Raw genomic sequence first — 57671 nt, 5'->3', positions numbered from 1 at the left:
AACTGCTCTAACTTTTTCACAACTTTAATGTCTGCAGCATCATCAACGACCAGAACAAAAGGTTCTTCCGCTTGATATTGTGGTAAGTCCTTAATCTTTAATTCTTGGAATATCTGATTTAAATTATTTTGATTTAACACCAGATTAAATGTCTTTTCTGGCTGCAACTGCGCCAGTTGAACCTCCGGATGCGCCAAACAACTACTGCTAATAAATTCGGCAGGAATATAAGCACTGGCTCCCCAAGACTTTTCATCAATAATGTCTTGATCAATTTCAGAATCACTGGCAAGAATGAGTGAAATTTCATGGGGTTGATTCTGAATCCGTTCAAATAACTCAACCAAATGCTGCTCTGTCGATGCGGCACTGAGATAATGATATTCAATATGAAATTTTTGCGGGATGATGCCTAGATTATAAAAAATGCTTTGAAGTTCTTCATTACTACTCGCATCATTCCAGGTGTGCACCACATCCTCAGACAATATGATATGTAGATTCAGCTTGTCTAAACGATAAACTTGTTCAACCTGAATCGCCTCACCATCCTCTGTTCCTGAAAAACTCGGATCAATCCACGCTGGGTGCATCCGATATTCATGCAGATTTTGGCTTTCATAAAATAAACTAGACTGCTTTAAGTGATCAGAGATAGAGACTAAAAGTTCGGTATGCTGTTCAAGTTGATGGTGAATCAATGCCATGATGCGCTGCTGTCGGACAGGTAAAAACTGCAACTCCTCCTCATTGTCACTCTGAACTTGTGGATCTAATGCTTCAATTCGATAAGAAAGAATGGGAACGCCATGAAAGTTCACCAGATTATGGTCTAACTGCGGGCTAATAAACTGTTTAATCCCCTCAATAATTGAATCATTTTCCCCTAAAGCACTATAGGCACTCGCTGCATATAAATTTAACTTTAACCATTTACTCTCTTGTGCAATCGGTTGGGCTTCAGTTGAACCGCCTTCCTGACTTTGCGCAGCCAATATACCTTGTTGCTTTTTCTCTTGATGATGTTTGTACGCTTTATAAATCAACCAAGGTGAAAGCAAAATGAACGTAATCGCAACAGGCAAGATCAGGAAATAATTAATCAGATCAGCAGATTCAGGTTGATATTGAATATCTCTCCAATAATAGATAACAATTAATCCAACCAAAATAAAACAGCTAATCAAGGTTGCCAGAATTTTCTTTATCATTATGCCGCTCCTAAAAGTGCATAACGAGTTTCGCTGTTATGTTCTAGTTGGGCCGATGGCATTAAAAAAGCACCCTGTCCCAAACCGATTTCATGTCCTGAGTCCAAGCGAATTGGCGTAACTTCGCGCTTATCTAAAATTAAACGTACATCAATAAATAACGTTGGACTGCACCACGTTTGGATTAAATGTTTTAACTTTTTATTTAAGGGCTGATCAGGTAAAAAAGCTAAATACTGCTCACGACACAAAGGTCCAATTTGAATCTCGATTTTTCCATCAATTTGCTGAACGGTATCACCACAAAAGGTATTCACTCCAAGTAAGCTCGGATTATTTCCACCCAAACTGGTTTTTTGTTCATCACCCAGCTTAAATTTTTCTTTTACAAATTCTTGTATTTGTACTTGCTCATTGAACACACAAGACAAAACCGTTTTTAAAGCATGTGCTGTGTTGTTTTGCCCCTGCATCAAACCAGAAAATTCTGCAAAATATTCATCTAAATCATGTTGTTCATGCTGTGAACGGACATAACCATTTAAGGCATGCAAAATATCTAGATAATGATTATCTTGTTCGATTTCATATCGAACCGCCAGATTATAAGTCAAACTGGCATCGACATATTTGGCCGTAAGCTTATGGTTAAATAAACCTAGAAACTCTTTAATCTCAAGTCGTTGCTGACGCGTACTTTGTTTTAATTTATTGGTATAAGTATAAGGAAGCGCACCTTGTGTACCTGTTAAGCCGACCACTAAATTGGTCAAATGAATCCGCTGATCTTGATAGCTCAGCTCTTCAATCTCTGTCGCGGGGAAACTTAAACTAAAAGATGTGCCAAATTTAAAATTGTCAGACCAATCCTGTTGTTGTACTGCCTCTGAATGATGGCGCAACAAACGTGTCGATTGAACAAACTCAAACGATCCAGATTTTTGAAAGACTTGATCGACTACAGAAGAGTCTTGCCACCAACGTTCTGCACGCATTGGTATATCTCCTGTTGGTTAAGACTATCTTTGACGACCACATCAACAAAACTGTTAATTTGAACTTTCAGATTAAAAATATGACTCAATAATTGGCTAAAAATATATAAACTATGACCTCTAAATACACTCTTATTCACGGCCAATTCTGCTTTTACGCCACGAATAAACATAGGGAAAGGCTTCGCATTCATCAGCTTGTTGGTGGTTGAGAAATTCAGCTGTTTCAAAGCATCAATCAATAAAATATTTTCTTTAGAGTGCGGTAAATTATATAAAGCCAACAGTTCCTTTACATGGCTCAATGCATCCCCTTTCATCAGTGCCAAGGTATTGAGTGAAAGATGAGAAATAATGCGCCACTGCTCGTTGCTGTTTTTATCAAAATGATAAGGAGAAGTCGGACGCTTTAGAATCAAAGCACGTCTCGCCAGACTACTATCATTTAAATTAAGAATATTATTGCTCTGGCTTAATGCCTCATGCGGCAAATCACCATTTGAACAAAGCAATCTGGTACTTATAAAATCAGACTTAATTTCATAAGGCTTCAAATGCTTAGAAACAATTGAATAGCCCATCTGCATGGTTTTGGTTTGGGTCGGCAAATAGTTTAAAGAATAGAAAAATTGAACCTTATCATTGTGATAATGACTCATCGCAAAAAATGGTAAAACAGGGAGATGAGTTTGTTCCTGATTGGTTTTTTCACGTACCATGTTCATTTCAATGATTGAATAAACTTGATACAACTCAGGATGATGTGCATCCGTAATCAAAGGATATTGCAGTTGTGTATGTGAAATCTTTTGTGGTTCAGCCTGCTTTTCAAACAGATTGATTGCAGGCGTGGTAAAGAGTTTAAAGTTAGCAATATTCAGTTCTGAGTAATTACGCACAAGTGCTTGGTCATTCAAATTCAGTTTGAGATGAATCAAGATTTCAAAACTATTCTGCTGTTGTAACAAACCTTTTAAAACACTTAGGTCAAAGTTCAAATAGTTGAACTTCTCTGGAAAACAAAAGTATTCCATCAACAAGCGATAAGCATGATGAGTATGCTGATCAATCGGTAATAGGCTTTCCTGCTCGCTAAATCCCATTACGGCAAATGGATTGGCAATTTCAACCACGCGTTGTCCGACGCGAATCGAAAAGCCCGTTTCTTTACGAAAAATACTGTCCAAAACCTGCAAAGGAAAATTTGAAATCGCATCCAAATAGATCGGCAGTTTTTCATCCAAAAGCCATTGTTGAACATCATTAAAAATTTCAAATTTCAGACTCAAAGTCGCATTCTGATTCAAATGCATATGTGTACTTGGCGACGTCTGAAATTCAAGATTGGTTAATGTAATCGGTAACAAGCGTACTTCATTGCTGGTATTAAACTCACATTGAACCCCTTTAAAACTACGAGATTTCAAGGCAGTTTTCTGCGGAATGATATGTGCAGCGGTAAGTTGTTTGAGCTTATTTATATCTTCAAAACTCACCACAGTACACGCTGGGAAATGACGTAGATATTGAGGAAACATGACCTCAAATAGTGAATGAGTAAACAGGTCATAACTGTCTGCTAACTTTTTATCGATACGTGCAGCGATCAGAGAAAAGGCTTGAATTAACCGTTCAATATGTGGATCATCAATTTGTTCTTGATTTAAAGATAGGCGTTGCGCAATCTTCGGATATTTCTGCGCAAACTCTCGAGATTGTTGACCGAATTCTTGTAGTTGTTTTTCATAATACGGTAAAAGTTGCTCTATCACAGTTCGCTCACACTAAGTTCTGGCAGAAATAACATATTGTTGTGTTGTTGGTTTGAGTAAAGCGTCAAAAAAAACAGGTTCATAGAGTGGATGAATATTTAAGTAAGCCTGAATACTTAAACACAGAGATCCCATATTATGGCCATCCAAGAGCATCTCAACTTTGATCTGCCGCAATCTTGGTTCATGCGCTGCAATAGACTGCTCAATCGATTGGCAAATCTTGTCCCGATCGAGTGGATTAGCGGTCGACAGGCCAACAAAGTCTATGATTCCAAATTGCAAAATCGATTTTTTTGCCAGTGGGAATTCATCCATATCTCGTTCAAACTGTGCAATTCGACTATTCAGTAAGTCTTCCAAATCACGAGCAACAGACTCTCGTAATTGCTGAATCGACATCCCTCTTAAATAATCTTCTTGCTCTGGTACTAAACGATCAAATAATGTTGATCTGAATCCGTATGGATATAAATGATCTAAATTCATTTTTATAAGAACAAAAACTTGGAAAAAATAGAGGCTAATAGGCAACTATTAACCCCTATTAGAGAATCACAATACAGATTACGCAGCGTATGAAGCTGTGTTATTAGAAAGTGACCATTTCTTGGTAACAGCACCTTTCGCAGTACCGTTAATGTCTTGTTGGTTATAAGTCCACTCAACAGCAGCGTATTTCAAACCAAATGTTTCTGTTGGTACACCTTCTTCATTTACAGTTGGTGTAACGCTAGATACAAGTACGTGTTTCAATTTGATTTGTAAGTACTTGATACGCTTGTCACCATTTGCACGGTAATAATCGATTTGTACTTCGTCAAATGTATAACCCGCAGAACAAGCTTCCCAAAGTTTTGGACTCGTTGCATCCAAATCTTTAACGAAAATCATGTCTGAGTGTTCAACACGTTCAGCAGTGTGGCCACCAACGCTACTTGAAGTCGCAGATTTTGGTTGACGAATGTTATGAGCCCAAGAGTTAACTTCAAGCCAACCTTTGTGTTCAGAATCGCGAGATTCTCCGTCTACCTTGTACTTACCACGAAACTCAACATATATATCTTTCATTTAAAATTTACCTCTATTTTATTTAAAGTTATTATCTAGCTGATCTCATTATTAATTTGAGGACTGAGGTAGTTCAGTCACGAGTCGTAAAGAAACAGATAACTCGTCCAGCTGGAAATGCGGTCTTAAGAAAACCACAGACTTGTAGTGACCCGGTTGAGCAGGATCTTCTACAACTTTTACAGATGCCTCTCGAAGCGGATATTGTGCTTTTGCTTCTTGAGATGCACCATCATCTAGCAAGACATATTGAGAAAGCCATTCATTTAAAAATGCTTCAACATTGCCTGCAGATGCAAAACTACCCACTTTGTCACGCATCATTGCTTTCAAGTAATGAGCAATCCGCGATACCGCCATGATGTATTGGATTTGGCTTGAAAGTGCTGAGTTCGCATTCGCTGTATCACTGTCATATTTCTTCGGTTTTTGTGCAGATTGTGCACCAAAGAAAGCAGCATAATCGGTATTTTTACAGTGAACCAATGGGATAAAACCAAGATCACTGAGTTCTTTTTCACGACGGTCTGTAATTGCAATTTCAGTTGGGCACTTAAATACAACTTCACCATCCGAGGTTTTAAAGGTATGTACTGGCAAGCCTTCAACTAAACCACCACCTTCAACTCCACGAATCGCAGCACACCAACCATGCATGTCAAATGCATTAGTTAAACGGGTACCAAATGCATATGCCGCATTCATCCACAAATAATCATCGTGATTTTCACCAGAGACGTCTTCGATGAAGTTAAAACCTTCCGTTGCAGTCCCCTCTTTCGGATGATACGGTAAACGGCCTAAAACGTGCGGCATAGTCAATGCAACATAGCGAGAGTCTTCGCTGTCACGGAAAGATCGCCATTGTACATATTCTGCTGTTTCAAAGATTTTTGAAACATCACGTGGACGGTCAATATCCGTAAACGATTCAAGACCTAAAATGCTTGGGCTTGCTGCTGAAACAAATGGCGCATGCGCTGCTGCAGCAACATGAGAGATTTGCTCCAATAAATACATATCTGATGGTGTACGATCAAACTCGAAATCACCAATCAAAGCTGCATATGGTGCACCACCAAATGAACCGTATTCTTCTTCATAAATCTTTTTAAACAAGGTGCTTTGATCAAAATCAGTTGCGCCTTGGAAGTCTTTCACCAACTCTTTTTTAGTCGTATTTAACATACGAATTTTGATCATTGAGTTAGATGGTGTTTCTTGGCAGAAATAGTAAAGTCCACGCCAAGTTGATTCGATTTTTTGAAATTGTTCGTGATGTATAATTTCACTCAATTGATTTGAAATGAGCGCATCAATTTCAGCAATACGCTTATCAATCGACAAGGTCATGTTTTCAGAAACTGTAATCGTTCCTGCCATCACTTCTTTTGCCAGCTCACCAATCAAACTTTTTGCACGAACATGTTCATCGTCATTACGTGCAATACGACTTTGCTCAACAATTGAATCCAACAAATTTGCTGATTCAGCTTCCACACTTGCTGCAGTGGCTGCTTGTAAATTACTCATTTTCAGCCTCCGCACTCAATTGACGAACTTGATCAGTATTTTTTAATACCTCATCCAGCAAATCTTCTAAACGTTCACTGTTTGAAATTTTATTACGTAAATCAGTCAAACGTTCACGCGCTGCAACAAGTTTACGTAATGGATCAACTTGTTGAACCACTTGTTCAGGACGAAAATCTTCCATTGAGTTAAACGTTAAATCAACAGACATGCGTCCGCCTTCTTCCGTCAAGGTATTTTCAACTTGGAAAGCTGCGCGCGGTGCTAAAGATTCCATGACTTCATCAATATTATCTAAATCGACATTGATAAACTTTTTGTCTTTTAATTTGGTTTTTTCCAACTCGGATGCAGCTGAGAAATCACCCATTACACCAACAACAAAAGGGAGTTCTTTTGACTCTTTACCATCACCAACTTCGACATCGTATGTCAGTTGTACACGAGGGGGACGTATGCGTTGCAGTTTTTTCTGTACGCTTTCTCTCTTTGCCATAACTTTTCACCCTTGATTATTATTTCAACGAATCGAATGGATTCGAACCTGTCTTTTGAACAGTATTTGGTTGTTTAGTAACTGTCGGTGCTACCGCCGTTTGACGTTTAGCGGGTGCAGTTGTCTGATTTACAGTACTACGTGTCGGTTGTGTTGTACGTACTTTTCTGTTTGTTGTACGTCGCGTTGTGTTATTGGTCGAAGTATTCCGAACTTCCCTCTTCACGGACTCGTCTGTGATTGCCTTACTCGTTGAAGTGTCAGGGGCAGGAACAGCAGCACGGATACTGTCACTCAGCTGTTTTGCTGGCGGATAAGTAAGTTCATTGCTCAAATAACGCATTTCAGTTGAACGCATGTGCTGCAATGCTTGATTGGCCACGTCAACACTGGCTAAAAAAGTAACATCAGTTAAAGTTGCGCCACGTACGTTTTGCTCTTGTAATTGCGTTGCCAGTTTTAAAGCATTCATCGGTTGCTTTAATTCATACATACGCATTGCGGCTTGGGCCAATAAATCATTTAGACGCGAAGCATTATCTTTATCACAAGCTTGTTGATAAATATCCAATAAAGCATGATCCGTTTGGTTTGCAGCCAACGGATATTGTTTTATGCATTTACTTTTTAATTTAATTGGTTTTATTTCTTTATCATCAGCATAAACCGAATTACCTATTAAACTCGCTGTTATACAAAGAATTGAAATTACAATACCTTTTTTCAAAATATGCCTCGTATTATTTAACTTATAATTGAAGAGCTGACAATTATTGTTAAAAAACCCTCTTACTCGTCAATTTTTGTACATTTACATCATTTCCGCGAATTTAACAAAAAAAACACATATAAAGTCAATACTAGTTACGTTTATTAACATTATTAAATTTTCATGACAGACATTCTTGTAAAAAATAATTTAATCCCGTGCAATTTTTGTTTAAAAGTGACATTTTTTGTTGTAGAATAATCTGTATACTCGTGTAGAGTTATATTAAGTTTTTGATTTTATTCAAAAAATATTTCTAGCAAAAACAACCATATCAAGTTAGAACTTCGCGAATAGGACTTGGTATTTAAAAATTATTGTGAGTAATAAATGAGTAACTTAAAGGTTTTAATCACAAAACTATCACCTCCTACTCGTACTGCATTAGAAAAATCTGCAAATTTCTGTATTAACCAATTGAATTATGAGATTGAAATTGAACATCTGTTCGTTGAATTATTAAATCAAAATACAGTCAATGATTTACATATTTTATTAAAAAAAAATAATATCTCTCCAGATGCGTTAATTACTGATTTAAAAGAAACTATCACTTCTTTACCTAAGGGCAATACTCGCACTCCAATCTTTGCAAAATCAATTGTTCGATTATTTGAACAGGCATGGCTGCTTGCCTCAGCAGAACAAACACCTTTAATTCGCAGTAGTCATTTATTGATTGCTTTGTTAACTGCTCCCGATTTACAACAAATTGCCTTTAGAGCATCAAGTTTATTTGAACTTTTCCCAATCGATACCATGAAACATAAGTTTCTCGATATTTGTGGAAAAAGTAGCGAACAAGCACAGACAGAAAATACAACTGCTTCAGCAGTAGAACCCACCGAAATTCAATCAACGATTACAGCAGCAAAAACACCGGCCCTTGACCAATACACCATTAATCTGACTGAAAAAGCCAAGAATGGTGGTATTGATCCAGTGATTGGTCGCGAGTTTGAAATTCGTCTGATGTTAGATATTTTGATGCGTCGTCGTCAGAACAATCCCATTTTAACGGGCGAGCCTGGTGTGGGTAAAACTGCAGTGGTTGAAGGCCTTGCATTAAAAATTGCTCAAGGCCTAGTTCCAGAAGCACTCAAAAATGTGCAATTGCATGTATTGGATATGGGCTTGTTACAGGCGGGTGCAAGCGTTAAAGGTGAATTTGAAAACCGTTTAAAACAAGTCATTCAAGAAGTCCAAGCATCGGCTCATCCTATTATCCTGTTTATTGATGAAGCACATACTTTGATTGGTGCGGGTGGTCAAGCTGGGCAAAATGATGCCGCTAACTTACTCAAACCTGCATTGGCGCGTGGTGAATTAAGAACTATTGCTGCGACCACTTGGGCCGAATACAAACAATACTTTGAAAAAGATGCAGCGCTTAGCCGTCGCTTTCAGGTGGTTAAGATCGAAGAACCAACTGAAGACGTGGCAATTGATATGTTACGCGCCATGATTCCTGTCATGCAAAGTCATTTCAATTTGCATATTGATGACCAAGCAATTATTACTGCCGTTCAAGCCTCACATCGTTACATTAGTGGTCGCCAACTTCCAGATAAGGCCGTGAGTGTATTGGATACCGCTTCTGCCCGTGTTGCACTGACTCAAAATGCACAACCCGTTATTTTAGATCAACTGAAAGCACAACAGCATAATCTGAAATTAGAACATCAAATCCTCACGCATGAACACCAACAGTTCCCTGTTCATCACCAACGCCTAGATGATCTTAATCAACAACTCTCCAGCTTAGAAACGGAAATTCAGGAGACTGAAACTAAGTGGCAACAAGAGCTTGGCTTAGTTAAACAAATTCAGCAACTGAATGCGCAAGCTGAAACGGATAATAAAACACAGATTGCCTCGTTAAGAGCTGAGTTGGCACAATTACAGGGTCAAACCCCTTTGGTGTTTGAACGTGTTAATGCGCAGATCGTCAATGAAATTATTGCTGATTGGACTGGTATTCCCGTGGGTAATATGGTCAATGATGAAATCAAACAAATTTTAACACTTGAAGATAAACTGGGTGAACGCGTCATGGGGCAAGATTATGCACTTGCCCAATTGGTTCAAGGTATTAAAACTTCCAAAGCCAAGTTAGAAGACCCAAATAAGCCACAAGGCGTATTCATTCTGATTGGTCCAAGTGGTGTGGGTAAAACAGAAACTGCGCTTGCCTTAGCCAACGAACTTTATGGTGGTGAACAACATCTCATTACCATCAATATGTCTGAATATCAGGAAGCACATACTGTTTCTTCACTAAAAGGTGCTCCTCCAGGCTATGTTGGTTATGGTCAAGGTGGTGTTCTGACCGAAGCAGTTCGTCGTAACCCTTATAGTGTCGTGCTTTTAGATGAAATCGAAAAAGCACATAGTGATGTACAAGAATTATTCTATCAAGTATTTGATAAAGGCATGCTCGAAGATGGTGAAGGTCGTGTAATTGACTTTAAAAACACCACCATTCTATTGACCTCAAATACAGGTTCAAGTGCAATTATGCAGGCGTGTTTAAATCAACCTGTAGAAGATTGGCCACATGCAGAAGATTTAATCGAACATCTAAAACCAAGTTTATATAAACAATTTAAACCTGCATTTATTGGTCGTATGCGTATCGTGCCTTATTTCCCACTGCATGATGAACTTCTGGTTCGTATCATCAAGCATAAGCTTGGGAAAATCGTAGCTCGTATTGAGAAGCAGTATGCAGCCAAAGTTCAATATTCTGATGATTTAATTGAATTGTTATTAAGCCGTTGTACTGAGGTGGATAGTGGTGCGCGGAATGTAGATAACATTCTCAACTCTACCGTCTTGCCTGCTTTGGCAACTGAAATTTTAGTTGCGTTAGCCGAGCATAAATTACCGAAGCTGATCGTGATTGATACCAAAGATGATGAAATCACCTATCAATTAGATCCGGTTGAAAAGGCAACTAAAAAACGTTCAAGTAAAAAAGCCAAAGCTGAAGTTTAAAATTTTTAAGATTGAGCCCAATTTGTGATGCATATGGATATTTTATCTTTATTAACGCCGATCAATGAGCAGTCACCTTGCGGTGAAGATTACTCATTTTCAAATGAGTTTCATGCCATTAAAAAGGCAAAAACCCAAGATGATGTGCTGCTTGATCAAGGCGACTGGGTCACTGAACCCAAACAGGCCGACTGGGATTTTGTCGCAGCGACATCGATTGATCTACTTCAATCAAAAAGTAAAGATATCCGTTTGCTCACATGGCTGTCAGAAGCTTGGGCAAATCTTTATGGTTTTGAAGGTGTTGCCAAAAGTCTTGAGTTAAGCCATCGCCTATTAGAACAATATTGGCTCACACTACACCCCGAGGTCGAAGATGATGATCTGGACCAACGTATTGGTTTATTACAAGGTCTGATTAATCAACTGCCTTTACTCATCAAAAAAGTCTCATTGATGAACCAAGCTCCTTTTTATCATTTACTCGACTATGACAACTTCCTCTATCACGAGAACGTTCGTCGTAAACAGAGTGATGATTATGAAGGATCAAACAGTCCAACAGAATTAGAGCAGTTTGAACAGGCTTTAGCGAATACCGATAAATCTTTTCAACGTCAAAATTATCAGAACTTTAATGAAATCCTGCAACAATGGGCGACACTCAAGCAGGTTCTAGATGGCCTACTCGGTCTAGATTCACCAAGTTTTGCCGCGATCGATTCAGGTTTAGATACCATTCATATCACGCTGAAAAAGATTTATAAGACCGATTTGTTTGAGCAAACAACTCAAGCAGTCATTACAGAAGTCGAAACATCGACAACGCCGATGGTACAACCCGTGACGACACAATCTTCTGCACCTCAAAACCAGCTGTCTTTCCAGCCACAAGTTCAATCACATGTTGAAAATCGTGAACAGGCAATGCGTGTACTACAAGAAATTGCCACTTATTTTCAAAAAAATGAACCGCATAGCCCTGTCAGCTATATGCTGCAAAAAACCATTAAATGGAGTCAAATGCCGCTACATGAATGGTTGACTCAGGTCATTAAGGAAGAACATCCTTTACAAATGCTACAGGATACTCTTGGTGTTCAGCCAAAGAATGAATATGAATAATTGTTGGTAAATAAATATGTTTAAAGCAGAAAAGATTCTTTGGGGTGAAGGCTTATTTTTACGTCCTCAGCATTTCCAGATTCAAGATACCTACCATGAACAACGCTTAAATCACACCATTCGAGCGATGATCCCTCATGCTTACGGTGTACAGAAATTAAAATTTGATGAAGTTCAGCTTTCTACCCATATTTTGGCTTTGCAAGAAGTTGAAATTATTTGGCAAGATGGTGAAATTTATCATGCGCCTGCGCAAGATTTGTTACCTGAACCATTATTGTTAGATGATTTAAATCTACAAGGTGAAATGACAGTTTATCTAGCACTGCCAATCTTGCAGGCCAATAAGAAAAATATTGCGGATGAAACACGTTCAGTTTCTAGCCGTTATCATAATTATTTGACAGAAACACATGATCTTTTTACCGATGCCAGTCCTGCTGAGCTGAATCTGTTACGTCGTCGTGCCGAATTCAAATTATTAGAACAACATATTCAACCCAGTCAAAATCTAGATGGCTTCTTATATATTCCAGTCGGTAAAATTAAACGTCAAAGTTCAGGTCATTTTGAACTGGACAATAAATTTATTCCACCCATCTTACATATTGCGGCTTCGGAATCTTTAATTAATAACTTAAAGCGTACGCTTAACGTGATTAAGGCCAAAATTAAAACCATTCAAAGTAATAATCGTGAAAATGAACAGAAACTGATTGAGTTCCGTTCGGGTGATATCGTTTCTTTCTGGCTGATTAATGCTTTAAATACGGCCTATGCAGGCTTAAACCACCTGTTGCAGTATCCATTGATTCACCCAGAACGTTTATTCTCAGAATTGTTACGTTTAACAGGATCATTACTGACCTTCTCTACGGCGTATGATGTTGATCATTTACCTTACTATAAACATCACCAATTGCAAGACAGCTTTCAACAGCTGGATCTAATTTTAAGAGATTTACTGGATACCATTATTTCAAGTCGCTATTTCAGTATTTCCTTGAAAGAAATTCGACCTTCTTATTGGGTTGGTAGTCTCGAGTCCGACAAGATTACTCGCGATACGCGTCTTTACGTGGCTGTTTCAAGCAGTATGATGCAAACTCACGAATTGATCCAAATCGTTCCATTACGTTTTAAAGTGGGTAGTACCATTGACGTCGAACAACGTGTAATTGCAGCGCTTCCAGCTGTTCCACTTCATCATTTAATGCAAGTGCCGACTGCTATTCCAGTGCGTTCAGGTGTGAGCTATTTTGAGATTGAACCGCATCACGAACTTTATCAACGTATGCTTGAGTCAGAATCCATCTGTATCTATGTGCCTGCTGGCTTCCAAGATATTAGTATTGAACTGATTGCTGTAATGAATAGCTAAGAGAACAACAATGACTCAACCAACAGGCATCCCTTCTTTATTTGATGATGGAAAAATCGGTTCAGGTCTCCCTACCGCTGATCAACCACAGAATAAAGTACAAGTGACCAATTTGATTGACCTATTGCATGATGGGTTTTATCTGGTTTTCTTAATTCGTAATCGTTATATTCCTGCCAATCCGAATGATTTTCGTGAAAAGATTCTGGATCTATTAAATCGCTTTGAGCAACAAGCCAAACGATTGCAATTTTCTGCGGATGATATTCATGATTCAAAATATGCATTTTGTGCACTAATTGATGAAACCATTGCGACTCAGCAAGACCCTGCTTATTTTAATTTGCAAAATACTTGGTTGATCAGTCCGCTACAATTGAGTTTATTCGGTTCTCAACTCGCAGGTTACCGCTTTTTTGAAATACTGGAACAACTACGTAGTCGTGGCAAAGAGCGTTTGGCTTCGCTTGAAGTTTTCCATTACTGTTTATTGCTTGGTTTTCAAGGGAAGTATCGACTTGAATCAGTCGAGAGCTTAAACCATCTGGTCGCTCGTGTCGGCGATGAGATTGATTATCTCAAAGGTAAAAAAGCAGCCTTCTCTCCATTTGCAGCAATTCCTGATCAGATTAAACATATTATTCATCATGAACTTCCTTTTTTCTGGATTCTGATCTTCTTGCTGATGTTTGCTGCACTCACTTTTGCGGGTTTAAAGTTCATGCTGTCAAAACAAAATCAGGCTGCTTTAAACCCTTATCAAAATGTGATTTCTGCACCAGCTGAGGAAGCACATATCACCATTCATTTGCCTTAGTTGATAACGTATGACTCAGGAAAGAACAACTTCTTTACGCATATTACAGACCAATAAGAAAAAAACCTTATCGCCTGTAATTTATATAATTATTGGATTTATTTCAGGGGTACTTTTTACCTCTCTGATTTTCTTTGTTTTTGTTATGGGTTCAAATCCGGCCGATACAGCAATGCCACAGCAAGAACAAACGATTGAAGAAAATCCAACCGTCATGCCGAATGCAAAAGCAACAACTCATAATACGGATGAAGTTGCGACTATTCAGCACGAAACAACAGAACCCGTTGAAGAGAATAACATTGCTCAACCAGGAAGTAATGATTTAAACAAATTCTTCCAGCGCACACCAGCAGCGCCTGCTCCGAGTGGGCAGCAGGTTTCCCCTTTTGCCAATGAGCCAAATGCCAAACCACAGCAAAAGGTCGTTCCTACAAAGTTACCGCAGGGGAAAAATGAGACCGTGCCAATGACAAATAAGACTGTTAAGCCAGCAGCCCCTCAACCAGCGAAAGCCGCTCCAACAAAAACACCTGAAGCTGAAGTTGAAGCGCCAGAAGCAACAGTACAAATTAAAGTGACCCAAAAGCCTTTTGCTGTAAATGACCTCAAATAAAAAATGATTTGGTTTATCTTCTTCTGCTTCGTTGCAGTTGCAATTGGATTGACGTTGCTCATGTCTTATGAGCTACGCCATAAATCCAAACACTTATTGCATTCACTGCTCCCAAGCAGCAAAAAGAAAATCGTCAATGCCATGCAGTTCGCAGAGAATATGCATCAAGCAGCTTCGCCAGAAAAACTACAATCTCATTGGCACCTACAGCAATGGTGGATTTTAATCGCGGGCTTCTTTTTATTTGCCAGTATTATGATTTTTGCATTTACACGCCCGATCAATTCCACACGAATTGAAGCAGAGTATTTAAAAGAAACAGACCCACAGATTTATAGTTTACTCAATGGTGAAATGCTCAGTCCTCCGCCCGATGTTGACGATACGCTGATCCGAGATGCAATCGTAGAGGCAACTCGTTTAGAACAAGCTTATCAAGCTCAGCACCCGACAGATCCAAGTATTGATGCATCTCAAATTGAGATTCCAATAACCCATTCTCATGGCAGCTTGGATTCATCCCTGGTTGATCGTAAATGGGACAAAATCAATCCACGCTATAAGCAACGTCTGCTCATGGTCTTTAAAATCATGAAAGAACAACATGGTTATGAGCTAGTTTTACTTGAAGGCTATCGCAGCCCAAGTCGCCAAAATATGTTAGCAGGTAATCCAAATACAACCCGTGCTAAAGGCTATCAAAGCTATCACCAGTTTGGTTTAGCAGCGGATGTTGCCTTTAAGCGCAATGGTAAAGTCGTGATTACTGAACGCGATCCTTGGGCTATGCGTGGTTATGAGCTATATGGACAAGTTGCCGAGTCTGTCGGATTAACTTGGGGTGGCCGCTGGAAATCGATTAAAGACTTTGGACATACAGAATATCGTATGCCGGGCTTAAGAAAAACCAAGAAAATGGCTGAACAACTGACTGCAGAAGGACAGTTAACAGCAAGGGCAGATGAGTCTTAATTTTTTCAGAATAAGCCTAAATTAAATAAAACCTATGCATATAAATATCCATAGGTTTTAATTCTAATATAAAATTAAGATATTTTTTGTATAATCAAAATAACAATAATATTAAATTTAGCTTAATCAACAACAGATATGGGAACTGTTTTTTTCACTTTAAAAATAAATTCCTTAAATATTACATTCATTCCTAATACCAATATAAAAGCAATAATAAATGAGCCTAATACATCAAAAGGAAAATGAACACCAATATAAACCCTTGACCAACCAACAATTAAAGCCAATAGCAATGCTGCACTTCCTATTTTTCGATAGCCCGAAACTAAGTAAGAAAAAGCAATCGTTGCCACAGTCAAGGTATGTTGGCTTGGAAATGAAGAAGATGAACCATGCCCTGTTAGGATATGCCCAATGCCAAGGTCAAATGGCCGTGGATGGTAATAGATCGCATGAATGAATTGCGTGACCAATAAAGAAACGACGATGGTAATAAGCATCTTGATAAACTGTACTCGGTATTTTTTATCCCTAAAAAACAATGAGGTGATTAAAAACACAAATAATACAGCAATTAAATTATGTGAAGCGAATAATGCAGCTTTATCTAAAATAGGATTTTGAGTTGCAGTCGAATTAATCCAATTAAACAAGCTGATATCGATAGTTTCAATTGACATCGTCAATCGTTCCATGATGGTTTGACGATGCAAATATAAAAAGATCAGCTTAAAATAAAATTAAATACGCTTAAAAACCTAACAGCATTACAATTTAATTTTAAGTCGCTATTAATAAAAAAATCCTAAATTTGATCCACCCTTCAATTGGAGTGAATTATGGATAACAAAAATAGTCTGTCTGACGTATTGAGCAAAGTACCTGAAGTGACATTGCTATTCTGGATTATAAAAATTGCAGCAACAACACTCGGTGAAACGGCTGGTGATGCTTTATCAATGTCGCTCAATCTAGGTTATATCTTAAGTACATGTATTTTTTCTATTATTTTTATTGGTTTTGTTTCATTGCAAATGAAAGCCAAACAATACAAACCTTTCTTATATTGGGCAACCATTATCTCAACCACTACACTGGGAACCACCATTGCTGATTTCGTCGATCGTTCTCTAGGCATAGGTTATCTCGGGGGGAGTATTATTTTACTCACTCTACTGCTTAGCTCGCTTACGATCTGGTATTGGAGCTGTGGCAATATTGCGGTAAACAGTGTCCAGTCTGCAAAGACCGAAGCCTTTTACTGGGTCACCATTATGTTCTCTCAAACCTTAGGAACAGCGCTTGGTGACTGGACGGCAGATACCCAAGGACTAGGTTATACAGGGGCTGCTCTGATCTTTGGTGCATTACTGCTTATCTTGATTGCCTTATATTACTGGACCAAAATCTCTAGAACATTTTTATTCTGGTCGGCTTTTGTTTTAACTAGGCCTCTCGGTGCTGTCTTAGGTGATTTTTTAGATAAACCACTTGATCACGGTGGGCTGGATTTAAGCCGATTCGGTGCTTCTTTTGTATTATTGGCTTTTATCCTTGTTTGTTTAGTGTTTTTTAAATCCAAACCTGCTTCAACAGCACATTAAATCTTTCTTCAATCCTCTTCACAGCACATATAGAAAAGGGATAAGAAAAAATTATTTTCTTATCCCTTTTTGTGATCACTTATAAATAATTAACTATGTTTCCAAGGCACTGCAGGTGAGCCAATCCATGCTGATTTTGCAGGAATATTCTCTCCTTTCATTACCAACGTCAGTGGACCCAATACCGCATGATCGGCCACATTGGCATTGTATAAAATGATACTACGCGAATTCACCACGACATCACTGCCGATATTGACTTGACCAATTTTCATGATGCGGTCTTCAAATAAATGCGTTTGAGGTCCAGAGAAGCTATTAAACTCAGCACGGTCCCCAATCTTTACGCAGTCAAATTCAGTAATATCAACCGTATCCAGATAGACATCCTTACCAATCCCGACGCCTAAAAGACGCAAGAAGAAAGGCAACATCGGAGTCCCTCTTAAATAATTCAAAAAGTTTGGAATGGCAACAGATTCATAGAGACTAGTAATGCCTTCGCTTAACCAGACGAACATCGTCCACATGGGTGATGAACGTGGTTGATAACGTCCAATTAAAGCCCATTTCAATACGGTCACAATGACAAAACAACCGACACCATATAACAGTCCAGCCATAGTTAAAGCCAATAGCCCCATCGCAATACTATAGTCATTAATGACATCAATCACTTCTAAAACAATCATATAGCCTACACCAATAGCAAGTGCTGTCGGTAATACAATACGTAAACCCTCAATCAGCCCTCGCATGAAACGGCGTTTGATACTTGGTTTAAAGGTTAGATGATCTGGATATTGCGCTGCTGCTTCACGCGCTGGCAACAGTAAAGGTGGCGAACCAAACCATGTCTGACCTGAATACATTTCTCGGTTATCTGGCGTTTTCGATTGCACACCAATCAAAACATTATCAGGTAATACTGTACCATCCGCGATATAAGCACTATTCCCAACAAAACTACGATTCCCAATTTGAGTAGATTTCAACGTCATCCAGCCGCCTTTAATCTCTTCATCGCCCAACATGACCGCATCAGCAATAAAGCTTTCCTCACCTAGAGTCAGCATTTCAGGAATTACACCTGTGGCAGTCGAAATTTCTGTATTTTTACCCACCTTCGCGCCCAACATCCGGAACCATGTCGGAGCATATAAGGTTGCAAACAAACCATGTAAAGTCTGTAAACTAGTTTCTAAAATCTGAGCTGCGAACCATTTACGATAGTAAACACCACCATGTATGGCATAAGTGCCTGTCTCTAAACGCGGTAATACAACCTTACGTATAGCTGAAGAGATTAATGCGGTAATGACCATCATCATGGCACTGGCAGGAATGGCAAGAATGAAATAATACAATGCCGTTTGAACATGATTATTTGGGTCAATATTAAACACATTGACATCTAACCAGTCGACCAATAAAAAACTTGGAAAAATCGGAATAAAGAACAAACACGCAATGATTAAAGCACTGACACTGTAATAACCATATTCAGAAAATTTGCGCAGTAAAGATAACTTTGGACGTGCAGCTAATGATTCAAGCTCATCAATATGACCTATTTTTTTCGCTGGTGTTCCATCCCAAATTTCACCTGCCGGTACCGTCGTCCCATATTCAATTGAGGTTAAAGCATTCACATGCGCTTGCCGTTCTAACACGGTATTTTCTTCCAATACAGCATACGATCCTACATAACTGTCTTGTTTGAGTTGGATGGAACCTAAGACCAAATGCCCGTGTTCCACTTTGGCATTCTCTAGATTTACATTTGAACCAATACTGACCCCATCTTCAATCTGTAATAAAGATGGCATACGGATATGCACTGAGCTAATGGTGACATCGTGCCCAATCTTCGCCCCAAGTGCTTTAAGGTATAAATTCAATAAGGTTGAACCAGAAAGTAAATATACAGGTGAAATACTGCTGATCCGATCAGCTAACCACCAACGGAAATACGTCATTCCCCATAATGGATAACGACCTGCACCAACCCCTAACATCAGTAAACGTTTTACCGTAATTGAAACTGCAAAACTGGCAATAATCACACTGATATAAACCAATAATGACAGCACGATTGCATAAGGAATACTATCTCGTGTACCACCTGTGAAATAGTGATAGGTAAAGAATGGTGCCAACCATTGCAGAATATTAATCGAGATCAGTACAGGAATCGTCACCACCTGTGCAATCCCACAAAGCCATTTATAGCTTTGATTGCGCGGATTGTCTTGTCCAATCTGACGATCAAATACGGAAGGTTCAGGTTGTTCTAACATTAAAGCTGCAATCGCCCCGACTTTTCTGGCCTGATATAAGCTTTGAATGGTCAGATGGCTATATTGAGAATGTTCACGTAAATTCGAGATCAGTACAGCAGCGAGTAAGGAATGTCCTCCGAGATCATCAAAGAAATCTGAGTCTAACTTGATGGGGATATTCGGAAATAAACGATTCAAAATCTCAAATAAAATCTCTTCAGCCTCATTCTGTGGCTGGTCAGATTCACTCCGATCAATCACGCTGGTTAATGGACGGGCTTTCAATGCCTTACGGTCAATTTTCCCAGACAATAAACGTGGCACTTCTTCAATAATTTCAAAGCGATTTGGCACCATATACGGCGGTAAACGTTGACTAAGCTGGTATCTGAGCTGCTTAATTTCAATCGCTTGTTTTGCCTCCAACTCAGGTGCAATAAAAGCAATCAGCTGATCAATACCATCTTCAACTCTTAGAATGACTGCTGCCGTTCCAATCCCATCAAGATCACATAATGCAGCTTCAATTTCACCGAGTTCGACACGGAAACCCCGAATTTTGATTTGATCATCGGCACGGCCTAAACAATGCACCTGACCAAACTCATCAATTTTGGCGAGGTCTCCAGTACGATACAAGCTGATTTCATCCTCATTATTTGCCCAAGGATTCTCAATAAATTTATCAGCGGTTAAATCAGCTCGGCCTAAATAGCCTTGTGCGACACTCGGACCAAAAATACAAAGCTCACCCGTTTCACCTTGAGCCAATAACTCTCGCTCTGCATTAATCACCAACATGCCGTAATTCGGTAGTGGTTTACCTATGGTTACGGGCTTGCCCTGCTGTAATAATTCTAAACTGGCAGACACTGTCGTTTCAGTCGGGCCATAGGTATTAAACATTTGATGGTGTGGTAAGGCCCAACGTTCCACCAATGAATCAGGGCACATTTCCCCACCTAAGTTGATAATACGCAAGTTCGGGACATCTTCAGGAAATAGAGCCAACAAAGTTGGTACAGCATGTAATACGGTAATCTGTTGCTGTTTCAGCGTTTGACATAACCGTTCTGGATCGCTGACTAAGGATTTTGGTGCAATCCACAAACTTGCCCCAACGAGATAAGACAACCAGATTTCTTCAAAGGACATATCAAAGGCAACGGAGAAACCCTGATAAACCTTGTCCTGTTCCTGAATCCCTAAAATACTGTTTTCACTACGTAGGAAATGGCAAATATTCTTCTGGGTAATCACAATGCCTTTCGGCTTTCCTGTTGAGCCCGAGGTATAAATAATATAGGCAGGCTGTTCGGGTGTGGTTTTGGCTAATTCCACAGTCTCATACAACGGTCGCTGTAATTCAGTATCAGTCCATTTAGTCTGTGGAACATCTTGTAGATGTTCATACCATTCATCGTTGGTAATCATCCCTACTGCCGCAGCATCTTCCAGACAAACCGCAATACGATCTGCTGGGGTATCCATATCAAACGGCAACCAAGCTGCGCCACTCAGACAAATCGCCAACTGAGATTTTAATAATTCAATACCTCGCGGCAGCCATAAGCCAATGATATCACCAGCTTTTACGCCCTTAAGGGTTAAATGCTGCGCCATGAGCAAGGCTTGCTGGTAGAGCTCACCATAACGCAGCTCTTGCTCAGATTCGATCAGGGCGATTTTTTCTGGGAATGTTTGTGCCGTTTGAATAAAAATATCGGCAAGGACTTCATGCTGTAAAAATTCTGGGTGGTGCTTACCACGAATAATATTTTTTGCGCTCATCACACATTGGTTCATTTTTATACTCTCTTTAATGTTCTGATCCAGCTAATACGAAATGAGGTATTTGTATTAGCTGGTAAAGTAAAGAGAGCAACTTAAAACAACATTAAAGTGTGATGTCTGAATAAACAATAAAAACTAGAACAAAACAAAAGTGATCAATCTGACCACTTTTTATTCAAATTATGAACAAATTACCCCATTTAGGTTAATCGGAGATTTTGAGTCCGATGCCACTATCGACAGTGCAATCGCATCGACCACTCGATTTAATGAACCACTTGCTGCGCTCACGATATTCTGCAATTGCTCCGTATTTCCTGAAATCGGCTGGCTAAAACTCATACGACATGCCAACTGCTGGTTTTGCACAGGATTCTGATCTAAAGCAACGGTGGGATCATTGCGCTTAATGATCCAAGCAACCGACACTTCGACATTTTTCTTTGCGGTATCACTCGTATTAACAATATCAAAATGTGAAAAGTCAGTTGCAACACGATACGACACTTTACCACCGACCATGCCACTGCTGTATCGATCAACAGCACCAAGCTTTTGCTGTAAACCAGCGGACAGATTATCTCTTAATTCAGCCCCGAGCGTGGATGTCCAACGCTCATTCTCCATGATTTTAGATTTACCCGCTGCATCCTGTATGACGATCGGTGCTCGATTAATACGGTCTGGCAATCCAACAGGCAATACTTCAATGACCCTGACCTTTGAACTTGGCAATGGAGAAACTTTACTTGCCAACGTGTAATAATTCGGTGTGGGTGAACCCGAACAGGCTGTGAGTAACACAGCAGCCGATAAGATGCTCACGCTGCTGAGCCCACCTGCTACAGCATGTGAATGTTTAGCGATCATTGTTCTTATCATTTGTTTGCCTCTGCTTTTTTACCCCGAATCAGTGATTCAGGATGCTGTTCAATATAATCCGCCATTAATTGTAAAGATGCAGCAGCTCGAGTCATTTGCTGCAATGCTTTACGCACATCCTGCTGCATCGGTGCATCACTCGACAAAATAGATTCACTCGATTGCATCGTTTTACGCACATCATTCAGCGTCGCTTGTAAGCCTGGTGCAACTTTGCCATCCAACTGTTTCACCAATTTATCTGTCGATTCAATGGTCGTGTTCATATTATTAAGCGTCTTACGAACATCTTGTCCAATTTCTTCGAGTGGGAACTTACTCACTTTATCTGCGATTTGTGAAACTTGTGCCTGTAAACCACTCAACTCTGTTGCAGTCGTTGGTACTTCAACACGCCCATCTGGTCTCGTAATTAAAGAGGCGGCTTTGGCTTTTGGAAACTTATCAAAGGCAATGTAGTTCTGACCTGTTAATAAATTACCCGTCCGCATCTGCGCACGCCAACCTCTCTCAATAAAGTATTTAAAAATTTCGCCATCTGGATCAAGCTCTTTGCCATGGGCTAAACGTGATGGATAAATCACGGCATCCACGCGCATTCTTAAATGCGTATAAGACTGATCAAATTCGACATTGATAGCTTTGACATTACCAATCTCAATACCCATAAAGTCTATTGGTGCACCCGCGGTTAAACCACGAAGCGAATGATCAAAGTACATAATAATTGGACGCGGCTTACCATCAGGTTCCTTCATGGCCTCTTTACGAGAGTCCGATAAAGTAAAATAGCTATTGTCTGGTGCAATAGCGCCAGCAGAATTTTCTGGATAGCCAAAGGCAATACCGCCCGCAATAATACTGGCAAACGATTGCGTATCCAGATTAAATCCTGATGCATTTAAGGTCACATCAACCCCACTGGCCTGCCAAAAACGTGCATCTGTGGTTACGAATTTATCGTATGGTGATTGAATAAAGGTTTGTAGTTCAACACTTTTTCCATCGGCAGCCAATTTATAAGCCGTAATCTGCCCAACATTAATTCTACGATAGTAAATCGGCACGCCAACATCAAGTGACCCCAAGTCCTGTGCTTTTAAGAAAAAGACCTTCCCTGGTATGTCCGATGACACTACAGGCGGAACTTCAAGCCCAGTAAAATTCTCTTGCTTCTGTTCAGCCTTCCCCCCATCGACTTCAATATATGCACCAGAGAGTAAGGTATCAATACCCGAAATACCACCCGTTCCTACTCGAGGTCTCACTACCCAAAAACGCGAATCTTTGGCTGCAAAATTACTGGCATCTTTGCGTAATTCAATTTTGGCAATAACATGAGATCGGTCATCCGAAAGATCAATCTGTCGAACCAAACCAATATCGACCTGTTTATAACGTACTGTCGTTTTCCCGGCCACCAAACCTTCTGCTGTTCGGAAAGACACTTCAATGGTTGGACCTGTATCCAGCACGGCTTTTGCTGCAAGCGAAAGTGCGATTAAAAGCGCAATAAATGGAACCAGCCAAATGAGCGCAGGTCTCCAACGTCCCTTCTTTTTTTCAGGTTCATCGAAGATTGCATCGTTCTGCATTAACACCGTAGTATTTTCTTCAGAATCTCGGCTATTCGGGGTATTTTCTGACATAGTGATCTTTCTTTTATAGGTCAAAAATAAGGTTCATCTTCAATCTTAACTTTTTAATTGATGAATCGCCGTTCCTTTCAAATGATTTGATTGTTGCGCATTTGCTTCATGCGCCTTGAAATAATTGTCCCAAATGATTCTTGGATCAAAACTCAGTGAAGCAAACATGGTCAACACCACCACAGCACCAAAAGCCACTGCACCTGGTCCAGCCAATATGGTTGCAAGCGACTGAATCTGTATCAGTGCCGTTAATAATGCCACGACGAAGACGTCAATCATTGACCAGCGTCCAATAAACTCAACAATCCGATACAGCAAGGCACAATGTTCAGGTGAAAAATGCAATTTTGAAGAAGACTGCATGGAGACGGCAACGAGTAAAAATACCAGAATCAGTAATTTTAAAATCGGGATAAAGATACTGGCCATAAAAATGACCACAGACACCAGATAATCCCCATTTTGCCAGAAATAAATGACTCCACTGATAATCGTATCTTGCTGACGTCCCAATAATGAATCTGTAACCGTCATCGGTAATACATTGGCTGGAATATATAAAATAGCAGCCGCAACCACTAAAGCGAAGGTACGATTTAAACTTTGTGGTTTACGTGAATGCAATGTACTTTTACATCTCGAACATTGAGCATGATTTTCCAGATCTGTGTGACTCGCTACAGAATTTAGTAATCCACAGCAATGACATTGAATGAGCCCAACCTGTTTTGCCCTGACATAATTTTTAATCTGTAAATCAACATCGGAAAGGTGTTCTACAATTGAACCAATCTCGGTGTCATGGTCATGTTTTTGCTTCATCCCACACTCCGATCAACTTCATCCCAGATATCTTTAATCTTTACTGAGGCAATATAGACCAAAAGCACACTCAATAATGTAAATGCCCACAGTGCAACACCAGGAATGACGGTAACCATCCCCACAAGTTTGACCAAAGTTACAAGTACACCAATTAAAAAAACCTCTACCATTCCCCATGTCCGAAACAAAAATAAGGCTCTCAGCGCCAAAGTTAAGAATTGAGGCCTGATCTTCAACACACTAATAAAGAAAAGCACATAGCTCAGCAATAACAACTCAATCAAAGGAACAATAAAAGTTGTAATCAGAATCAAAACACCGACCAATGCACGATCAATATGAAACATGGTCCATGCAGCACCGATTAAAGTGGTCTGTGAAGTATTCCCCTGTAGCTCAACAATGACGATGGGGAAACTATTGGCAATCACAAAGACAATTAGTGCAGTAACGACCAAGGCAAGCAAAGACGAAAAAGATCGACTTCGACGATACAACTCCGCACCACAACAGGTACAATAAGCCCGTTCGCCTGATGCAAGCTCAACCCTACGATATATTGCATCGCATTCTTCGCAACCCGCCAGTTCAGTGAGTCTGACTTGCTGACCAATCGCTAAGGTTGGATTATTTTTATTCGCCATAAAGTCAAACTCATCACCTAGATTCTTTGTTGTTTAAAAAATCGACTCAACCCATTTATACCTTTTATTTTTGCAATCACAACCAAGGACTGTATTTCTTACACAATATGTAAACAAATCATCATCTAAAAGAATTATCGATCATATTTTTTGATGGCTTATTCAGTCTTTATCAGAAAGGCCATAGTTCAGGTACGGGTTAATCTATCTGCGACCACACGCTAGCCCTATTATCATGTATAAAAAAGACGAATAGGTTGCAGCTCATGTCTACAACCTATTCGTCTATATTATTACGTTTAAATAAAAAAGTTATTTAAACAGCTTTGTTTTTATAAAAAATATTGTAGCTCGCATAGCATGCGATAATAAACAGGACACAACAAACAAAACCGACTTGCATCGATGGATCGGTCACCATGCTAATACAGGTGATCACACAAAATACACCACCTAAAATCGGTGTTAGTGGGAATAATGGCGCAGCAAATTTTAGGTCTTTGACTGTTTTACCCGATTTAAGCCATTGTCTGCGGAAGTTAAATTGGGAGACACAAATCGAAATCCATACCACCACCATGGTAAAGGCAGCAACACCCAATAAGTTTTTGAAAATCGTTTCAGGTGCAAAATGTTCCGATAATAATCCAGGAATTGCGCCAAACATGGTCACAATAATCGCAATAATCGGCGTTCCTGAACGGGTTAATTTTGAAAATACCTTCGGTAGCTGCTTCTTCTCAGACAATGACCACATCATTCGAGAAGCTGCAAATAAACCTGAGTTTGCCGCAGACAAAAGCGCAGTAATAATCACAAAACGAATAATGTCTTCTGCGTATGGAATACCAATGTAATTAAATACTGTGACGAATGGACTATTGCTGACACTATTGGCATTTAAACCTGCCATTTCATAAGGCAGTAATGCACAGATCACCACAATAGTACCGACAAAGAAAATCAATAAGCGCCAGATGGCCGCATTGATTGCTTTTGGTACGGTTTTAGCAGGCTCTTCCGCTTCACCTGCCGCGACACCAATCAACTCTGTGCCCGAGAATGCAAAGTTCACGATCAACATCGTCGCGAAAATTGGGAAAATACCGTTTGGAAACCAACCATGTTCTGTCAATTTGCTAAACAATGGTGCCGACTCATGCCCATGATAGGAAATAAAGCCAAAAATAGCGGCTAAACCCAATCCAATAAAGCAGATAATGGTCAAGACTTTAACCAAAGACAACCAGAATTCGGACTCAGCAAATAGCCGTGTAGAACTGACATTCAGGGTGAAAACCAATCCTGCGAATAATAAAGTCCACGTCCACATGGAAATAGAAGGAAACCATTCCTGCATCAGTAAAGCCGCAGCGGTAAATTCGGTGCCTAGCGTTGCCGTCCATGTGAGCCAGTACAGCCATGTAATCATATAGCCTGTTCCAGGACCAATATAGGTTCTGGCATATTCACCAAAAGAACCCGACACTGGCATCTGTACCGCAAGTTCACCGAGACACAACATCACCATGTATGCAATCACACCACCCAGTAGGTAAGAGAGAATCGCACCGACTGGACCAGCCTGAGAAATGACATCTCCAGAGCCTAAAAATAGCCCTGTTCCAATTGCGCCCCCCAAAGAAATCATTACCAGATGACGCTTGGTCATGGCACGTTTCAATGGTTTACCTACTTCAATCTCTGCGCTTGAAGTACCCGATAAACTGGCGACATCCTGCTGTGGTACATACTGTCCACTCAGGGCTTGGCCTGATGGAAATGTCTTTTCGTTATTGTTACTCATACACGGTCACTCCAACTGTATTCTTATGACAACCTGTCCTTGCTTTTGATTCATAAAAACGAATATCTAAACGATATTCTTTGACACGTTTTGTTCTATTGAACATCCATATTCAAACTCCATGTATTTTCATCCAATAACCACATCTAGCCGCTTCATTGGCAATGTCTTAGTTCATTTCTTTTAATATCAATCCAGCTCTAAGTCCTGTTTTCACCTTGGGATTTGGGAATAAAATCCAGACTTGCTGATCATGCGCGACATAATTGCCAGCTTGCTGAGTCGCAATTTCCTCACCTTGCTGAAAGGTAGAAAAATTCGGTGCAGCGGCACTCAGATTCAATTGAAAATCGTCACTTTGCTTTAAAATAGAATCCACTACTTTAAACTGGCGAATTTCGGATTTCTGTCTAATCGGTAGCGCCTGATCTGAAAGTACGGCACGCAGCATTTGGTCAGTACTGGCAAACTCAGCTAAGTCATTTTCGCCAAAAGGCTTGGCCTTGCCTAATTCCAAAGTACTGCTCGCTGCCTGAAAACGTTCAGTCGTAAAGTGAGTAAAGGTTTTCCCAGCCGCATTGTGATAGACCAAAGCATCCAAATCGGCAGCCTTTAAACTTTGGATCAGAAAGTCATCATAAGGCGCTGTCTGATAAGGGAATAAGGCAAACACAGGTAAGAGCGATGCACGAATGGCAGTATGTAAATCATAGTGATAACGCTGTGCTTCTAGCGAGCTATCAGCAAAAAAATCTGCCGTTACTTGCTCTAAATATGCTGCCCGCTCAGTTTCTTGGTCTTGAATTAAATCTTGATAGGCACCACAAAACATACGGTTCATATCATTTTCAAGATAACGAACACCATGACGAATCGCTTCGGGGTTACCGAACACAAAAAGTACCCGCACTGCCAGATTTAAACGTTCTGCAAATACATCATTGATGATATTTGCCAATAATTCGATGGGTGCGGTTTCATTGCCATGAATACCTGCAGAAAGCACCATGGTTTTTCTATAACTTGTCTTAGGCGTACATTGTAATAGCCCTTCACCTAGCCATTTCCATGTAAACCCAGCGGTTTCCCCTTGCATTTGCACAGGGACTCGTTGTTCTAAAGTCAACGTTAATAGATCAACCATGTACTTTCATCCTTAAAAGCCTTTGTTTACTGTTTATCTTTGGAAGTGATAAACCGAGCCTAAAGCCAAAATTTTGGTGAGTTCATCCAACGCAGTACGGCTTTCGATCAATAAACTTGGATCGGCCAAATCGTCCTGCGTTAACTCGTCACGATAATGCTGATCAACCCACTGATTCAGGGTTTTGAACAATGCATCATTCATAAACAGGTTTTGATTGACCGCAGCAAGTTCGGTGTCATTCACCGCGACACGTAAGCGCAGACATGCTGGACCACCGCCATTGCGCATACTTTCACGCAAATCAAATACCTTAATGTCATCAATTGGTGTGCCCATTTGAATCATGTCGCTTAAATAGCTCCATACCGCCTTGTTTTGGCGCGATTCATCTGGCACCACAATACTCATGCCACCATCAGCGCGCGTTAGAATCTGGCTATTGAACAAGTAAGTCGATACCGCATCTTCAACACTGACACGACTTTCAGGTACTTCAATCGACACAAATTCCTGCCCAATTCCCGCCATTTTTTGACGGATTTCATGCAATGCATCAGCTTGATTTAAAAAGGCCTGTTGGTGATGAAACAAGACTTGCTGATTACTCACCGCGATGACATCGTTATGGAACACACCCTGATCAATCACATCTGGGTTTTGCTGAATGAACACCGTACGTTTCGCATCTAAACGATGTAATCGTGCAATCGCTTCACTCGCCTCACGCGTTTGACGTGCAGGGAATTTCTGCGGCGCAACGCTTCCACCGAGCTGTTGCTGGCCATAAACAAAGACCTGCACACCAGCCTGATCATAAGCACCACCAAGGCGGTTATGATTGGCAGCCCCTTCATCACCAAATAAAGCGGCTTCTGGCAATGCTTCGTGGTGCGCGAAATATACATCATTCTTGAACATCGCTTGTAGGATACGCGTGGTCGTATGATGCTCAATTGATCGATGGAACTTATTATTCAAGTTTGCCGCAGTAAAATGCATGCGACCGTCCGCACTATCTGCCGATGGCGACACCGTACACGAGTTCGCAGTCCACATGGAAGATGCTGAACTGAGCGATGACAACAGTGCTGGTGCAGTACGCATGGCTTGGGCAATAACATCAATATCACTGCCCGTAAAACCTAAACGGCGCAGTGTTGGCACATGCGGACGTTCTTGGGGTGCAAACACACCTTGCTTGAGTCCCAAATCCGCAAGTGCTTTCATTTTCTTCAAGCCTTGCTTTGCCGCCAACTTAGGATTGGACGCATTATTGCGGTTCTTGGTTGATGCAACATTACCAAAGGATAAACCTGCATAATGATGTGTCGGCCCTACTAAACCATCAAAATTAATTTCATAACCTGACATTTTTCTCTCCCTGTGTCCCTATATGAGCCGACTTACAGCACAATGCCCGGTGATAATTTTGAAGGTAAAGTAACGCTGTCACTTTCTAGTGAAGCCATCGGCCATGCACTATAATCCGCTGCATAAAAAGCACTGGCACGATGATTACCAGACGCTCCCACCCCACCAAACGGTGCTGCACTGGATGCACCTGTTAATGGTTTGTTCCAGTTCACAATGCCTGCACGCGCTTCAATCAACACACGATCAAATAAATCACGGTCAGGTGAAACCAGACCAACAGCCAAACCAAAACGGGTGTTATTGGCAATCTTTAGCGCTTCATCGAAAGTGTTATAGCGATAAATCGTGGTCAATGGACCAAAGTATTCATCATCAGGGATATCGGTCACCTGTGTGACATCTAAAATACCTGCGGTGAGCAACGAACTCTCAGCTTGTGGACGCGTCATTTCTAACAATGGTTTTGCGCCTAAAGCAATGAGCTTGCTTTGTGCTGCCAACATCTGTTCCGCTGCATGCGCAGAGATGACACCGCCCATAAAAGGTTGTGGTTCAGCATTCCATGTACCAACGACTAAGTTTTTAGCCACTTCAACAAAACGTTGAATGAAGGCATCGCCATTGGCACCGTGTTTAACAATAATACGGCGTGCACAAGTACAACGTTGCCCCGCAGAAACGAATGCAGATTGAATGGCTAAATTCACCACGGCATCAACATCGGTTGCTTCGTCAATGATCAAGGCATTATTGCCGCCCATTTCCAAAGCAAGGATTTTTTCAGGTGCACCTGCCATTTGTTTATGCAGGTGATAACCCGTATTGGCACTGCCTGTAAACAGTAAGCCGTCAATCTGCTCAGCCGCAGCAAGTGCTTCTCCTGTGCTGCGTCCACCTTGTACGATATTCAACACACCGTTTGGCAAACCTGCTTGCTGCCATAATTTTGCCGTTTCTTCAGCCGTCCAAGGGGTGAGTTCACTTGGCTTAAATACCACGGTATTACCTGCAATCAATGCAGGAACAATATGACCATTCGGTAAGTGCCCTGGGAAGTTATAAGGACCAAATACGGCAAGAACACCATGTGGACGATGACGTAGTGAAGCGACGCCATCTGGCATTTCAGTTTCGCTAAATCCTGTACGTTGATGATAAGCACGAATCGAAATCGCCACTTTGCCAATCATCGATTGCACTTCGGTCAAAGTTTCCCAAAGTGGTTTACTGGTTTCCTGACTAATCACTTCAGCCAATAGGGTTTTATGTTGTTCCAATAAGCCAGCAAAACGCTCAATGATTGCGATACGCTCATCTAACGCTAAGCGTGCCCATGCTGGAAATGCCTGACGTGCTGCATGGCATGCCTGTTCAACATCGGCTGGGCTTGCTTCATGCCCCGCCCAAATGTGCTGATTGCTGACAGGATTGGTTTTTTCAAATGCGGTTCCTTGTCCTTGAACCCAAGCACCATCAATTAATAATGCACCTTGTGACATTAGTTCTTCTCCATTTTATCTAATGCTAAAACGCGTACTTCATCGTGTTCAGCAATATTCAGTGCCTGTGCTTGTGCTGCCGTTAAATGCAAAGTCTCGCTTTCATCGACTTTGTTATTGATCAACAGTACGGCGTAATCTTTGTATCGGTCATTGGCAACCAAAAAGTGTGCCTCAGTACTTTCAACTTGCTCAGTGAATTTGACTTTAAGCAAGCGGCTCTCTTTCACAGCCCGTAATTCAGCAGTATTGGCTTCCAGTGTTGGTCCAGCATCAAAAATATCGACATACCCCTGATATTTAAGACCTTCTGACATCAATACCTTTGCCGCAGGTAGTGTATGTGGATGCACTTCTGCAATCACTTCACGCGCCTCAGAAGAGAGCAAGTCAACATAGACTGGAAATCTCGGCATCAACTCTGCTATAAAGGCTTTTTGCCCGACACCGCTGAGATAATCCGCTGCCGCAAAATCCATATTGAAAAACAGATAACCGAGCGAATCCCAAAAAGGTGACTGTCCCTTGTGATCTGAAAAACCACGCATTTCTGCAATCAGCCGTTCTTCAAAAAAAGAACGGAAAGCTGCAATAAACAGAAAACGGACTTTGGATAAAAATTTACCGTTCTGGTTTTTGCGATATTCAGGATCAAGAAATAAAGTACAGAGTTCACTACAACCCGTATGGTCATTACTTAAAAACAAAGTGTCTAAAGTCTTATACACATTTAAAGCTTTAGATGCGTGTACTTGTTTTGCCACACGAAAGTTGTAAAACGGTTCATTCAGCCCGACTGCAACTTCGATTGCACTTACACCCACAATTTTGTGAATGCTGGTGTCTTCGAGTACAAACAGATAACTTGCCTCGCACTTCTCGACAGAGCCATCCAAAGTGCGAGTAGTCCGTGTAATACGTTCAGCCAAGATATCTTTATTTTGTGGTAAGGACGTCAGGCCGATGCCCGACTCTCCCGCTCGTTGCGCTAAACGATAAATATCATCTAAGTCCCGATGCGCTGCATGTCTAACAATCATCATGGTTAGATGCTCACAACAAACTTAGAGGCGTGCTAATGCACGAACAAAACGGCTTAGACCTTCATCAATATCATGTTGAGGAATGATCAATGAAGGGGTAAAACGAACAACATCTGTACCCGCGACTAAAGCGAGTAAGCCTTCTTCACCCGCTAAGGTCACAATATTTTTGGCTTTACCTGCGTATTCATCTTTCAATACACAGCCGATTAATAAACCTTGACCACGAATTTCTTTGAACAGACCATATTCAGCATTAATCTTGTTTAAGGCATCAATAAAATATTGATGACGTTGTTTTACACCGTCTAATACTTCAGGTGTATTGATGAATTCAAATACTGCGCCAGCAACCGCACAGGCCAATGGATTACCCCCATAAGTTGTACCGTGATCGCCCACTGCATACATGTTGGCATAATGATCTGTGGTGATCATGGCACCAATCGGGAAGCCACCACCCAATGCTTTTGCGGTAGTTAAAATGTCAGGCGTTACCCCTGTATTCATATAGGCATACAATGATCCTGTACGACCTACACCGGTTTGTACTTCATCAAAAATCAGGACTGCACCTTTTTCATCACAGAGTGCGCGTAAGCCTTTTAAAAATTCGATATCTGCGGGCAAAACACCGCCTTCACCTTGAATCGGTTCAACAATCACTGCACAGGTATTTTCAGTGATCGCTGCTTTTGCTGCGTCAAGGTCATTAAATGCAGTATGTTCAATCCCACCTGGTAATGGTGCAAAGTCTTGAGAATACTTAGGTTGACCACCAGCAGTCACCGTGAACAAGGTGCGACCATGGAAGGCATTCTTAAATGCCACAATCTGGTTCTTGTTTACATTGCCACTGAGCAAACCAACTTTACGTGCCAGTTTCAAAGCAGCTTCATTGGCTTCTGCACCTGAGTTACAGAAAAAAACTTTATCCGCAAAAGTACTATCGACAAGTTGTTTTGCAAGACGTAATACAGGCTCGTTGGTATAACCATTGCCAATGTGCCACAGCTTTTGTGCTTGTTCAGTTAAGGCTTTTACTGCCACAGGATGTGCATGACCTAAAGCGTTTACCGCGATCCCACCTGCAAAATCAATATATTCTTTATCGTTTTGATCCCAAAGACGAGAACCTTCACCACGTACTAAAATGAAATTTGCTGGGGCAAAAACTGGAACCATCCAATCATTAAAATTGCTACGTGTAATTGCGACTTCGCTCATTTTGTTTACTCACTTCCTGTTTTGATCTTCAAGTCTGTTGAATGCTCAACAGACTCTTTACGCTATTTTTGGCTAGTTGATTAGCCTGGGAAAATACCGCGCTCTTTACGCGCTTTCAGAATACGTTCACACGCTAGAATATAAGCGGCTGTGCGCAAGCTACATTCTTTTTGTGCCGCTGTATTCCAAACATCGGCAATCGCTTGAATCATCAATTTGTCTAGGCGCTCGTTGATTTCATCCTCAGTCCAGAAGTAGCTCGCCATATCTTGAACCCATTCAAAATAACTGACCGTTACACCACCCGCATTACAGATCACATCTGGGACAACGGTAATATCACGACTGACAAAGACATCATCCGCTTCTGGATAAGTTGGACCATTAGCCCCTTCAAGCACGATTTTGGCTTTTAGTTTTTGTGCACGTTCAACGGTAATCTGACCTTCCAATGCCGCTGGGATCAGAATATCCATATCAACCGTCCAGAATTCTTCATCTGAAATCACAGTTGAATCTACAAAACCCATCACGCCGCCTGTTTCGACTACATGCTTTTGCAGTGCTTTGACATCTAGCCCTTCTGGATTGAAAATCGTACCTGTGTGATCTTGTACCGCAACAATTTTTGCGCCTGCATGGCTAAACAAATAAGCGGCTTCATTCCCGACGTTACCGAAGCCTTGTACCGCTACTTTACTGCCTTCGACTGGTAATTTAATACGTTCCGCAACCTGCATACCTGTGACAAATACACCGCGGCCTGTTGCACGAACACGACCGAGTGAACCACCTAAATGGACTGGCTTACCCGTCACCACACCTGTTACGGTATGACCTTTGATACTTGAATAGGTATCCATCATCCAGCCCATAATATTGGCATTGGTACCGACATCTGGCGCAGGAATATCAATTTGTGGGCCAATGATAGGGCTGATTTCACTGGTAAAACGACGAGTTAAGCGTTCTAATTCACGCGGTGAAAGTTCTTTTGGATTGACGCGAATACCGCCTTTAGCGCCACCGAACGGTAGATTCAATACCGCTGTTTTAATGGTCATCCATGCAGACAATGCCATGACTTCATTCAATTCAACATCTTGGTGATAACGGATACCACCTTTACCTGGGCCACGAGATAAATTGTGCTGTACACGGTAACCTTCAAAATGACGGATTGAGCCATCGTCCATCACGATTGGCACATCAACAATCAGGGTGCGTTTTGGTGTTTTCAGCGTATTCACAAAGTTGCTGAGGTCAGCATCCAAATAAGGTGCTACGCGATCTACTTGAGTGAGAAAGGTTTGCCAAGCACTGCCATTTTGAGCCGCATATGATAAAGACATCATCTATTCCTTAATTAATCAATTGTCCCTGTTATTCACAGATTCCCTTTTTTAAGGGCGTCCTACCCCATCCTCCCTGAACTGCATTCTGCTTCTTTAGTGCCGAAGTAAAAATGCTTGGGGCTTTGTATATTCACTATTATTAAGAATCAAATTGATTCACAAAATTCATTTTAATGATTAAAATGAATTAATTTTTATCAATTTGCGCATAGTAAATACCAAAATGAACAATATCGATCATATTATATTAGGCTTGCTCAAAGACAATGCACGGATATCCATTACAGACTTAGCAGCAAAAACACGTGTTTCTCGTGCCACGGTGCAGAAACGAATCGAATATATGGAATCTACTGGCGTGATCACGGGATACACTGTGCGATTTCGCCCCAATGCTGAAAAAAATATTATTCGTGCATGGATGAATATTATGGTGGAAGGTACGCGTGCACAGGCGGTGATTCGAGAGCTGCGCTTAGAGTCAGCCGTTGAACGTCTGCATACCACCAATGGTAAATGGGATATTCTGGTGGAATTGCAATCTGACAGTTTGGAAAACTTTGATAAGGCCTTGGAACGAATTCGAAATATTTCAGGGATTTATAATAGTGAGACCAGTATTCTGCTCTCTACTTATAAAACCTAAAAAAGGACTCCGTAGAGTCCTTTTTTAATTGAATGGCTTAGTAGCTCACACGGCGATAATTACGATATTCTGGTGTCCAGAAGTTATCTTCAATTGCCTGTTTGAGCACATCATTGCTCAATGGCACTGCCAATCCATCAGCCATAGCAGCTTTTGCCACTTTAAATGCAATGAACTTAGACACTTGTTGAATGTCATTGATATTCGGCAATAAATCTGCCGCAGCATTTTTCAGACGTGGTGAACAGTCTGCCAAAGCGGTACTCGCAGCCATTAACATCGAATCGCTGATATGAGTTGCGCCACAGGCAATTACACCCAGTCCAATTCCAGGGAAGATATAGGAGTTATTGCACTGTGCAATGCTATACACCTTGCCTTGGAAATAAACTGGTGCAAAAGGGCTACCTGTTGCCACAATTGCAGCGCCTTGCGTCCACTCAATAATATCTTTGGGCTGCGCTTCCACTTGTGACGTCGGATTCGACAATGGCAATACAATCGGATGCTTATAATATTTAGCGAGCGTTTTAATCACGTCTTCACTAAACAAGCCCGCCTGCCCTGACACACCAATCAAGATGCTCGGTTTAGCATTTTTCACAACATCTAATAAGGCAACATTGTCGCCTGTATATTCCCACGTGCGAATCGCATCCACTGGAGTTGCAAGTTTTTGCTGGAAATCAAGCAAATTCGGTTGTTGATCAGTCATCAAACCAAAACGATCTACCATGAAGATACGCGAACGCGCTTCATGATCGCTCAAGCCTTCATCCATCATCTGTCTGACGATCTGTTCTGCGATACCACATCCCGCTGAGCCAGCACCAACAAAAGTAACCGTTTGATCTTTGAGTTGTTTGCCTTGCGCTCTTGATGCAGCAATTAAGGTCGCAACAGTGACCGCAGCTGTCCCTTGAATATCATCATTAAAACAACAAATCTTATCGCGATACTGCGTCAATAATGGCATGGCATTGGTTTGTGCAAAATCTTCAAATTGAATCAGCACATCTGGCCAACGCTGACGCACCGCCGTAATAATCTGCTCAACAAACTCATAATATTGCTCACCACGAATACGTGGCTGTTTCCAGCCCATATAAATTGGATCATCAAGCAATTCTTGGTTGTTGGTTCCGACATCAATAGTGATCGGTAAGGTATAGGCAGGGCTGATCCCACCACATGCGGTATAAAGCGACAACTTACCAATTGGAATGCCCATACCGCCAATACCCTGATCACCGAGACCTAAAATACGCTCGCCATCTGTAATCACAATCACTTTAACGTTTTTCTTGTTCACGTTATGAATAATTTGGTCGATGTACTGACGTTCAGGATAAGAAATAAAGATACCGCGATGACGACGATAGATGTCTGAGAAACGCTGACATGCTTCGCCAACCGTTGGGGTATAAATAATCGGTAGCATTTCATCTAAATGCTGACTCAATAAATTATAGAACAGCGTTTCATTGGTATCTTGAATATTTCGCAAATAAATATGCTTATTCAAGTCGTTATCAAATGAAAGATACTGTTGATATGAACGTTGGGTCTGCTCTTCAATATTCTCAATATTGTACGGAACTAGGCCATGCAAGTTAAAATTCTCTCGTTCTTCTTCAGAAAAAGCAGAGCCTTTATTTAACAGAGGTAGTTCTAAAAGAGCGTTTCCAGCATAGTGAATATATAAAGGTTTTTTGATTTTACTAGGGTTCACAGACATACTTTACTCTTTAGATTCTCTCTCAAATGTACAAAAAAATTTATTCGCTGAAATTCTTTCAAAAAAGAACTTTGGCATGGACAATAATTTACACCAAACGAGGTCAGAAACCGAATAATCTAGTTACATGTAAAGTGAATCATTATTTAGGAAATAAATAGTAGTCCCTTTTTTAGATCACTTTTCATGCAGAGCTGCAATATTTTGAATTATTTTTGCACCAGCTCCGATCTATTATTGTAGTGATATCGTTGCACATGCTTTTCATGCACCCATAAAATCTAAAAAATGATGCCTATTTAAAGCAACAAGCATCATTAACATCCTTTTGTTCAAGATAATTACGCTTTCTTTTTCTTACTTTTCTTGGTGAAAAAGCTAAGTGCCTGTCCATAATGCGTTGGTGTGATGCGTTGAATCAAATCCAGCATTTTGGCATCGTTCCCAATCAAGATACGTGCTTTATCGGCTTTGACTGCATTCAGAATAATTTTAGCAGCTTGCTCAGGTGGGGTTTTTAATACCTTGTTAAATGCCTGACTCGCTTTGGCTGGGTTCATCCCCAAGCTACGAATGCTCTCACTCATTCTTGCGCTGTTGGCAATATTGGTACGGATTCCACCTGGGTGTACACACGTTGCACTCAAACCATTATTCTGTATTTTTAACTCTTGGCGTAAAGCCTCTGTAAAACCACGGACTGCAAATTTTGTAGCATTGTAAGCACTTTGCGTCGGCTGAGCAGTTAAGCCAAAAAGACTAGAAATATTAATAATATGTCCTTCATCACTTTGCTTTAAATACGGCAAAAACTCTTTGGTGCCGTACACAACACCCCAAAAATTAATATTTAAAATCCATTCCAACTCATCATAGTTCATTCCTTCTACGGTACTTGCTAAAGCCACGCCCGCATTATTAAAAATCAAGTTGATCTTGCCATGTGCCTTAAAGCTCTCTGCAGCCCATTCACGTACTGCAGTCTGATCTGATACATCTAGTTTTGTCAGTGTAACCTTGACAGGATATTGCTGAAGCAAGGCCTGTGTTTCCGCCAAACCCTGTTCATTAATATCACTTAAGGCTAAATGTGCACCTTGTTGAGCCAATAAAATTGCGAGCTGTTGACCAATGCCCGACCCTGCGCCTGTAATTGCAGCGACTTTTTGATTAAAACTTTTCATATTATGGCTCTAAAGGAAGTTGATAAAAATTGGCGGCATTTTGTCTAAATATGGCATGCAAAGCCTGATCACCATAGGGTGCAATCATTTGAATATAGGCATGGATTAAATCATTTAAGGTCGTATTTGGTTTATCCATCGGAAAATTAGACGCATACATAATCCGCTCTATACCAAATACAGCGATTGCATGTTGAATCAATGGGGTGAGTAGACTCGCCATCTCTGCAATGGTCGCCGTTCGATGCTGTTTGTAATATGTATGGCCGAGCACAGGCATCATTAAACCTGAAATTTTGGCGTGGACATTTTTCTGCTCGGCTAAATGTGCAATATCATGTTGCCATTGTTTAAAGATGGCATTTCTTTGCGCCAGTGTTTTGCCTGTTTTTTTACCCACTGCCCCAAATAAACCAACTGGGGTAGCCAGATGATCAACCACAATTGGAGTGTCTGGAAACTGCTGAGCCAGCGCGGTAATTTCATTTAGTTGTGAAGAATAACCCCAAGCATCAAAAGACAAACCCATTTTTGCCAATTGTTCAAAACCTTTTAAGAATTTCTTGTTTTGATATAAATGTGGCCGATCACACCAACGATAAACACCGCTATCTTGATGCCAAGCTGCCATTTTACGAATACCACGGAATAGCGGGCTTACATCCTGATGCGCTTTAAGAATATCTTTGAATTTTCGATCTCTTGGGTCAGCTGTTGCAACAATTGCACCTAGTTTTAGACCCTGTGCTTTAAAATCTAATTGCTGAATCCAATCCGTTTCTTCAACCACCCCAAAACCTTTATGATGATGCCAGTTGGCTTCGACATGAACTACACTCTCAACTGAGAATAGCGAAGTGTCTGTCTGGTAATGCTCTGGTAAATAGGGGTTCAATGCATATGCAGTTAAACCTAAAGTATCCAATAAGGGTTTGGGTTTAACCAACCGCACCACCTTATCCATCACGGTTGGATATTTGCCTAAAGCTTTGACCAACAGTGCCGCTGAATGTGGTGTATGGTAAGGATCCCATTGATGGATATGCGGATCAATAATTGCAAAATCTAATCGTGTCATTGTTATACTCAAAATAAGATAAAAGCATCAAGTTTTAAATACTGCTCATCCATGGCGATCTCTAATTGTTCTATATACCTGTGTTGTTTTAGCCTACCCAACAAATCACTATGAATAAAATGATTTATTTAAATATTCAAATATGAATCTTATTCATTTCAATGAAACCTTTCAGGACTACATTTTAAAAATTTATTGTAATGACATCTCCTCCTAGTTAAACCGAGATATGATCAAAAGCTGAAAAGCATACAAATTAATTTTAAAGAATAATAAATGAATTATCAGTATCTTAGTTTTATAAATTTTTATCCTCCAACTATTCACTTGAAAATGATTCCCATTTAAATATACTTGACTCGCTTATTGCGACACTCACCGATACTTGTTAGGTGAAGTGACTGCGTCTCTCCTGCACCACCTCGATTTTTATATCGCTCAGGTATCCCTATGTCTGCTTTCTCGCCACGCCAAAATCTCATTACTATTGAAGTTTTAAAACATAGTAGCCCTCTGCTTTTATCTTTCATCCCTATCATCTCATGGGCAGAAGCGACTTCTGTACAACCGACTCAACTCGCAACAATTAGCGTTCATGCAGAACAGACTCCAAGTTATATCACCTCTCAAACGGCATCAACCTTGAGAGGTAATAAAAATAATTTGGAAAGTCCACAAACAGTAAATGTAGTCTCTAAACAATACGTAAAAGATTATTTGCCTGCAAACTTAGATAATGCACTCACCCAAGTCAGCGGTATTACACAGGGTAATACTTTGGGTGGTACTCAAGACACCGTGATGAAACGGGGTTTTGGTGACAATCGTGATGGTTCAATTACGGTAAATGGAATGCCGATTGTGCAAGGTCGGACCATGAATGCGGCAGTCGAACAGATCGAAGTTTTAAAAGGTCCATCGTCGTTACTCTATGGCATTATGGATCCTGGTGGTGTAGTCAATGTCATTACAAAAAAACCTGAACGCACGCAGAAAACTGAGTTTTCACTTTATGGTTCGAGCTTTGCCGCAGGTAAAAATGGCTTAGGTGCAAGTCTGGATACCACGGCTGCAATCAGTGACAGTAACTTTGCCTATCGTTTTATTGTCGATCATTCCGATACAGACTACTGGCGTAACTTCGGTCAGCTCAAACAGACTTTAATTGCGCCATCATTGGGTTGGGATAATGGCCAAACTAAAGTCAATTTAAGTTATCAATATCGTGATTTTGATGTGCCTTTTGACCGCTCGACCATTTTTGATCCAAAAACCAAGAAGGCCCTACCCATCTCAAAATATCAGCGCTTGGATGAAGCCTTTAACCAAATGAAAGGTGAAGCTCATTTGGCACAACTATTAGTTGACCATCAGATTAATGATACTTGGTCAGCTCACTTCGGCTATACCTATAACTATGAAACTTATGATGCCAATCAGTTACGTGTAACCAAATTAAATACCATCAATCATACGGTGACACGTCGTACCGATGCGACGCTGAATGCCGAAAGCGTAGACAGTAATGCCCAAGCCTATTTGACAGGTTCAGTCAATTTACTTGGCTTAAAACATGATCTTCAAATCGGTTCAGATATCGAATACCGTAAATATTTCCGTCCTGACATGGTTCGCGGAGATACCTCAACTTTAGATTATTTAAATCCCCACTATGGGGCGGTTGAGGCTTCACGGAATATTGTCGCGTCGGACAGTGACCAAACCGATAAATTACACACCTACGGTTTATATGTCCAAGATGCCATTCATTTAAATGAAAAATGGATTGCAGTACTCGGTGGTCGTTACCTCAATTATCAACAGACTGCTGGACGTGGCAGACCATTTAAGGAAAATACCAATACCAAAGATGATGCTTGGCTTCCACATGCAGGCTTAGTCTATCAATGGAATGACCAGCTTTCATTGTATGGGAGCTATACCGAATCCCTTAAACCGTCATCGTCAATCGCCCCCCTTGGCGGCAATGCAGTCATTGATGGTGATGTCAGCCCAGAACAAGCAAAATCCTATGAAGTGGGTGCCAAATATGAGTTCAATGACCGTATCAAAGCTAACTTTGCACTCTATGATATTAAAAAACGTAATGTTTTGGCCAAAGTAACCAATCCATCAAGCAATGAGGTCGAACTGCATACTACAGGTGCAGTCCGTTCCAAAGGCGCTGAACTTGACCTCACTGGACGACTAACTGATCAACTCGATGCGACCCTCACTTATGCCTATACTGATGCCAAAGTCACCGAAGATGAGCTTGGTTTGCAAGGCAATCGCTTGAATAATGTGGCACGAGATACAGCTTCTCTGGCCTTAGCCTATAATTATGGGGAACTTTACAATGGCAAATTACGTTTAGGTCTCAGTGGCAATTATGTCGGTAAACGTGCCGGAGACTCTGAGAATAGCTTTGAGCTACCTGAATATACGCTTGCCAATGCCTTTGTCAGTTATGACACCACTATTGCCAAACAAGCGGTGAATTTTCAATTTAATTTAAATAATATCTTTGATAAGACCTATTACACTGCTAGCGTCAATAATCTCGCTGTGTCTCAAGGTGATTCACGCCAAGCGGTGTTGCGAGCAACGTTTAAATTCTAATTATAGAATCAGGGCAGTGAGTGATTCACTGCCCTTGTTTAGGATCGAGATGAACAAGCTTATTTCTATCATGCTGATCGCACTTCTGTCTGCCTTAACATCTACTGTTTACGCACAGACAAAAATTGCGCTCATTTCACAGCTCAAAGGTTCTTCCTTTGCTACCGATGTTGCTATTCAACAATACTTACAACGCAAGGGCTATCAGGTTGAGGTACTCGATCAATCTGTTTCCCCCAACAGTTTAAAAAACGCGGATCTAGTGATTATCTCTTCAACAGTAGCATCCAAAAATCTGCAATCAGGTTGGCGACAACTCCCGATTCCGTTGATGACTTGGGAAAATGATTATCTCGATGATCTGGCGATGACAGGTAAACGGATCGATACTGATTTTGGTGAAGTGGAGAAAGAACGTTATTTATGGCTAGTTAATGCACCGCACCCCCTATCTGCACATCTTTCTGCGGGGAGTCGCAACGCCTATAAAGCACAGGCACCAATGAGTTGGGGCAAACCCGGATTAAGCGCAACCATCATTGCAACCATTTATGGGCAACCTGAAAAAGTCGCGATCTGGGGCTATGAAAAAGGTGCAACCATGGATTACGAATCACTTGCACCTGCAAAGCGACTCATGTTCTTTTTGAATAATGATACGTTTAACAATCTATCTGAAGATGGATTGAAACTGTTTGATGCTGCTATTTACTGGTTAGTAGAAAAATAGCATTAAATTTTTTCTCGCATACAGTAAAAGTTCAGGATACTCCATTTAGATATGAAAATTATTTGTTTAACTCCAGCAACTTAATCCGCTTGTTTAGTCCAATCAAGATTGTATTAATCGACTTCTAAATACTTTGGGTGAACAGCCAAAAGTCTGTGTAAAAGTACGTGTGAATGCTGCTTGTGAGGAATAACCAACCAGTTCCGAAACTTGTGCAATATTTTTATCTGTTTCTGTAAGCAATTGACAGGCTAATTTCATACGCCAGTTTTTTAAATAAAGTATCGGTGATGTCCCAACCAATTCAACAAATTTTTTAGAAAAACTAGAGCGAGACTGCTTGGTAAGTTGAGCCAGTGATTCAACATCCCATTCATAGGCAGGTTGAGCATGCATTAACGATAATGCTTTACTCATCATGGGATCGCGTAATGCGGAAATCCAGCTTTTATGCTCTATCGTCTCTGTTGCAAGCCAAAAACGTATCGACCAAACCAATAGTAAATCAATAATTCGGGACAGCATAACCCTGCTCCCGAGCGTTGGATGTTCAAGTTCAAGTTTGATTGCAGCAACGGTCATCGGTACCCATTCTGCAATTTTTTCTGCATCATGATGTGATGGTACATGGATATAAGTGGGCAATCCTTCTGCAATTGCTTCGCCATAAATCCCTTTCAACTGAAAAATACAACTAATCACCGATGCTTCCAGTCTTGATCCGTCTACGATTTCAATCGAATGCTCAAGCTTGGTTGGCAATACAATAATATCTCCAGCCTGTAAGATCAGATCAAGATTAAGTCGTTTCATTTGAAGTCTGCAAGGCGCATGTTGAACAATATGGATATAGGCATGCTGAGCATGAAAGTTTAGCTTTTTCTGCTGTGAAAAATTTTCCAGACAGAAGATCTCACCCGATATTTCAGCAAATCGATAAATATCAAAAAAGATATCTGTTAAAACATGCCCATCGCTCATTTTGCTCGTCTGTCCTTAAAAGTGTTTCTGCAAAAACATTGGCGTTTCAGTTATTGTACAAGCCGCACAAATCACCAATAATCTTTTTCAGAAGATTTCGCTAGTATAAAAATCGCCCAACTTCTTTCCCATTCTTATACAGTCAACCTTCCCTTCTTAAGCTTATAAAATTCAAGATAATAGCGTTCAGCTAGGAGACACACATGAGTACTCAACCCACCATTATATTTGTACACGGTTTTTGGGGCGGCGCTGCCCATTGGAATAAAGTCATTACTGAACTCTCTCACCAAGGCTATAGCGCTCTACGTGCTGTCGAGCTTCCACTGACCTCTCTTGCTGATGATGTTGAACGCACTCGAAAAATGATTGCCCAAGTGAATGGTGATGTTTTGTTAGTCGGCCATTCTTACGGCGGTGCGGTTATAACAGAAGTTGGCAATCAACCTAATGTGGTCGGTCTGGTTTATATTGCCGCATTTGCACCAGATAGCAATGAAAGTCCTGGCGCAATTACACAACAACATTTACCTGTTGCTGCGCCTAATCTAGAACCTGACAGTGATGGTTATCTCTGGCTAAAAGTAGATAAATTCCATGAAAGCTTCTGTCAGGACCTGAGTAAAGATGACGGTTTTGCAATGGGCGTTACCCAAAAAGCGCCATTAGCCAGCACCTTTGGGGATACGATTTCTACACCAGCTTGGAAAACCAAACCTTCTTGGTATCAAATTTCGACTCAAGATCGAATGATCAGCCCAGAAAATCAAGCAGTTATGTCAGATCGTTTAAATGCCAAAAAAGTGATTTCTTTAAATGCAAGCCATGCCTCGCTGGCTTCTCATCCGAAAGAAATCTCAGCTTTGATTACAGAAGCTGTGGCATTTCTTGCAAAATAAATTATAAGTTTCGGCGTGTGGGGAATCACTTTATTCCCCATAGGCCATTTTTACTCTTGCGGTAGATTTGACGAACGCTTTGAACCTGATTGGAATTGCTGCTTATAGCAAATATTCCCAAATAATGTAGCCCAAACCAAACCCTAAAAATGCATACAGTGTAATAATGAAGAACACAAAACTGGCATTATTCTTTTTTTTCAAAAAACTCATATCGGCACCTTTGGCTTTGCTCAATTCATGTTGTTATAGTGCAGTAAGATACAGAACAAAAAAAGACACAGAATTTTTCAAAAAAAATATAACAGATTAGTATGGAAAATTAGAACTGTTATGAAAAAAGCCCTGAATCTGGTGAAAGTATGAATAAAAATCGCCTCATCTCTCACATTCAGGGCTGCTCTACTCAACAATCAGATTTTAAGATGAGGATTTTCAAGCGGTAAATCATTCGCTAAATGCTCATCAAAAATATCGGTCAACATACTGTCATAGCGTTTGGCATTGTATTGTAAAAGTGACTCTGCCTCAGCAGTACTAATAAAACCTGTCTCAATCGCATTAGCAATGTGCTCCTCAAACGTTAAACCACTAAACTGATCTTTCGATTCCGCCTTTTTGAACTTATTCCACAAAGGTTGTAGCTTTAATAAGCTCTGGAACGTAGACTCCATCCGCCCCATGACATCATTTGCATCCGTTGTATAATAAACGTGCTGTTTCAGCTGATCACGGAACGCATGCTCTTGCATAATGAGTTGTGCCACTTCCTGTTTCAATTGATCCGATGGTGCTGCAATTGGACGTCCAAATGGAAAGCACAGTAATTTGACCATACACGCAGCAACTTTCATTGGGAAATTATCATAGAAGCTAAAGAAAGCTTCTTGCACCTGATATAGGGCTTTATTCAATGCTAATTCCGCATGCTTCTGTTCTGCCTCAGTTCTCTGACCCTGTTCATAGTATTTCAAGATTGCAGTAGCGATAAATAAATTCGCATGAATATCAGCCAAACGCCCAGACAGCATTTCTTTGCGTTTTAAATCACCCGCTAAAATCCCAAGTGCCATATCTGCCGTTAATGCAAAATCAGCACTGAAACGGTTGATCTTGCTGTAATAGCTTTTGGAAAAATCATCGGCTTGTTTAGAGCCATCATCTGAACCACCAGTAATCGAAAATGCTGCTGCTTTAGCTGCGCGATTGAAGGTATAGGCTAAATGTTTAAATAATAATGGTGAAAATTCCTTAAAAGCAGCAGCTTGATCTTCAGATTGCAACAGTTGCAATTCTTCAAACAAATAAGGATGACAACGCATTGAACCTTGACCAAAAATCATCAAAGAGCGGGTTAGAATATTTGCCCCTTCTACCGTAATTGCCACTGGAATCGATTGATAAGTCAATGCAAGGAAGTTACGTGGGCCGAGCTGAATCGCTCGACCACCGACGACATCCATTCCGTGATTGACCACTTTGCGCATGGTTTCAGTCGCATAGTATTTTGCCATTGCGGTCATCACCGCAGGTGTTCCACCTTGGTTCAAACCACAAGTGACCAGATAACGAAATGACTCCAACATATAGGCATCACTGGCGATATCACTTGTCGCCTCTTGTACACCTTCAAAATGTCCAACCGAGATTTTGAATTGTTGGCGAACACTGGCAAATGCCCCCACCAACAGATAACTCATTTCCCCTGCTGCGGTTGCCAAAGCAGGCAATGAAATACCACGACCGACTCCAAGACATTCCATCAGCATACGCCAGCCTTTACCTGCATTTTGCTGTCCTCCGATAATCCAGTCCAAAGGAATAAATACATCACTCCCCTCGACGGTACCGTTCATAAATGGTGCACCCGGATTATGTCGCGGACCGATCTGAATACCATCATGCTCAGCAGGAATCAAGGCACAGGTAATGCCATATTCCACTTTGCTTTTATCGCCCAACAAACCGTCTGGATCATAAAGTTTAAAGGCCAAACCAATCACGGTTGCAATCGGTGCAAGCGTAATCCAACGCTTAGAGAAATTCATTTTTAAACCCAGTACTTCTTGGCCTTGGTAATGTCCATAACACACCACACCAGTATCAGGAATCGCACCCGCATCTGAGCCTGCTTCGGGGCTGGTCAAACCAAAACAAGGGACTTCTGTTCCGTTTGCAAGACCAGGCAAATAACGTTGTTTCTGTTCTTCTGTACCATAGTGCAGTAGCAACTCACCTGGCCCAAGCGAATTCGGGACCATACAGCTGACGGCAGCAGTCAGTGAACGGGAAGCAATCTTGCTCATAATTCGACTTTGCGCAAAGGGGGTAAATTGCTTACCGCCAAATGATTTTGGAATAATCAAACCGAGAAAGCCATTATCTTTGATAAATTGCCAAACCTCAGGCGGTAAATCTTTTTCTTGATGATGGATCTTCCATTCATCTAACATTGAACAGAGTTGTTGTACTTCATTATCTAAAAATGACTGTTCTTCTATTGATAAGGTCGGATAAGGATATTGATCAAATTTTTTCCAATCGGGTGCGCCCATAAACAGTTCTTTTTCCCACCAACTGGTGCCCGCCTCTAAAGCTTCTCTCTCCGTGATACTCATACTCGGCATTGCATTTGAAAGCACTTTAAACGCAGGTCGACTGATCAATGCATCACGTAATGGAGTAATCAGAAGAATAATACTCGCGATGATGATGGGACCGCCTAGTAACAAACTCCACGGTGTGATCAACACACTACACAGAATGGCTGCGGCAATAGAAATAAAACAGCCAACACTTCGATTGACTTCAAAATAAAAAACAGCCCATACCACAACTAACTGAATCAATAGGCCAAGCAATATCAATAATACAATCATATTTGCTCCGTTATCTCAGATTGGGATGAAGATGAAATGAGAAAAATCTAAATTAATTTTTGATTTAAAGTCATTCTTTAATAAAAAAATGGCTATTTTTTATTCTACATATTGAAGCGCTATTTGCTTGATTAACTACTAAAATTTACACAAAGGCATTCAGATGACACTGAGTATTCAAATCAATAACTTTAACTTACTCCCACCCTTTTTAACGAAAGAGCAATGATTAAGATCCATCATAAACTTCGCCCAGAATATTTTAGATCTTCCTAAAATTTAATTAATAAGCCTAAAGCCTGTTCACTTAAAAGAACAAAAGAGGAAACCCAAGTCTCCTCTTTTTAGTTAAACTCAATACAACGCTAGATCAAAGTCACTGTCAACAACAGTCCGAATAAAACAGTCACAACCACATTGGCCTGCAATAATTTTTTAGCCTGATAAGTTAATAATAACCCGACTGCCAAAGCGGCAAAGGTGATACAGCCCAACCATTCCGATAGGCCAACCGAAACACCTTTAAAGTAAATTGTGATCACCGCAGAAATGAGCAGAATTATCCAGCCTGCAATTTCAAAATATCGACGCTTCTGATCAGAGATTTGAGCAGTAAAAATATCGCGCTGATGCTTACTCATTCCACAAGCCAAACTCGACAAAGCTACTACTGCAACACACCACAACATCAATGCTGCCATTATGCTTGCTCCTGTGCAGCTTGGAGCTTAGGTTGTTTTTTCTGCTTCACAGGTAAGTCTTGGTAACGCTTTAATTTGTAATAAGAATAGATAAAAATCAGACCTAAAATAATACAAATCAAATCAAAACTAGCGATCATCCATTGCCCATGATAGATACTCATCCATAGCGCTTGACCACCTGTAAGGAAATTCAGAATTGGCATAAACAAAAATAGCACTGCTGCTAAAGCCAGTTGTTCCAACCATGCAGGACGATGTGGTCGAATAGCAGCATGAATCAAGCACACAAGCCAAGCGATAAAGAACACATTAATTTCATGTGGAGAACGTTCAGCCAGTTGTGCAGGGATAAAACGATTGGCAATAAAATAGGCTGCACAGGCAATCGGCAATCCTGTAATGGCAGTAACATTCAAGACTTCAACCACACGATGACCAAAGGGCTTATAACCTAACTTTTGCACATCTGGAATACGTTTCACCCCCCACAAAATCAAACCAGAAGCCACCATCATGGTACCCAATATACCCGATAAAAATAGCAACCAACGTAACACCGAATCCACACCATGTGCCATATGCAGCCACGTCACTAAGGTATAAATGGCCTTTGGAGTCGAGTTAACTGGCTTGGCCTCGTCAATCAATTGTCCAGTGTTCGCATTAAACTTGAGCGAAGCAATACTTTCTCGATCAAGTAATGTCATCGTACGTGTTGCATTAAACTGAACATCAGCTTCAATAGTATTCGGTTTATTCACTCGAATAGAGGAAATTGGATTATCGCCCCAGCCTTGTTGAACTTGTTGGCTCAATCCGACTAGGTTCACCATTGGTGCAGTTGCAATCACTGGCGTTTCTTGTTCGGATTCACGACGGCCACCACCTCGATTACCCCGTCCTTCTTCTGCTGCTTCTTTCTGCTTTTGCTCCGCCAGTAAACGTGCTTGTTCAGATGTTTGAGCAACAGGTTCATTTAAAATCTGATAAAAGTTTCGAACATTGCCATAGTGCGTATTCATTGCCCATGGCATAAATAGATGCATCAAGAGTAACAAACCACTCAAGGTAATTATGATATGAAATGGCAAGGCAAATACCGCTGTTGCATTATGCGCATCTAACCATGAACGTTGGCCTTTGGCAGGACGGAAGGTAAAGAAATCCTTGAAGATTTTTTTATGGGTAATAATGCCACTGATAATTGCCACAAACATGAATAACGTCGCAATACCGACAATCCAACGTCCCCAAATACGTGGCATGCCATAGAGTTCAAAATGGAAACGATAAAGGAATCCCCCACCTCGCGTTTCACGTGCTTTAATTTCCTGACCCGTTTGTGCATCCAGATAAATCTCACCACCACGGCGGCGACCTTCACCGGGCTGACGGACATTCAGCATAATGGCTGGTTGGCGTTCATTGGCAAAACGAATATTCCAGCTATCAGCGGTTTGCCCGTTTTGATTTAAATACCGCAATGCATAACCTAATTGTTGCTGTTGTGAAGTCGTAGTCACAGACTGGTGCAATTCAGGTTTCATCCAAACCGTAATTTCGTTTTGAAAAAAACTAAGCGTACCCGTGACAAAAACCGCATAAAGCAGCCATCCTAAGAGTAAGCTTGTCCAGGTATGTAACCATGACATCGATTGGCGTGGGCCTTCATTTTTACCATCTACACGCATTACACTAACCTTTTAAAAACCAATACATCACAGTCATTAAGACACTCGGAACAATAACACCTAGCCAGACTTTCAGAGTTGAATTGACTAAAAATACCCAAATGTACACAGCACAATGAATTATGAAAGCCAACATGGTTGCGCCAAAAACAGCATTCGCCTTTAAGGGTTCAGCTGAAAACAAATTCCCCATCAACATCGCCGATATCGCAGCAAAGTAATAGCCACCAAAAATTGCCAAGATAAAACGTGAAAAAATCATCAATCGATATTTAATCAATGATGATTGTGCAACCTTCTTTTTTGTGACCCTTTTGACTGATCCCAAAGGTACAGATGCTTCAATATTCATAAAAAACACCAAACAAGGTGACGATTATTTTAAATAGTCATCACCACAATTTAAGGAGGATTAGAAAGAAAACTTCGGATTAAAATATGATCACCAACCATGAAATTCGTTAGATTTATAAGCCATCTCCTCTTTTATTCATGTTTACTTCAATTTTGGTGAATTTAAGAGCTAGGTTTCTAAAAATAAAAACCTTAATCTATTCTTAAAAATATTTTGAATAATACACAAAACAAAAAAATATAACAATAATGATAATTATTATCATTACAATAACTGAAATAAAAATGAATTGCTTTTGGCCTGTTGATTGCTTTTATTGTTAAAATCTATTGAATCGAATGAGCCTGAATGACCAAAATAAAAAAAGGCTTGCAAGCGTAATCAATCTTGCAAACCTTAATTTTGCGCCTTTAAATTATTGTATTTACTATTGATCTGACTTCATTACCCATAAGTTTTTCTGATAATCTTTAGCAAAATCAACAAATTCTTTTGGGAAAATATTTCTGAAATTTGAATGTGGGTCAACAATCACATCCACCATGTCTTTCACATGTACATCAGCTGGTGACTGCTCAATCGGGAATGATAAATTACTATGATCGAAAATATTCTTTTCAGGTTCATACCATTCACGAGAAGCTTCGATTAATCGATCATTGAAACCAGTTAAATATGGCCCAGGATTGATCGTTGCAATACTAATTCCAAAAGGAATCATTTCCATTCTTAACGATTCAGCAGTTGCTTCCAAGGCATGTTTTGACGCGCAGTACGCACCATTTTGTTCAGCAGTGATTAAACCTGCAATCGATGAAATGAACACCACTCGTCCAGATTTACGCTTGTGGAAAATATGCAAGAATGCTTGTGTTAAAGCGATTGTGGCAAAAAAGTTGACTTCAAATTGCTGTCTCAGCACACGCAGTGGGATATCAACAATCGCACCTCCTTGGCCTATTCCTGCATTGTTGACTAAGATATCGATATCTAATTTGGTCGCATACTCACGATCAAACTCATTGGTAATATCAAGTTTGAAAATATTAATTTGTACATTTTGCTTTTTTGCTTCTTCTTGCAGTGAAGTAATCTGATTGGTTACTTCAACGCCTGCATTAACGATATAACCGCGTTTTGCCAGTTCTAAACTGAAGAATTTACCAAAACCACTTCCAGCGCCAGTCACTAATACTTTTTGCATTTTTACACCTTTCTCACTAAGAGTTGTTCAAGTTGTTCTGCTATTTCTTTGTCTTTAAGAGGAGCAGTGGATGAAACACCGAGGTATTGTTTTTTACCTGATGGATTGGCAACCACCTTCCCACCATCAATAAAACAATAATTTTGATCAAATAGAGCGACTTGCCCTAAGCTCTTGATTGAGGCATAAACCTCATGATTATCTGCTTGGAATAAGTAGGAAGTTTTTGCCTTAAGCTGACTAAATTCAGTGCTAAGCGGAATTGCAGGCCCAATTTTTATAAAAAAGATTAACTCTCCCTTTTCATCAAGTAATGAAACACAAAGTCCAACATCTTGTATGACTGCGATTTCTTCAATTTTTTCTATAAAATCTTTAATATTTTTCATTATTTTACCTACATTAAATATTAAGAATAACTTAATTTATAGCTTAATTTTACATGTAAATTTAAGAATAAATAGGTATAACTTTATACTATTTAAGTATGTTTTCTGTGAGTGATAAAATTTTAAATAAAGGCTATCGCAACAAAAATAAAAAAATAAGTCATTGTTTTATATAAATTATAATATTGGATGTTTTAGAGTTACTTTTCCAAATTTAGCTTTACTTTAATTATTCAGTTTTGTATTTGCTCAACGATAGATGCTATTGCATCTTTTTAAAGATTGAACCATCAAAAAAGCATCACCAGCCTTATCTATCACCTTTGGCTGGGATGCTTATATAAAAGATATCAAGAAAATGGATTAAAACTTAAACGTGTACATAGTCATGATACGATTTTCAACGTAATCATTTCCTGGATTATTGCCAGCACCATATTTAATATTCGCACGGATATGACGCCATTCAAATCCTAAACCTTTGAGCTTCCCTTCTGGAACCACATAGTTAACAATGACGTCCGTCTCGGTTTCCTTATTATCTTTTAAACCTGGACGATAGATTTCACTACCATTCAAATAACGTAAGGTCAACTTCAACCCTGGCACACCAGCATTGGAAAAATCGTAGCTATATAAAGCATGCCAAGTGAATTCTCTGGCTTTATAAAAGGCTAATGCAGACCAACTTTGTAAATAAAGCTGAGGAACATAACCATTTAACAGCGGAATATTATGATCTCCTGTCTGTTTTTGTATTCCAGCAACAACGGTATGCGATCCATTTTGCGCACTTGCTTGTAAGCCTAAAGATTTGGCATTGATATCACCAAAATAGGCATCACCATCTTCTTTATAATTAAAGTAACGTGCATCCACTTTAACTTTGGTTTTATCAATTTGCTCAGCATAACTGGCACCAACATAATGTTGTTGATAGATATCTTCTAATTGACCAAACCAATACGCCGTCGAAAATTTAGGCGTCATGGCATAATCAAGTCCAATAAAATTAAGCCCATCACTATTCTTACTTGGATCAGTCGATGCACCTAAGGTTATTTTTTCATATTCATCATTATCACGTGCGTTGACGTGGGTAAAACGCCCAGCAGATACTTTTAAATTCTTAATATCTTTGTTTTCTAACATTGCCCCCGCATAAGTGGTAACCAATTGTCGAGAATCATCAATAAATAAGACAGGTGTTCTTGGAAAAAGCTCACCAACTTTAAGCTCTGTATTTTGATATTTCAATTTAAGCGTTGCACCCAGTTTTAAATAATCACGCTCTTGTCGACCTTCCTGCGTATCATATTTAAAAGCCGTATCAAGACGTTCGTCATAGCGGTTGGTCAAACGCAGTGCATATTGAAAACCGAAATCTAAACCCACCTGGACAGGCGTATCGGTATATCCTGATTCAAAGCGTCCAGTAAAACCTTGGGACCAACTGCCTAGATCTTTATCGGTATTTTCATAGTCACGTTCAACATAAAAGTTACGCAAATACAGGCTTTTTTGGCTATCTTCCAAGAAATCAGCATAAGCAGCATTGATATTTAAGCAGCCAAAAATTGTATAAAAAGCAACCCGTTGCGCCTTATAAAGCGTATTTGGTTTTAACATGGGAAATCCTTTCCGAGTTTTGAAATTATTGTTGGTGCAATTGATGAGTTGATACCTAACCCATTGGAAAGACCGTCGTTTATGCCTCTTTAAAAATATGATCAAGTTTATTTGGATACATTCAAAGATAACGCTTGGTCATGTTCATTATTTGAATTATTAATGTAATTTTCCATAGATAATGAAGTATATAGTTATACCTTTTAGGTCTGCTTTTATTCTTTAGTTATTCTGCGTGTTGGAAATAAAGCGGTACGTAGACCGCTTTTAAAGGTACGATGAATAAAACCTACATGTGAGACTATTTTATGTTTAATACTTAAGCAGGTTTAATCGCCGTCTAGTTGGATTGGAATTCCTTCTTCTTCAAAGACCTGTTTAATACACTCTAAAATCTGAGGCAGATAAGGACTTTGATCCATATTGCGAACGGCCAAGGAAATAGGACTATAAGCCTCTAAATCCAGAATCGGAATATAGACCAGATTTTTCATCCCGATATCACTGGCACTCTCTGGAATAATACAGATCCCTTCTCCAGATGAAACCAAGCCCAAAGCCATGTGAATCTCCCGAACTTCTACCAGATCTTTTGGAACGAGTCCCAACTCAGTAAAAATCGACTGAATCAAAGTTGAAAAATTCGGCTTTTGCGTTGCAGGATAAGAAAAAATCGGTTCATTGATAATTTGGGATAGATAAATCCCTTTGTCCATATAGCGCGTTAAATGATGATTTTTATGAATCGCTAATTTCAATTTTTCTTTACGCAATAAAATCCGTTTTATTGAAGGATCACTGATTCTTAAACGACCAAACCCTAAATCTATTTTTCCGAGCTTCAATGCTTCAATTTGATCTTTGGTTCCGTATTCAAGTAATTCCACCTGAATATCGGGATGATTTTGGCGGAATAAATAAATCACTTGGGGTAATAATGCATACAGTAATGAACTGACATAACCAATTCGAACAATGGTATTGACCGAGCTAATCCGTTTCGCCATCGAAGCAGCTTGTGCAGTATGAGTCAAAATTTGCACGGCATGCTGATAAAAGAACTGTCCTGCCTCAGTGGTTTTCACGGGACGTGAGCCGCGCTCAAACAATAAAATACCAAGTTCTTCTTCCAGTTTCTGTATTTGGCGACTCAAAGGTGGCTGGGCAATACATAACTTTTCTGCAGCTTTGGTAATACTCTGTTCTTCTACCACCGTCACAAAATAACGAAGATGTCTTAATTCCATTTAATATACCTTTTAAGTATCTAAAAATACCAAATTCTGCCTAGTTCTAAATATTACATTAATTTAGGGTATGTAAATAGGTGAAAACTGAAGAAAGATGAAAGATGTATAAATCCATAGAAACCCTGCTGGTCGAGATTCCGACTATCCGCCCACATAAGATGGCCGTTGCAACCATGCAAACCCAAACCTTGGTACTGATTAAGGTCACCACAGAAGATGGTTTTATTGGTTGGGGCGAAGCAACGACGATTGGTGGTTTAGGTTATGGAGAAGAAAGTCCTGAAAGCGTTAAAACCAATATAGAGCATTACTTTTCGCCATTGTTAAAAACTTTGGACAGTTTTAATGTGGCACAAACGCTACAGCAGATTCACCGATGCATAAATGGCAACCGTTTCGCGAAATGTGCCATACAAACAGCTCTACTTGATATCCAAGCGCAGCGTTTAGATTTGCCATTGAGTGAGGTTTTAGGTGGGCGCTTACGCGATAGCGTGCCTGTACTTTGGGTTCTTGCATCAGGTGACACAGAAAAAGATATTGCCGAAGCACAAAAAATGATTGCGTTGAAACGTCACAATGTCTTCAAACTAAAAATCGGTTCACGTCCAGTTGAACAAGATGTAGAACATGTCTTAGCCATAAAAAAAGCATTAGGTACTGAAATTTCAATTCGTGTAGATGTGAACCGTGCTTGGTCTGAACTCACTGCCATTAAAGGGATTCAGATGCTGCAAGATGGTGGTGTTGATCTGATTGAGCAACCTTGTGCAATTCATAATACGGATGCCATGCAACGTCTGACCCGTAAGTTCGATATTGCAATTATGGCGGATGAATCATTAGCTGGTCCACAAAGTGCCTATGAATTGGCGAAATCAAATGCTGCTTCGGTCTTTGCGGTAAAAATTGCACAATCAGGTGGCCTGATTGAAGCATGTGAAGTTGCAAAAATTGCCAACCTCGCAGGTATTGACCTTTATGGTGGCACCATGCTTGAAGGCCCTATTGGAACAATTGCCTCAGCACATGCATTCTCAACATTTAATAATTTAGCAGCGGGAACCGAACTGTTCGGTCCTCTTCTGCTCACGGAAGAAATTTTAAAAACACCACTTCAATATGGCAATTTTGAACTGAAAATTCCAACTGGTTCAGGTCTCGGTATTGAACTGGATGAAGACAAAATCGATAACCTGCGTCGTCAATAATTCAAGGAGTTGACATGCTTTTCCACGTACGAATGGATGTAAACATCCCTCTGGATATGCCAGTTGAAAAAGCCAATCAAATTAAGGCCATTGAAAAGGCATATTCACAGGACTTACAACGTCAAGGCAAATGGCGTCATATCTGGCGCATCACAGGTCAGTACTCAAACATCAGTATTTTTGATGTAGAAAGTAATGAGGAACTGCACAATATTTTACAAGGATTACCTTTATATCCTTACATGAATATTGAAGTGATGGCTATGAATCGACACCCTTCTGCTATCCGTGAAGACGATCGCTAAGCAGCTGCCATCGACAAGGCTAGATCAGTTACACAAACAAATTAAACAAGGAATGTGGCAAGCCAAAGAACCAGCTAAAGCGCAAGTTCGCAAGCCACCAAAAAACGATCATACTTCAGGAGAATACGTATGAACCGCCAAGAAATTAACACTCTCGTAAAACAAATGAATGTTGACACAGCAACGGGTGAAGTAAACCCACGTGTACAACAAATCGTAGTACGTCTTGTTGAAGATCTTTTTCAGGCAATTGAGGATCTGGATATTTCTCAAAGCGAGCTATGGAAAGGTTTAGAGTATCTTACCGATGCGGGTCAGGCCAATGAGCTTGGTTTATTGGCGGCTGGGCTTGGCTTGGAACACTATCTCGATTTACGTGCAGATGAAGCAGATGCTAAAGCTGGGATTACTGGCGGTACACCACGTACTATTGAAGGTCCACTTTACGTTGCAGGCGCACCAGAATCTGTCGGTTTTGCGCGTATGGATGATGGAACAGAGTCAGACAAAGTAGATACGCTGTTTATTGAAGGGATTGTTACTGACCAGAATGGCAATATCATCGAAGGTGCCAAAGTCGAAGTTTGGCATGCCAACAGCTTAGGTAATTATTCATTCTTTGATAAATCACAATCAGACTTTAACTTACGTCGTACCATCTTGTCTGATGCGAATGGTCAATATATCGCACAAACTACGATGCCTGTGGGCTACGGCTGCCCTCCTGAAGGAACTACACAAGCCCTACTCAATCAGTTAGGTCGTCATGGTAACCGTCCTTCCCACGTACATTACTTTGTATCTGCACCGGGCTACCGCAAGCTAACCACGCAATTCAATATTGAAGGTGATCAATATCTCTGGGATGACTTTGCGTTCGCAACACGTGAAGGTCTTGTAGCAACAGCAGTTGATGTCACTGATGCAGCAGAAATTGCACGTCGTGGTGTCGACAAACCATTCAAGCACATTACTTTTAATGTTGAATTGGTCAAAGAAACAGCTGGTGCGCCAAGCTCAGAAGTTGAACGCCGTCGTGTTGGTGCTTAAAGCAAAAGATTTACTGTGAGCTATTTGTTAGCTCACAGTTTTTAAATTTCTATACATACCTAGCAAAAGCGGCATGTATAGAAATTTAAAAACATGGATAAAAGGTTGGCCTTATGATTGATAAAAGCACGCTCTCATTAACCGAGGCGCTATCACAAATCAAAGATGGAGCAACCATCATGATTGGTGGTTTCGGCACTGCAGGACAACCCGCTGAACTGATAGATGGATTG

At 40.4% G+C, this 57671-nt stretch carries 49 protein-coding genes (1 of these 49 running past the window's edge); 15 read left to right on the top strand and 34 right to left on the bottom strand.

Annotated features, from left to right (window positions below; genetic code table 11):
• From F909_RS08180 to F909_RS08215, 8 genes are all read right to left on the bottom strand, one after another.
• Positions 1 to 1211 carry the 5' portion of a hypothetical protein gene (locus F909_RS08180; RefSeq protein ID WP_005151574.1) on the bottom strand. Its footprint begins 214 nt before the window's first position, so the window shows 1211 of its 1425 coding nt (coding positions 1–1211); it begins with the start codon at positions 1209 to 1211; its stop codon lies off the left edge, out of view.
• Positions 1211 to 2206 carry a type VI secretion system baseplate subunit TssG gene (tssG, locus tag F909_RS08185; protein ID WP_005151572.1) on the bottom strand — a complete coding sequence of 332 codons (996 nt, stop codon included), beginning with the start codon at positions 2204 to 2206 and terminating at the stop codon, positions 1211 to 1213. Before tssG ends, F909_RS08180 begins: the two co-directional genes overlap by 1 nt.
• A complete protein-coding gene (tssF, locus tag F909_RS08190) occupies positions 2170 to 3978 on the bottom strand; it encodes a type VI secretion system baseplate subunit TssF (RefSeq protein WP_005151570.1) in 1809 nt (602 codons plus the stop codon). Before tssF ends, tssG begins: the two co-directional genes overlap by 37 nt.
• 12 nt (positions 3979 to 3990) lie before the next feature.
• Positions 3991 to 4467, bottom strand: coding sequence for a type VI secretion system baseplate subunit TssE (gene tssE / locus F909_RS08195; RefSeq protein ID WP_005151566.1), 477 nt, complete (start codon positions 4465 to 4467; stop codon positions 3991 to 3993).
• A 78-nt stretch (positions 4468 to 4545) separates the two neighbouring features.
• On the bottom strand, positions 4546 to 5049 hold the full coding sequence (locus tag F909_RS08200) for an Hcp family type VI secretion system effector (RefSeq protein ID WP_005151564.1): 504 nt from the start codon (positions 5047 to 5049) through the stop codon (positions 4546 to 4548).
• A gap of 51 nt (positions 5050 to 5100) precedes the next feature.
• Positions 5101 to 6582 carry a type VI secretion system contractile sheath large subunit gene (tssC, locus tag F909_RS08205; protein ID WP_005151563.1) on the bottom strand — a complete coding sequence of 494 codons (1482 nt, stop codon included), beginning with the start codon at positions 6580 to 6582 and terminating at the stop codon, positions 5101 to 5103.
• Entirely contained in the window at positions 6575 to 7078 is a 504-nt protein-coding gene (gene tssB / locus F909_RS08210) for a type VI secretion system contractile sheath small subunit (RefSeq protein ID WP_004805522.1), read from the bottom strand. The genes tssC and tssB overlap by 8 nt, the downstream gene beginning before the upstream one ends.
• A gap of 19 nt (positions 7079 to 7097) precedes the next feature.
• Complete coding sequence (locus F909_RS08215; protein ID WP_005151561.1) at positions 7098 to 7805, bottom strand: hypothetical protein; 708 nt, start codon at positions 7803 to 7805, stop codon at positions 7098 to 7100.
• A gap of 372 nt (positions 7806 to 8177) precedes the next feature.
• On the opposite strand from F909_RS08215, the gene tssH reads away from it, so the two are divergent.
• Genes tssH through F909_RS08245 form a run of 6 tightly spaced genes read left to right on the top strand, consistent with a single transcriptional unit; the run spans position 8178 to position 15755 of the window.
• Positions 8178 to 10844, top strand: coding sequence for a type VI secretion system ATPase TssH (gene tssH / locus F909_RS08220; RefSeq protein WP_005151559.1), 2667 nt, complete (start codon positions 8178 to 8180; stop codon positions 10842 to 10844).
• A gap of 27 nt (positions 10845 to 10871) precedes the next feature.
• Entirely contained in the window at positions 10872 to 11969 is a 1098-nt protein-coding gene (gene tssA / locus F909_RS08225; protein WP_005151558.1) for a type VI secretion system protein TssA, read from the top strand.
• Between the two features lie 16 nt (positions 11970 to 11985).
• Positions 11986 to 13350: a type VI secretion system baseplate subunit TssK gene (gene tssK / locus F909_RS08230; protein ID WP_005151556.1), complete on the top strand. Its 1365-nt coding sequence runs from the start codon at positions 11986 to 11988 to the stop codon at positions 13348 to 13350.
• A gap of 10 nt (positions 13351 to 13360) precedes the next feature.
• Positions 13361 to 14167: a type IVB secretion system protein IcmH/DotU gene (gene icmH / locus F909_RS08235; protein WP_005151554.1), complete on the top strand. Its 807-nt coding sequence runs from the start codon at positions 13361 to 13363 to the stop codon at positions 14165 to 14167.
• 10 nt (positions 14168 to 14177) lie between these two features.
• On the top strand, positions 14178 to 14783 hold the full coding sequence (locus F909_RS08240) for a hypothetical protein (RefSeq protein WP_005151551.1): 606 nt from the start codon (positions 14178 to 14180) through the stop codon (positions 14781 to 14783).
• Positions 14784 to 14786: 3 nt separating this feature from the next.
• Entirely contained in the window at positions 14787 to 15755 is a 969-nt protein-coding gene (locus F909_RS08245; RefSeq protein ID WP_171067316.1) for a M15 family metallopeptidase, read from the top strand.
• Positions 15756 to 15877: 122 nt separating this feature from the next.
• Here F909_RS08245 and F909_RS08250 read toward each other — a convergent pair whose 3' ends face one another.
• The gene (locus F909_RS08250; protein ID WP_005151546.1) at positions 15878 to 16438 is read right to left on the bottom strand and encodes an undecaprenyl-diphosphatase; all 561 of its coding nucleotides are present in this window, start codon (positions 16436 to 16438) and stop codon (positions 15878 to 15880) included.
• 159 nt (positions 16439 to 16597) lie between these two features.
• Between F909_RS08250 and F909_RS08255 the strand changes: the two genes are divergently transcribed.
• Positions 16598 to 17362, top strand: a complete 765-nt coding sequence (locus F909_RS08255) for a COG4705 family protein (protein WP_005151544.1) — start codon at positions 16598 to 16600, stop codon at positions 17360 to 17362.
• Between the two features lie 89 nt (positions 17363 to 17451).
• On the opposite strand, the gene posA is transcribed toward F909_RS08255, so the two are convergent.
• The 12 genes from posA to F909_RS08315 all read right to left on the bottom strand — a co-directional run bounded on the left by posA (position 17452) and on the right by F909_RS08315 (position 34893).
• Complete coding sequence (posA, locus tag F909_RS08260; protein ID WP_005151543.1) at positions 17452 to 21450, bottom strand: delta-poly-L-ornithine synthetase PosA; 3999 nt, start codon at positions 21448 to 21450, stop codon at positions 17452 to 17454.
• Positions 21451 to 21618: 168 nt separating this feature from the next.
• On the bottom strand, positions 21619 to 22320 hold the full coding sequence (locus F909_RS08265; RefSeq protein WP_005151542.1) for a PqiC family protein: 702 nt from the start codon (positions 22318 to 22320) through the stop codon (positions 21619 to 21621).
• Entirely contained in the window at positions 22317 to 23915 is a 1599-nt protein-coding gene (locus F909_RS08270) for a PqiB family protein (RefSeq protein WP_416202068.1), read from the bottom strand. The genes F909_RS08265 and F909_RS08270 overlap by 4 nt, the downstream gene beginning before the upstream one ends.
• 99 nt (positions 23916 to 24014) lie before the next feature.
• Positions 24015 to 24794, bottom strand: a complete 780-nt coding sequence (locus tag F909_RS08275; protein ID WP_005151539.1) for a paraquat-inducible protein A — start codon at positions 24792 to 24794, stop codon at positions 24015 to 24017.
• Positions 24791 to 25441 (bottom strand): paraquat-inducible protein A, encoded by a 651-nt coding sequence (locus F909_RS08280; RefSeq protein ID WP_005151537.1) that lies wholly within the window; start codon positions 25439 to 25441, stop codon positions 24791 to 24793. The genes F909_RS08275 and F909_RS08280 overlap by 4 nt, the downstream gene beginning before the upstream one ends.
• 316 nt (positions 25442 to 25757) lie before the next feature.
• Entirely contained in the window at positions 25758 to 27248 is a 1491-nt protein-coding gene (locus F909_RS08285; protein ID WP_005151535.1) for an amino acid permease, read from the bottom strand.
• 169 nt (positions 27249 to 27417) lie between these two features.
• Positions 27418 to 28392 carry a succinylglutamate desuccinylase gene (gene astE / locus F909_RS08290; RefSeq protein WP_005151531.1) on the bottom strand — a complete coding sequence of 325 codons (975 nt, stop codon included), beginning with the start codon at positions 28390 to 28392 and terminating at the stop codon, positions 27418 to 27420.
• 33 nt (positions 28393 to 28425) lie between these two features.
• Positions 28426 to 29766 (bottom strand): N-succinylarginine dihydrolase, encoded by a 1341-nt coding sequence (gene astB / locus F909_RS08295; RefSeq protein ID WP_005151529.1) that lies wholly within the window; start codon positions 29764 to 29766, stop codon positions 28426 to 28428.
• A 32-nt stretch (positions 29767 to 29798) separates the two neighbouring features.
• Positions 29799 to 31268, bottom strand: coding sequence for a succinylglutamate-semialdehyde dehydrogenase (gene astD, locus F909_RS08300; protein ID WP_005151526.1), 1470 nt, complete (start codon positions 31266 to 31268; stop codon positions 29799 to 29801).
• Complete coding sequence (gene astA / locus F909_RS08305; RefSeq protein ID WP_005151523.1) at positions 31268 to 32311, bottom strand: arginine N-succinyltransferase; 1044 nt, start codon at positions 32309 to 32311, stop codon at positions 31268 to 31270. Before astA ends, astD begins: the two co-directional genes overlap by 1 nt.
• A gap of 21 nt (positions 32312 to 32332) precedes the next feature.
• Positions 32333 to 33538, bottom strand: coding sequence for an aspartate aminotransferase family protein (locus F909_RS08310; RefSeq protein ID WP_005151520.1), 1206 nt, complete (start codon positions 33536 to 33538; stop codon positions 32333 to 32335).
• Between the two features lie 80 nt (positions 33539 to 33618).
• Positions 33619 to 34893: a Glu/Leu/Phe/Val family dehydrogenase gene (locus tag F909_RS08315; RefSeq protein ID WP_171067315.1), complete on the bottom strand. Its 1275-nt coding sequence runs from the start codon at positions 34891 to 34893 to the stop codon at positions 33619 to 33621.
• A gap of 223 nt (positions 34894 to 35116) precedes the next feature.
• Between F909_RS08315 and F909_RS08320 the strand changes: the two genes are divergently transcribed.
• Positions 35117 to 35539 (top strand): Lrp/AsnC family transcriptional regulator, encoded by a 423-nt coding sequence (locus F909_RS08320; RefSeq protein ID WP_005151516.1) that lies wholly within the window; start codon positions 35117 to 35119, stop codon positions 35537 to 35539.
• Between the two features lie 37 nt (positions 35540 to 35576).
• Here the strand turns inward: F909_RS08320 and F909_RS08325 are convergent, their stop codons facing one another.
• The 3 genes from F909_RS08325 to F909_RS08335 form a co-directional block, all read right to left on the bottom strand.
• Complete coding sequence (locus F909_RS08325) at positions 35577 to 37277, bottom strand: NAD-dependent malic enzyme (protein WP_005151514.1); 1701 nt, start codon at positions 37275 to 37277, stop codon at positions 35577 to 35579.
• A gap of 341 nt (positions 37278 to 37618) precedes the next feature.
• Positions 37619 to 38461 (bottom strand): SDR family NAD(P)-dependent oxidoreductase, encoded by an 843-nt coding sequence (locus tag F909_RS08330; RefSeq protein ID WP_005151512.1) that lies wholly within the window; start codon positions 38459 to 38461, stop codon positions 37619 to 37621.
• A gap of 1 nt (position 38462) precedes the next feature.
• Complete coding sequence (locus F909_RS08335) at positions 38463 to 39539, bottom strand: amidohydrolase family protein (RefSeq protein ID WP_005151507.1); 1077 nt, start codon at positions 39537 to 39539, stop codon at positions 38463 to 38465.
• 450 nt (positions 39540 to 39989) lie between these two features.
• Between F909_RS08335 and F909_RS08340 the strand changes: the two genes are divergently transcribed.
• Together F909_RS08340 and F909_RS08345 are read left to right on the top strand one after the other, a co-directional pair.
• Positions 39990 to 42161: a TonB-dependent siderophore receptor gene (locus F909_RS08340; protein ID WP_005151505.1), complete on the top strand. Its 2172-nt coding sequence runs from the start codon at positions 39990 to 39992 to the stop codon at positions 42159 to 42161.
• A gap of 49 nt (positions 42162 to 42210) precedes the next feature.
• Positions 42211 to 42891 carry a PTS sugar transporter subunit IIB gene (locus tag F909_RS08345; protein WP_005151502.1) on the top strand — a complete coding sequence of 227 codons (681 nt, stop codon included), beginning with the start codon at positions 42211 to 42213 and terminating at the stop codon, positions 42889 to 42891.
• A 102-nt stretch (positions 42892 to 42993) separates the two neighbouring features.
• Here F909_RS08345 and F909_RS08350 read toward each other — a convergent pair whose 3' ends face one another.
• Positions 42994 to 43872: a helix-turn-helix transcriptional regulator gene (locus F909_RS08350; RefSeq protein ID WP_005151499.1), complete on the bottom strand. Its 879-nt coding sequence runs from the start codon at positions 43870 to 43872 to the stop codon at positions 42994 to 42996.
• A gap of 203 nt (positions 43873 to 44075) precedes the next feature.
• Between F909_RS08350 and F909_RS08355 the strand changes: the two genes are divergently transcribed.
• Positions 44076 to 44771, top strand: a complete 696-nt coding sequence (locus F909_RS08355; protein WP_005151497.1) for an alpha/beta hydrolase — start codon at positions 44076 to 44078, stop codon at positions 44769 to 44771.
• 102 nt (positions 44772 to 44873) lie between these two features.
• On the opposite strand, the gene F909_RS21270 is transcribed toward F909_RS08355, so the two are convergent.
• From F909_RS21270 to catM, 9 genes are all read right to left on the bottom strand, one after another.
• Complete coding sequence (locus F909_RS21270; RefSeq protein WP_005151495.1) at positions 44874 to 44984, bottom strand: hypothetical protein; 111 nt, start codon at positions 44982 to 44984, stop codon at positions 44874 to 44876.
• A gap of 200 nt (positions 44985 to 45184) precedes the next feature.
• Entirely contained in the window at positions 45185 to 47650 is a 2466-nt protein-coding gene (locus F909_RS08360; protein WP_005151493.1) for an acyl-CoA dehydrogenase, read from the bottom strand.
• 365 nt (positions 47651 to 48015) lie between these two features.
• Positions 48016 to 48351, bottom strand: a complete 336-nt coding sequence (locus F909_RS08365; protein WP_005151491.1) for a DUF3325 domain-containing protein — start codon at positions 48349 to 48351, stop codon at positions 48016 to 48018.
• Positions 48351 to 50045 carry a PepSY-associated TM helix domain-containing protein gene (locus F909_RS08370; RefSeq protein WP_005151490.1) on the bottom strand — a complete coding sequence of 565 codons (1695 nt, stop codon included), beginning with the start codon at positions 50043 to 50045 and terminating at the stop codon, positions 48351 to 48353. Before F909_RS08370 ends, F909_RS08365 begins: the two co-directional genes overlap by 1 nt.
• 4 nt (positions 50046 to 50049) lie before the next feature.
• Complete coding sequence (locus F909_RS08375; protein ID WP_005151489.1) at positions 50050 to 50397, bottom strand: DUF3649 domain-containing protein; 348 nt, start codon at positions 50395 to 50397, stop codon at positions 50050 to 50052.
• Positions 50398 to 50827: 430 nt separating this feature from the next.
• Positions 50828 to 51604 (bottom strand): SDR family oxidoreductase, encoded by a 777-nt coding sequence (locus F909_RS08380; RefSeq protein WP_005151488.1) that lies wholly within the window; start codon positions 51602 to 51604, stop codon positions 50828 to 50830.
• A gap of 2 nt (positions 51605 to 51606) precedes the next feature.
• Positions 51607 to 51993 (bottom strand): heme-binding protein, encoded by a 387-nt coding sequence (locus F909_RS08385; RefSeq protein ID WP_005151487.1) that lies wholly within the window; start codon positions 51991 to 51993, stop codon positions 51607 to 51609.
• Between the two features lie 363 nt (positions 51994 to 52356).
• Positions 52357 to 53622 (bottom strand): OprD family outer membrane porin, encoded by a 1266-nt coding sequence (locus tag F909_RS08390; RefSeq protein ID WP_005151486.1) that lies wholly within the window; start codon positions 53620 to 53622, stop codon positions 52357 to 52359.
• Between the two features lie 329 nt (positions 53623 to 53951).
• Positions 53952 to 54869: a cis,cis-muconate-binding transcription regulator CatM gene (catM, locus tag F909_RS08395; protein ID WP_005151484.1), complete on the bottom strand. Its 918-nt coding sequence runs from the start codon at positions 54867 to 54869 to the stop codon at positions 53952 to 53954.
• Positions 54870 to 54973: 104 nt separating this feature from the next.
• On the opposite strand from catM, the gene F909_RS08400 reads away from it, so the two are divergent.
• The 4 genes from F909_RS08400 to F909_RS08415 form a co-directional block, all read left to right on the top strand.
• Complete coding sequence (locus F909_RS08400; RefSeq protein WP_005151480.1) at positions 54974 to 56083, top strand: muconate/chloromuconate family cycloisomerase; 1110 nt, start codon at positions 54974 to 54976, stop codon at positions 56081 to 56083.
• A gap of 14 nt (positions 56084 to 56097) precedes the next feature.
• A complete protein-coding gene (gene catC, locus F909_RS08405; protein WP_005151478.1) occupies positions 56098 to 56388 on the top strand; it encodes a muconolactone Delta-isomerase in 291 nt (96 codons plus the stop codon).
• Between the two features lie 129 nt (positions 56389 to 56517).
• Positions 56518 to 57438, top strand: coding sequence for a catechol 1,2-dioxygenase (catA, locus tag F909_RS08410; protein WP_005151475.1), 921 nt, complete (start codon positions 56518 to 56520; stop codon positions 57436 to 57438).
• A 113-nt stretch (positions 57439 to 57551) separates the two neighbouring features.
• Positions 57552 to 57671 (top strand): CoA-transferase (locus F909_RS08415; protein ID WP_005151474.1); only part of this gene is annotated, 120 nt, incomplete at its 3' end.

Origin of the sequence: Acinetobacter sp. ANC 3929 (assembly GCF_000369405.1) — a bacterium.
Lineage (GTDB): Bacteria > Pseudomonadota > Gammaproteobacteria > Pseudomonadales > Moraxellaceae > Acinetobacter.
The sequence above is the reverse complement of the archived record's forward strand: the minus strand, read 5'-3'. Positions and strand labels throughout refer to the sequence as shown.

What these genes read in the sequence shown, in the direction of transcription:
- tssA (WP_005151558.1), top strand. Translation starts at nt 10,872, where the DNA reads ATGCATATGGATATTTTATCTTTATTAACGCCGATCAATGAGCAGTCA.
- tssB (WP_004805522.1), bottom strand. Translation starts at nt 7,078, where the DNA reads ATGGCAAAGAGAGAAAGCGTACAGAAAAAACTGCAACGCATACGTCCC.
- astB (WP_005151529.1), bottom strand. Translation starts at nt 29,766, where the DNA reads ATGTCAGGTTATGAAATTAATTTTGATGGTTTAGTAGGGCCGACACAT.
- F909_RS08360 (WP_005151493.1), bottom strand. Translation starts at nt 47,650, where the DNA reads ATGATTGTATTATTGATATTGCTTGGCCTATTGATTCAGTTAGTTGTG.
- F909_RS08345 (WP_005151502.1), top strand. Translation starts at nt 42,211, where the DNA reads ATGAACAAGCTTATTTCTATCATGCTGATCGCACTTCTGTCTGCCTTA.
- tssG (WP_005151572.1), bottom strand. Translation starts at nt 2,206, where the DNA reads ATGCGTGCAGAACGTTGGTGGCAAGACTCTTCTGTAGTCGATCAAGTC.
- F909_RS08250 (WP_005151546.1), bottom strand. Translation starts at nt 16,438, where the DNA reads ATGTCAATTGAAACTATCGATATCAGCTTGTTTAATTGGATTAATTCG.
- F909_RS08370 (WP_005151490.1), bottom strand. Translation starts at nt 50,045, where the DNA reads ATGCGTGTAGATGGTAAAAATGAAGGCCCACGCCAATCGATGTCATGG.
- F909_RS08285 (WP_005151535.1), bottom strand. Translation starts at nt 27,248, where the DNA reads ATGAGTAACAATAACGAAAAGACATTTCCATCAGGCCAAGCCCTGAGT.
- F909_RS08265 (WP_005151542.1), bottom strand. Translation starts at nt 22,320, where the DNA reads ATGATAAGAACAATGATCGCTAAACATTCACATGCTGTAGCAGGTGGG.
- F909_RS08240 (WP_005151551.1), top strand. Translation starts at nt 14,178, where the DNA reads ATGACTCAGGAAAGAACAACTTCTTTACGCATATTACAGACCAATAAG.
- F909_RS08365 (WP_005151491.1), bottom strand. Translation starts at nt 48,351, where the DNA reads ATGGCAGCATTGATGTTGTGGTGTGTTGCAGTAGTAGCTTTGTCGAGT.
- tssC (WP_005151563.1), bottom strand. Translation starts at nt 6,582, where the DNA reads ATGAGTAATTTACAAGCAGCCACTGCAGCAAGTGTGGAAGCTGAATCA.
- F909_RS08385 (WP_005151487.1), bottom strand. Translation starts at nt 51,993, where the DNA reads ATGAAAAATATTAAAGATTTTATAGAAAAAATTGAAGAAATCGCAGTC.
- astA (WP_005151523.1), bottom strand. Translation starts at nt 32,311, where the DNA reads ATGATGATTGTTAGACATGCAGCGCATCGGGACTTAGATGATATTTAT.
- F909_RS08320 (WP_005151516.1), top strand. Translation starts at nt 35,117, where the DNA reads ATGAACAATATCGATCATATTATATTAGGCTTGCTCAAAGACAATGCA.
- catM (WP_005151484.1), bottom strand. Translation starts at nt 54,869, where the DNA reads ATGGAATTAAGACATCTTCGTTATTTTGTGACGGTGGTAGAAGAACAG.
- F909_RS08350 (WP_005151499.1), bottom strand. Translation starts at nt 43,872, where the DNA reads ATGAGCGATGGGCATGTTTTAACAGATATCTTTTTTGATATTTATCGA.
- F909_RS08255 (WP_005151544.1), top strand. Translation starts at nt 16,598, where the DNA reads ATGGATAACAAAAATAGTCTGTCTGACGTATTGAGCAAAGTACCTGAA.
- F909_RS08245 (WP_171067316.1), top strand. Translation starts at nt 14,787, where the DNA reads ATGATTTGGTTTATCTTCTTCTGCTTCGTTGCAGTTGCAATTGGATTG.
- posA (WP_005151543.1), bottom strand. Translation starts at nt 21,450, where the DNA reads ATGAACCAATGTGTGATGAGCGCAAAAAATATTATTCGTGGTAAGCAC.
- F909_RS08340 (WP_005151505.1), top strand. Translation starts at nt 39,990, where the DNA reads ATGTCTGCTTTCTCGCCACGCCAAAATCTCATTACTATTGAAGTTTTA.
- astD (WP_005151526.1), bottom strand. Translation starts at nt 31,268, where the DNA reads ATGTCACAAGGTGCATTATTAATTGATGGTGCTTGGGTTCAAGGACAA.
- F909_RS08380 (WP_005151488.1), bottom strand. Translation starts at nt 51,604, where the DNA reads ATGCAAAAAGTATTAGTGACTGGCGCTGGAAGTGGTTTTGGTAAATTC.
- tssH (WP_005151559.1), top strand. Translation starts at nt 8,178, where the DNA reads ATGAGTAACTTAAAGGTTTTAATCACAAAACTATCACCTCCTACTCGT.
- F909_RS21270 (WP_005151495.1), bottom strand. Translation starts at nt 44,984, where the DNA reads ATGAGTTTTTTGAAAAAAAAGAATAATGCCAGTTTTGTGTTCTTCATT.
- tssE (WP_005151566.1), bottom strand. Translation starts at nt 4,467, where the DNA reads ATGAATTTAGATCATTTATATCCATACGGATTCAGATCAACATTATTT.
- F909_RS08280 (WP_005151537.1), bottom strand. Translation starts at nt 25,441, where the DNA reads ATGGCGAATAAAAATAATCCAACCTTAGCGATTGGTCAGCAAGTCAGA.
- F909_RS08330 (WP_005151512.1), bottom strand. Translation starts at nt 38,461, where the DNA reads ATGAAAAGTTTTAATCAAAAAGTCGCTGCAATTACAGGCGCAGGGTCG.
- F909_RS08390 (WP_005151486.1), bottom strand. Translation starts at nt 53,622, where the DNA reads ATGTTAAAACCAAATACGCTTTATAAGGCGCAACGGGTTGCTTTTTAT.
- F909_RS08275 (WP_005151539.1), bottom strand. Translation starts at nt 24,794, where the DNA reads ATGAAGCAAAAACATGACCATGACACCGAGATTGGTTCAATTGTAGAA.
- F909_RS08315 (WP_171067315.1), bottom strand. Translation starts at nt 34,893, where the DNA reads ATGATGTCTTTATCATATGCGGCTCAAAATGGCAGTGCTTGGCAAACC.
- F909_RS08310 (WP_005151520.1), bottom strand. Translation starts at nt 33,538, where the DNA reads ATGAGCGAAGTCGCAATTACACGTAGCAATTTTAATGATTGGATGGTT.
- F909_RS08400 (WP_005151480.1), top strand. Translation starts at nt 54,974, where the DNA reads ATGTATAAATCCATAGAAACCCTGCTGGTCGAGATTCCGACTATCCGC.
- F909_RS08200 (WP_005151564.1), bottom strand. Translation starts at nt 5,049, where the DNA reads ATGAAAGATATATATGTTGAGTTTCGTGGTAAGTACAAGGTAGACGGA.
- F909_RS08355 (WP_005151497.1), top strand. Translation starts at nt 44,076, where the DNA reads ATGAGTACTCAACCCACCATTATATTTGTACACGGTTTTTGGGGCGGC.
- tssK (WP_005151556.1), top strand. Translation starts at nt 11,986, where the DNA reads ATGTTTAAAGCAGAAAAGATTCTTTGGGGTGAAGGCTTATTTTTACGT.
- F909_RS08375 (WP_005151489.1), bottom strand. Translation starts at nt 50,397, where the DNA reads ATGAATATTGAAGCATCTGTACCTTTGGGATCAGTCAAAAGGGTCACA.
- icmH (WP_005151554.1), top strand. Translation starts at nt 13,361, where the DNA reads ATGACTCAACCAACAGGCATCCCTTCTTTATTTGATGATGGAAAAATC.
- catC (WP_005151478.1), top strand. Translation starts at nt 56,098, where the DNA reads ATGCTTTTCCACGTACGAATGGATGTAAACATCCCTCTGGATATGCCA.
- F909_RS08270 (WP_416202068.1), bottom strand. Translation starts at nt 23,915, where the DNA reads ATGCAGAACGATGCAATCTTCGATGAACCTGAAAAAAAGAAGGGACGT.
- F909_RS08325 (WP_005151514.1), bottom strand. Translation starts at nt 37,277, where the DNA reads ATGTCTGTGAACCCTAGTAAAATCAAAAAACCTTTATATATTCACTAT.
- astE (WP_005151531.1), bottom strand. Translation starts at nt 28,392, where the DNA reads ATGGTTGATCTATTAACGTTGACTTTAGAACAACGAGTCCCTGTGCAA.
- catA (WP_005151475.1), top strand. Translation starts at nt 56,518, where the DNA reads ATGAACCGCCAAGAAATTAACACTCTCGTAAAACAAATGAATGTTGAC.
- F909_RS08335 (WP_005151507.1), bottom strand. Translation starts at nt 39,539, where the DNA reads ATGACACGATTAGATTTTGCAATTATTGATCCGCATATCCATCAATGG.